53 protein-coding genes and 1 tRNA gene (1 of these 54 cut by a window edge) are annotated in these 57,544 nt (G+C 70.9%); 20 read left to right on the top strand and 34 right to left on the bottom strand.

The window, feature by feature from the left end; genetic code table 11:
• The 4 genes from SRB5_RS22550 to SRB5_RS22535 form a co-directional block, all read left to right on the top strand.
• Positions 1-303: the end of an alpha/beta hydrolase gene (locus SRB5_RS22550; RefSeq protein WP_194293000.1), read on the top strand. Its footprint begins 1,266 nt before the window's first position; 303 of the gene's 1,569 nt are visible here — the last part of the coding sequence; the start codon falls outside the window, past its left edge; its stop codon occupies positions 301-303.
• 70 nt (positions 304-373) lie between these two features.
• Entirely contained in the window at positions 374-1,948 is a 1,575-nt protein-coding gene (locus SRB5_RS22545) for an RCC1 domain-containing protein (RefSeq protein WP_194292999.1), read from the top strand.
• Positions 1,949-2,077: 129 nt separating this feature from the next.
• Positions 2,078-3,652, top strand: a complete 1,575-nt coding sequence (locus SRB5_RS22540; protein ID WP_153454914.1) for an RCC1 domain-containing protein — start codon at positions 2,078-2,080, stop codon at positions 3,650-3,652.
• Between the two features lie 113 nt (positions 3,653-3,765).
• Entirely contained in the window at positions 3,766-4,308 is a 543-nt protein-coding gene (locus SRB5_RS22535) for a Panacea domain-containing protein (RefSeq protein ID WP_153454912.1), read from the top strand.
• A gap of 27 nt (positions 4,309-4,335) precedes the next feature.
• On the opposite strand, the gene SRB5_RS22530 is transcribed toward SRB5_RS22535, so the two are convergent.
• Both SRB5_RS22530 and SRB5_RS22525 read right to left on the bottom strand, forming a co-directional pair.
• Positions 4,336-4,590, bottom strand: a complete 255-nt coding sequence (locus SRB5_RS22530) for a GntR family transcriptional regulator (RefSeq protein ID WP_153454910.1) — start codon at positions 4,588-4,590, stop codon at positions 4,336-4,338.
• A gap of 220 nt (positions 4,591-4,810) precedes the next feature.
• Positions 4,811-5,299, bottom strand: coding sequence for a hypothetical protein (locus tag SRB5_RS22525; RefSeq protein ID WP_153454908.1), 489 nt, complete (start codon positions 5,297-5,299; stop codon positions 4,811-4,813).
• Positions 5,300-5,654: 355 nt separating this feature from the next.
• Between SRB5_RS22525 and SRB5_RS22520 the strand changes: the two genes are divergently transcribed.
• The 3 genes from SRB5_RS22520 to SRB5_RS36640 are packed head-to-tail and all read left to right on the top strand — an operon-like array spanning position 5,655 to position 7,562.
• Entirely contained in the window at positions 5,655-6,992 is a 1,338-nt protein-coding gene (locus SRB5_RS22520) for an AAA family ATPase (RefSeq protein WP_153454906.1), read from the top strand.
• A 43-nt stretch (positions 6,993-7,035) separates the two neighbouring features.
• On the top strand, positions 7,036-7,257 hold the full coding sequence (locus tag SRB5_RS37185) for an RloB family protein (protein ID WP_267132606.1): 222 nt from the start codon (positions 7,036-7,038) through the stop codon (positions 7,255-7,257).
• Positions 7,254-7,562 (top strand): RloB family protein, encoded by a 309-nt coding sequence (locus SRB5_RS36640; protein ID WP_194292998.1) that lies wholly within the window; start codon positions 7,254-7,256, stop codon positions 7,560-7,562. The genes SRB5_RS37185 and SRB5_RS36640 overlap by 4 nt, the downstream gene beginning before the upstream one ends.
• A 1-nt stretch (position 7,563) precedes the next feature.
• Here SRB5_RS36640 and SRB5_RS22505 read toward each other — a convergent pair whose 3' ends face one another.
• Together SRB5_RS22505 and ctaD are read right to left on the bottom strand one after the other, a co-directional pair.
• Positions 7,564-7,905: a hypothetical protein gene (locus tag SRB5_RS22505; protein ID WP_153454900.1), complete on the bottom strand. Its 342-nt coding sequence runs from the start codon at positions 7,903-7,905 to the stop codon at positions 7,564-7,566.
• Entirely contained in the window at positions 7,902-9,629 is a 1,728-nt protein-coding gene (ctaD, locus tag SRB5_RS22500; protein ID WP_323378302.1) for an aa3-type cytochrome oxidase subunit I, read from the bottom strand. Before ctaD ends, SRB5_RS22505 begins: the two co-directional genes overlap by 4 nt.
• A 246-nt stretch (positions 9,630-9,875) precedes the next feature.
• Here ctaD and SRB5_RS22495 point away from each other — a divergent pair, with 246 nt between their 5' ends.
• From SRB5_RS22495 to SRB5_RS22475, 5 genes are all read left to right on the top strand, one after another.
• Positions 9,876-11,483: an RCC1 domain-containing protein gene (locus SRB5_RS22495; RefSeq protein ID WP_194292997.1), complete on the top strand. Its 1,608-nt coding sequence runs from the start codon at positions 9,876-9,878 to the stop codon at positions 11,481-11,483.
• Positions 11,484-11,604: 121 nt separating this feature from the next.
• Positions 11,605-13,197, top strand: coding sequence for an RCC1 domain-containing protein (locus SRB5_RS22490; protein WP_153454896.1), 1,593 nt, complete (start codon positions 11,605-11,607; stop codon positions 13,195-13,197).
• 110 nt (positions 13,198-13,307) lie between these two features.
• Entirely contained in the window at positions 13,308-14,891 is a 1,584-nt protein-coding gene (locus tag SRB5_RS22485) for an RCC1 domain-containing protein (protein ID WP_153454894.1), read from the top strand.
• A gap of 105 nt (positions 14,892-14,996) precedes the next feature.
• The gene (locus SRB5_RS22480; RefSeq protein WP_153454892.1) at positions 14,997-16,184 is read left to right on the top strand and encodes a CaiB/BaiF CoA transferase family protein; all 1,188 of its coding nucleotides are present in this window, start codon (positions 14,997-14,999) and stop codon (positions 16,182-16,184) included.
• Entirely contained in the window at positions 16,181-17,590 is a 1,410-nt protein-coding gene (locus SRB5_RS22475) for a carboxyl transferase domain-containing protein (RefSeq protein WP_153454890.1), read from the top strand. The genes SRB5_RS22480 and SRB5_RS22475 overlap by 4 nt, the downstream gene beginning before the upstream one ends.
• A gap of 116 nt (positions 17,591-17,706) precedes the next feature.
• Here SRB5_RS22475 and SRB5_RS22470 read toward each other — a convergent pair whose 3' ends face one another.
• The 19 genes from SRB5_RS22470 to SRB5_RS22380 form a co-directional block, all read right to left on the bottom strand.
• Positions 17,707-18,693: a PDR/VanB family oxidoreductase gene (locus tag SRB5_RS22470; RefSeq protein ID WP_407703954.1), complete on the bottom strand. Its 987-nt coding sequence runs from the start codon at positions 18,691-18,693 to the stop codon at positions 17,707-17,709.
• A gap of 13 nt (positions 18,694-18,706) precedes the next feature.
• Complete coding sequence (locus SRB5_RS22465) at positions 18,707-19,702, bottom strand: DODA-type extradiol aromatic ring-opening family dioxygenase (RefSeq protein ID WP_153454888.1); 996 nt, start codon at positions 19,700-19,702, stop codon at positions 18,707-18,709.
• Between the two features lie 28 nt (positions 19,703-19,730).
• The gene (locus tag SRB5_RS22460; RefSeq protein WP_323378301.1) at positions 19,731-20,381 is read right to left on the bottom strand and encodes an RraA family protein; all 651 of its coding nucleotides are present in this window, start codon (positions 20,379-20,381) and stop codon (positions 19,731-19,733) included.
• The gene (locus SRB5_RS22455) at positions 20,378-20,773 is read right to left on the bottom strand and encodes a RidA family protein (RefSeq protein ID WP_153454884.1); all 396 of its coding nucleotides are present in this window, start codon (positions 20,771-20,773) and stop codon (positions 20,378-20,380) included. Before SRB5_RS22455 ends, SRB5_RS22460 begins: the two co-directional genes overlap by 4 nt.
• 37 nt (positions 20,774-20,810) lie before the next feature.
• Positions 20,811-21,809, bottom strand: coding sequence for a substrate-binding domain-containing protein (locus tag SRB5_RS22450; RefSeq protein ID WP_153454882.1), 999 nt, complete (start codon positions 21,807-21,809; stop codon positions 20,811-20,813).
• Positions 21,806-22,474 carry an RraA family protein gene (locus SRB5_RS22445; RefSeq protein ID WP_153454880.1) on the bottom strand — a complete coding sequence of 223 codons (669 nt, stop codon included), beginning with the start codon at positions 22,472-22,474 and terminating at the stop codon, positions 21,806-21,808. Before SRB5_RS22445 ends, SRB5_RS22450 begins: the two co-directional genes overlap by 4 nt.
• Entirely contained in the window at positions 22,474-22,677 is a 204-nt protein-coding gene (locus tag SRB5_RS22440; RefSeq protein ID WP_153454878.1) for a hypothetical protein, read from the bottom strand. The genes SRB5_RS22445 and SRB5_RS22440 overlap by 1 nt, the downstream gene beginning before the upstream one ends.
• Positions 22,668-23,945, bottom strand: coding sequence for a Rieske 2Fe-2S domain-containing protein (locus tag SRB5_RS22435; protein ID WP_153454876.1), 1,278 nt, complete (start codon positions 23,943-23,945; stop codon positions 22,668-22,670). The genes SRB5_RS22440 and SRB5_RS22435 overlap by 10 nt, the downstream gene beginning before the upstream one ends.
• Before the next feature lie 113 nt (positions 23,946-24,058).
• Entirely contained in the window at positions 24,059-25,183 is a 1,125-nt protein-coding gene (locus SRB5_RS22430) for an extracellular solute-binding protein (protein WP_153454874.1), read from the bottom strand.
• A 79-nt stretch (positions 25,184-25,262) separates the two neighbouring features.
• The gene (locus SRB5_RS22425) at positions 25,263-26,393 is read right to left on the bottom strand and encodes an extracellular solute-binding protein (RefSeq protein WP_153454872.1); all 1,131 of its coding nucleotides are present in this window, start codon (positions 26,391-26,393) and stop codon (positions 25,263-25,265) included.
• On the bottom strand, positions 26,393-27,520 hold the full coding sequence (locus SRB5_RS22420; protein WP_153454870.1) for an ABC transporter ATP-binding protein: 1,128 nt from the start codon (positions 27,518-27,520) through the stop codon (positions 26,393-26,395). Before SRB5_RS22420 ends, SRB5_RS22425 begins: the two co-directional genes overlap by 1 nt.
• On the bottom strand, positions 27,520-29,292 hold the full coding sequence (locus SRB5_RS22415) for an ABC transporter permease (RefSeq protein ID WP_153454868.1): 1,773 nt from the start codon (positions 29,290-29,292) through the stop codon (positions 27,520-27,522). The genes SRB5_RS22420 and SRB5_RS22415 overlap by 1 nt, the downstream gene beginning before the upstream one ends.
• A 182-nt stretch (positions 29,293-29,474) precedes the next feature.
• Positions 29,475-30,665, bottom strand: coding sequence for a cupin domain-containing protein (locus SRB5_RS22410; protein WP_228390328.1), 1,191 nt, complete (start codon positions 30,663-30,665; stop codon positions 29,475-29,477).
• A 16-nt stretch (positions 30,666-30,681) separates the two neighbouring features.
• Positions 30,682-31,920, bottom strand: coding sequence for a cupin (locus SRB5_RS22405; RefSeq protein WP_153454866.1), 1,239 nt, complete (start codon positions 31,918-31,920; stop codon positions 30,682-30,684).
• Positions 31,921-31,984: 64 nt separating this feature from the next.
• The gene (locus tag SRB5_RS37570; protein WP_153454864.1) at positions 31,985-33,898 is read right to left on the bottom strand and encodes a M1 family aminopeptidase; all 1,914 of its coding nucleotides are present in this window, start codon (positions 33,896-33,898) and stop codon (positions 31,985-31,987) included.
• 7 nt (positions 33,899-33,905) lie between these two features.
• Entirely contained in the window at positions 33,906-35,414 is a 1,509-nt protein-coding gene (locus SRB5_RS22395) for an ethanolamine ammonia-lyase reactivating factor EutA (RefSeq protein WP_323378299.1), read from the bottom strand.
• A 46-nt stretch (positions 35,415-35,460) separates the two neighbouring features.
• A complete protein-coding gene (locus SRB5_RS22390; protein ID WP_153454862.1) occupies positions 35,461-36,174 on the bottom strand; it encodes a 4-carboxy-4-hydroxy-2-oxoadipate aldolase/oxaloacetate decarboxylase in 714 nt (237 codons plus the stop codon).
• A 34-nt stretch (positions 36,175-36,208) separates the two neighbouring features.
• Positions 36,209-37,219: an amidohydrolase family protein gene (locus SRB5_RS22385; protein ID WP_323378298.1), complete on the bottom strand. Its 1,011-nt coding sequence runs from the start codon at positions 37,217-37,219 to the stop codon at positions 36,209-36,211.
• 150 nt (positions 37,220-37,369) lie between these two features.
• Entirely contained in the window at positions 37,370-38,035 is a 666-nt protein-coding gene (locus SRB5_RS22380; protein WP_194292996.1) for a GntR family transcriptional regulator, read from the bottom strand.
• A 178-nt stretch (positions 38,036-38,213) separates the two neighbouring features.
• On the opposite strand from SRB5_RS22380, the gene SRB5_RS22375 reads away from it, so the two are divergent.
• The 3 genes from SRB5_RS22375 (at position 38,214) to SRB5_RS22365 (ending at position 41,228) form a co-directional block, all read left to right on the top strand.
• A complete protein-coding gene (locus SRB5_RS22375) occupies positions 38,214-39,308 on the top strand; it encodes a zinc-dependent alcohol dehydrogenase (RefSeq protein ID WP_153454858.1) in 1,095 nt (364 codons plus the stop codon).
• Positions 39,305-40,546, top strand: a complete 1,242-nt coding sequence (locus tag SRB5_RS22370) for an MFS transporter (RefSeq protein ID WP_323378297.1) — start codon at positions 39,305-39,307, stop codon at positions 40,544-40,546. Before SRB5_RS22375 ends, SRB5_RS22370 begins: the two co-directional genes overlap by 4 nt.
• A 307-nt stretch (positions 40,547-40,853) precedes the next feature.
• On the top strand, positions 40,854-41,228 hold the full coding sequence (locus SRB5_RS22365; protein WP_153454856.1) for a hypothetical protein: 375 nt from the start codon (positions 40,854-40,856) through the stop codon (positions 41,226-41,228).
• A 78-nt stretch (positions 41,229-41,306) separates the two neighbouring features.
• Here the strand turns inward: SRB5_RS22365 and SRB5_RS22360 are convergent, their stop codons facing one another.
• The 3 genes from SRB5_RS22360 to SRB5_RS22350 form a co-directional block, all read right to left on the bottom strand.
• Positions 41,307-41,501 (bottom strand): hypothetical protein, encoded by a 195-nt coding sequence (locus tag SRB5_RS22360; RefSeq protein ID WP_228390327.1) that lies wholly within the window; start codon positions 41,499-41,501, stop codon positions 41,307-41,309.
• Positions 41,502-41,566: 65 nt separating this feature from the next.
• A complete protein-coding gene (locus SRB5_RS22355; RefSeq protein ID WP_153454854.1) occupies positions 41,567-41,920 on the bottom strand; it encodes a DUF6247 family protein in 354 nt (117 codons plus the stop codon).
• 144 nt (positions 41,921-42,064) lie between these two features.
• Positions 42,065-42,310: a GntR family transcriptional regulator gene (locus SRB5_RS22350; RefSeq protein ID WP_153454852.1), complete on the bottom strand. Its 246-nt coding sequence runs from the start codon at positions 42,308-42,310 to the stop codon at positions 42,065-42,067.
• A 147-nt stretch (positions 42,311-42,457) separates the two neighbouring features.
• Here SRB5_RS22350 and SRB5_RS22345 point away from each other — a divergent pair, with 147 nt between their 5' ends.
• On the top strand, positions 42,458-42,853 hold the full coding sequence (locus tag SRB5_RS22345) for a DUF6415 family natural product biosynthesis protein (RefSeq protein WP_153454850.1): 396 nt from the start codon (positions 42,458-42,460) through the stop codon (positions 42,851-42,853).
• A 266-nt stretch (positions 42,854-43,119) separates the two neighbouring features.
• Here SRB5_RS22345 and SRB5_RS22340 read toward each other — a convergent pair whose 3' ends face one another.
• Together SRB5_RS22340 and SRB5_RS22335 are read right to left on the bottom strand one after the other, a co-directional pair.
• Positions 43,120-43,797, bottom strand: a complete 678-nt coding sequence (locus SRB5_RS22340) for a nucleotidyl transferase AbiEii/AbiGii toxin family protein (protein WP_153454848.1) — start codon at positions 43,795-43,797, stop codon at positions 43,120-43,122.
• A 9-nt stretch (positions 43,798-43,806) separates the two neighbouring features.
• Entirely contained in the window at positions 43,807-44,136 is a 330-nt protein-coding gene (locus SRB5_RS22335) for a hypothetical protein (RefSeq protein ID WP_194292995.1), read from the bottom strand.
• 108 nt (positions 44,137-44,244) lie between these two features.
• Between SRB5_RS22335 and SRB5_RS22330 the strand changes: the two genes are divergently transcribed.
• On the top strand, positions 44,245-44,520 hold the full coding sequence (locus tag SRB5_RS22330) for a hypothetical protein (protein WP_153454846.1): 276 nt from the start codon (positions 44,245-44,247) through the stop codon (positions 44,518-44,520).
• Entirely contained in the window at positions 44,517-44,924 is a 408-nt protein-coding gene (locus tag SRB5_RS22325; RefSeq protein WP_153454844.1) for a type II toxin-antitoxin system VapC family toxin, read from the top strand. Before SRB5_RS22330 ends, SRB5_RS22325 begins: the two co-directional genes overlap by 4 nt.
• A gap of 124 nt (positions 44,925-45,048) precedes the next feature.
• On the opposite strand, the gene SRB5_RS22320 is transcribed toward SRB5_RS22325, so the two are convergent.
• A tRNA-Lys gene (locus SRB5_RS22320) sits at positions 45,049-45,121 on the bottom strand.
• Between the two features lie 177 nt (positions 45,122-45,298).
• On the opposite strand from SRB5_RS22320, the gene SRB5_RS22315 reads away from it, so the two are divergent.
• Positions 45,299-47,485 (top strand): ATP-binding protein, encoded by a 2,187-nt coding sequence (locus SRB5_RS22315; RefSeq protein ID WP_323378295.1) that lies wholly within the window; start codon positions 45,299-45,301, stop codon positions 47,483-47,485.
• A gap of 107 nt (positions 47,486-47,592) precedes the next feature.
• On the top strand, positions 47,593-48,009 hold the full coding sequence (locus SRB5_RS22310; RefSeq protein WP_153454842.1) for an SsgA family sporulation/cell division regulator: 417 nt from the start codon (positions 47,593-47,595) through the stop codon (positions 48,007-48,009).
• Between the two features lies 1 nt (position 48,010).
• Here the strand turns inward: SRB5_RS22310 and SRB5_RS22305 are convergent, their stop codons facing one another.
• The 5 genes from SRB5_RS22305 to SRB5_RS22285 all read right to left on the bottom strand — a co-directional run bounded on the left by SRB5_RS22305 (position 48,011) and on the right by SRB5_RS22285 (position 57,051).
• On the bottom strand, positions 48,011-48,985 hold the full coding sequence (locus SRB5_RS22305) for an alpha/beta hydrolase (protein ID WP_323378294.1): 975 nt from the start codon (positions 48,983-48,985) through the stop codon (positions 48,011-48,013).
• Positions 48,982-49,980 carry an AraC-like ligand-binding domain-containing protein gene (locus tag SRB5_RS22300; protein ID WP_153454838.1) on the bottom strand — a complete coding sequence of 333 codons (999 nt, stop codon included), beginning with the start codon at positions 49,978-49,980 and terminating at the stop codon, positions 48,982-48,984. Before SRB5_RS22300 ends, SRB5_RS22305 begins: the two co-directional genes overlap by 4 nt.
• A gap of 187 nt (positions 49,981-50,167) precedes the next feature.
• Positions 50,168-52,297, bottom strand: a complete 2,130-nt coding sequence (locus SRB5_RS22295; protein ID WP_153454836.1) for a LamG-like jellyroll fold domain-containing protein — start codon at positions 52,295-52,297, stop codon at positions 50,168-50,170.
• Between the two features lie 173 nt (positions 52,298-52,470).
• The gene (locus SRB5_RS37565; RefSeq protein ID WP_153454834.1) at positions 52,471-54,660 is read right to left on the bottom strand and encodes an FG-GAP-like repeat-containing protein; all 2,190 of its coding nucleotides are present in this window, start codon (positions 54,658-54,660) and stop codon (positions 52,471-52,473) included.
• Positions 54,661-54,879: 219 nt separating this feature from the next.
• Complete coding sequence (locus SRB5_RS22285; RefSeq protein ID WP_153454832.1) at positions 54,880-57,051, bottom strand: DEAD/DEAH box helicase; 2,172 nt, start codon at positions 57,049-57,051, stop codon at positions 54,880-54,882.
• Positions 57,052-57,544 lie beyond the last annotated feature (493 nt).

Genomic DNA, 57,544 nt, shown 5'->3' with positions numbered 1-57,544 from the left:
GACGACATCATCGTGGCGGGCAGCCCCGGGATGCTGGTGTGGGGCGCCTCCGAGCTGAACGTACCGGCCGGCCACGTCTGGGCGATGGAGGCCGAGAAGGACCCGGTCCCCGACCTCGGCCAGATCTTCCTGTCCCCCTTCGGCCACACCCCGGACGACCGGAACTTCGGCGCGAACATGCTGGTCACGGACACGACCGGGCACAACGACTACTGGAAGCAGGGCACGCACTCGCTCGACAACCAGGCCCGGGTGATCGGCGGCCGGGGGCAGACGGCGGCCACGCAGTGGCGGGCGGGCTGAGGCTGGGCCATTCGGGAGCGGTACGGGGCGCCTCGGCGGGGTCCGGGCATATATGACGTACATACGACTTATGTACGTATTCACCTACATCCGCCTCGCGCGGACACGCAGCAGACGTCCCGCCGCCTTCCTGACCGCCCTGTGCGCCTTACTGCTCGGGCTCGGCCTCGCGACGCCCGCCGGCGCCCAGGAGCCCTCCGACACCGCCCTGTCGTGGGGCATCAACCGCCAGGGGGAGCTGGGCGACGGCAGCACGGACCCCCGCAGCGAGCCGGGCGGCATCCTGCTGCCGGACGGTGTCACCCTCACCGACGTCGAGGCCGGCGCCCGGTTCGGCCTCGGCGTGACGTCCGAGGGCCGGGTGCTGGCCTGGGGTGACAACCGGTCCGGTCAGCTGGGCGACGGGACGACGGACGACCGGCGTGAGCCGGTCGAGGTGCGGCTGCCCGAGGGCGTCAGGATCACCGACGTCTCGGGCGGCGGGTTCCACAGCCTCGCGCTCGCCTCGGACGGGCGGCTGTTCGCCTGGGGGCGGAACGCCGAGGGGCAGCTCGGGGACGGTTCGGACGAGGACCAGCACCTGCCGGTGGAGGTGGACCTCCCGCCCGGCGTGACGGTCACCGCGATCTCCGCCGGCAACGTCCACAGCCTGGCCCTGACGTCCGACGGCCGGGTGCTGGCCTGGGGCGGCAACGGGTTCGGGCAGCTCGGCGACAACAGCACGGACGACCGGGAGGAGCCGGTCGCCGTCCACATCCCGGACGGCACCACGATCACCGCGATCGCGGCCGGGGACCGGCACAGCCTGGCGCTGACGTCCGAGGGCCGGGTGCTGGCGTGGGGCAACAGCGCGTTCGGGCAGCTCGGCAACGGTTCGACGCAGACTCGGCTCGAGCCGGTGGAGGCGCTGATCCCCGCGGGCACCAGGGTCACCGCGATCGCGGCCGGTTTCTACCACAGCCTGGCCGTCACCTCCGAGGGCAATGCGCTGGCGTGGGGCGACAACTTCTACGGCCAGCTGGGCGACGGCACCACGACCGACCGGCACACGCCGGTGGACGTGCTCCTCCCCGACGGCGTCACCGTCCGGGACGTCGAGGCCGGCGGCAGCCACAGCCTGGCCCGTACGTCCGACTTCCGGCTCCTGGCCTGGGGCGAGAACTTCGCCGGCGCGCTCGGTGTCGGCGACACCACCAACCGGCACACACCGGCGTGGGTGCTGATCCCCGCGGGCGAGACGGTCGCCGACTACAGCGCCGGGCTCGGATACAGCCTGGCCCTGGTCGGGCCGCCGGCCGAGGGGACGGTGCGCGTGTACAAGACGGACAAGAAGACCGGCGAACCCCTCGCCGGCGCGGTGTTCCGCCTCTGGCGCGAGACGAACGGCCGCCCCGGCCTGCAGACCCGCGGCGGCTCCCCGGACACGGCGGTCGGCTTCGGCTGCGCGACCGACGCCGACGGCCGGTGCACCTTCGACGACCTGATCTCGGGCACGTACTACGTCCAGGAGACGGACGTCCCGGAGGGCTACAAGCTCCCGAAGCGCCGCGTCGCCGGCCCGTTCGACCTGGACGGTACGGGTGAGACGGTGTCCGTCCGCCTGGTCAACGAGCGGATGCACTGTCCGAAGGGCAAGCCCTGCTGATCCCAGCGGTACGGGACCCCTGCGGGCAACTCCCCGCAGGGGTCCCGTTTGTGCGGGGGGGCTGGTCCATTCGGGATACCTGCGGGGCGTCGCCCCTCGGGGCGTGCGTACGTGACGTACATACGATTTATGCGCGTATTAAACTTCGTCCGCCCCGCGCGGACTCACCACAGACGTCCCGCCGTCCTTCTCGCCCTCCTGTGGGCGCTGGTGGCCGGGCTCGGCCTGACCGCGCCGGCCGCCGCGGCCCAGGAGGCCGAATCCGCCCTGTCCACGGGCTACAACGTGTGGGGCCAGCTCGGCGACGGCACCGTGAACAACCGCAACACGCCGGGCGACATCGTGCTGCCCGACGGGGTACGGCTGACGGCGATCGAGGCCGGCACATACTTCGGACTCGGTCTGACGTCCGAGGGGAAGGTGCTGGCCTGGGGCCAGAACAACGCGGGGCAGCTGGGCGACGGCACCATGACCGACCACCGCACGCCGATGCCGGTGGACCTTCCCGCGGACGCCACGATCGTCGCGATCGCGGCCGGAAGCATGCACGGCCTGGCGCTCGCGTCGGACGGGCGGCTCTTCGCCTGGGGCAACAACGACCGCGGGCAGCTGGGCGACGGCTCCGTGATCAACCGGCTCACGCCGGTGGAGGTGGACCTCCCACCGGGGACCACGGTCACCCAGTTGGCGGCCGGGCTGAGCCACACGCTGGCGCTCACGTCCGTGGGGGAGGTCCTGGCCTGGGGCGGCAACGACCGCGGGCAGCTGGGTGACGGCACTGTGACGGAGCACCACGTACCGACACCCGTCGACCTGGCCTCCGGGATCACCGTCACCGAGATCGCGGCCGGGGACATCCACAGCCTGGCGGTCACGTCCGAGGGCGAGGCGCTGGCGTGGGGCTACAACGCCGGCGGCCAGCTCGGCGACGGCTCCGCGACGGACCGTCGGGTACCGACGCCCGTCCACCTGCCTTCCGGGACCGTGGTCACCGGGATCGCGGGCGGCAGCAGCCACAGCCTGGCGGTCACGTCCACCGGCGACGTCCTGACCTGGGGGTACAACCTCTACGGTCAGCTGGGCGACGACTCCACGGCGAACCAGTTCCTGCCCGTACAGGCCCTTCTCCCGCCCGGCGTGACGGCCACCGCCGTGGGCGCCGGCATGTTCCACAGCCTGGCCCGTACGTCCGACGGCCGGCTCCTGGCCTGGGGCGAGAACTTCTACGGCGGCCTCGGCGACGGCACATACGTCCAGAGCGGTGTGCCGGTGTGGGTCGACCTGCCCGCCGGCCAGTCGGTGATCGACTTCGACGGCGGCCTGAGCTTCAGCCTCATCATCACCGGCCCGCCGGCCGACGGCGAGGTCCTGATCACCAAGACCGACCGGAAGACCGGCGACCCCCTGGCGGGCGCGGTGTTCCGCCTCTGGCGCGAGTCGAACGGCCGCCCGGGCCTGCAGACGCGCGGCGACTCCCCGGACACGGCGGTCGGTGACGGCTGCGCCACGGACGCGGAGGGCCGGTGCTCCTTCGAGAACCTGCCCTCGGGCGACTACTACGTCCAGGAGACGGACGTCCCGGAGGGCTACAAACTCCCGAAGCACCGCGTCACGGGCCCCTTCGAGGTGAACGGCGCGGGCGGAGGAGTGGAACTCCACCTGACGAACGAGCGCGTCCACTGCCCTAAGGGCAAGCCCTGCTGACGTCGGGTCACGAGCGTTCCGGGGCCCTGCAACCAATGGCTTGCAGGGCCCCGGTGTCGTTACAGACCTCGATAGCGGCAAACCGGCTCCGAGCTGTCCTGCACGATTCATGCATGTCCACAGACTTCGACGGCGCGATCGATCGCGGCGAACCCAACCTCCGTCAGGTCAGCGGTATTGCTGAGCCAGGAAGAAGGACTACGGCGACAGTCCATGACGTGGCCGCCTACATCCTTGCCGAACACGGACCCATGTCCGTCTTGAAGCTCCAGAGACTGTGTTACTTCGCCTACGGCTATCACCTCGCGTGGGAGCACCAGCGCTTGTTCGAGGAGCCGTTCGAAGCCTGGGCGAATGGGCCGGTCGTCCGAGAGCTGTACCGGCAGCACCGGGGGCGGTTCCAGCTCAACATCGGTGACATCGAAGGCTCCGTCGCCGCCCTGGACAACGGTGAGCGGGATTCCGTCGACATCGTCCTGGAGACCTTCGCCCCATACCCCACCCACGAACTCTCCGCGATGAGCCATCAGACCACCGGCCCCTGGCAGCACGCCCGCGACCGCGCCGGCGCTGCGGACCTGGAACGCAGCGACGAGGTACTGCTGGACGAGGAGATCGCGCACTACTTCGACGCCCTGTCCGATCGCGCGGGCTGATGACCGGAACGGGCCGATCGCTCGCCTCTACTCGGAGGTTGACTCCGGCTTCACGGGCAGCTCCGTGACGAACGTGCCGATTCCCGGCTGCATCTGCGCCAGGCCCGCCTCACGCAGTTCCGTGAGCACGCGGCGCGCGGTCATCTGCGCGATGCCGAACTCCTCCTGGATGCCCAGGACGCCCGGGAGCTGGGACCCCGGCGGGTAGGTCCCGTCGGCGATCCGGGTCTCCAGGATCGCGTACACCTGCTTCCACCGCGGTACGTCCGGCTGCCATTCCATGGCTCGACGCTAGGCGGGCCGAGCTCGATGGGCGAGACGAGTTCGCCTGTATCGACTATCTAACCTAGCTAGCTATGGCTATCCTCGAAGCCAACAAGGATCCCCGTCCGGGCCACCCGGTACGTACCAGACCCCAACGCGTCGCCCGAGGCGATCCCCGCGTGGCCGCCGTGCCGGTGTCCCCGGTGCGGGGCGGCGGTGCGCTGACCGTGCCCACCGCCTACAGAAGGCACAGGTCGAGCAGCCGCGCCAGCCCCACGCACACCAGCCCGTCGGAGCCCGTGGGCTGAGGGCTCGGCGTCGGCGAGGGTGACGGCCCGGGGTCGCCGGTGGGGGATGCCGTGGGGCTCGGCGAAGCCGACGGCGAGGCGGGGGCGGTCCCGTCGCCGGTGCGGCCGGGACCCGGCGCCGCGCTCTCCTCCTGCGGGGCCACGTCCGTACCGGGCCCGGCGTCACGGCCGTCCGCCGGAGGCTTCCCCTCGGTCCCGGACGGAGACGGCCCGGGCCGGCGCGGATCCTCGCCGGGCCGGGACGGTGCCGCCTGCACCCGCTCGTCCTCCGCGGTGGGGACGGCCTTCGGCGTATCGCCGGGCGGGTTCAGCGCGGGCAGGAGGAGAGCGGCCGCCACAGCCACGGACGCGGCGGCGCTCAGGACGGCGAAGAGCAGGGCGCGGCGCCCGTACAGGAGCCGATACAGGCGGTCTGCCACGGATACCCCCAAGGCATATGCGGTGACCTACCGTGCATGATTCGACTCCCTGAGCAACTTTGTTTCAGGTTGAACGTATTCGTGACCCGAATGTGACCACCACCGACCGGAACGAAACCCTCCGGCGTCGGAGCCGAAACAGCGCTCCACCGCCGGACAGATCACCGGCGCGCCCGGCGGCTCCCCTGACACCTTCCGCCTCACCGACGTGCGAAATCTTCAGCTCTGCGGTTTTCCCACACGAATCCGGATCTCATTCGCTGATTCACGTTGCCAGAGGCAGATCCGTACGGTTCACTGGCAAGGAGTGGGATCGACGGCCCCGGTCACTTCACCCGCGAGGAGGCCCGCGAGCATGCTGCTGAGTTTCCGTGTGGCGAACCACCGCTCCATCCGGCATGAGCAGCAACTCAACCTGCATCCCGTGTACGACGACGACCGTCCCGAGGACACGGCGTGGAGCGCCGTTCCGGTCGCGGGGGTCTTCGGAGCCAACGCCTCGGGCAAGTCGAACCTTGTGGACGCCCTGCAGTACATGGCCCGCATGGTGGTCTCCTCCCACCGGGACGCCGAGCCGGACGGCGGCATCGACCGCTACCCGTTCCTTCTGGACGACCAGGCCAAGAGCGAGCCCTCGTGGTTCATCGTGGACCTGCTGCTCGACGGAGTCCGTTATACGTACGGGTTCGGCGTGGACGACGACCGTGTCATCGAGGAGTGGCTCGCCAGCTACCCCAAGGGCAAGAAGCGTCAATTGTTTTCGCGTGAGGGCGACGAAGTCGAACCCGGCGCGTCACAGTCCTCGGGACAACTGGCTCTCGTCGAGAGCATCACCGAATCGAACGTCCTCTTTATGTCCTTGGCCGCCCGTTCGAAACAACAGGATTTCCGGCCGGTGTACGACTGGTTCGCCAGGCAACTGCAGTTCCGTGGCACGAACGACCGGCGTACGCCCGGACTGTCCGCGATGAGGGCCCTGGAGGACGCCGACCGTTATCCGGAGATCATGGATCTTCTCCGTGCGGCGGACCTCGGCATCGAGGGCTGCGGGATGGAACGGGTCCTGATGGACGAGGAAGCCCTGCGGCAGCGTTTCGGATCGCGGATACCGGCACGTCTGCTGCGTGAGCTGGAGGACGAGGGCCCTCGCGAGGCACTGCGTCCCTGGGTGGGCCATCGCGGGCGCAGCGGCATGGTGCAGATGGATCTGCACGACGAGTCCGCGGGAACCCGGACCCTGCTGGAGCAGGCCCCCCGTTTTCTGGGAGTCCTGCGCCGAGGCGGGACCTACGTGGTCGACGAGATCGACGGAAGCCTTCACTCGCTCCTCACGGCACGGCTCATCAGTCTCTTCCAGAACCCGGGGACGAATCCGCGGGGCGCCCAGTTGATCTTCACCACTCACGATCCGAGCCTCCTCGGACGGCGGGACGGGGAGGACATTCTCAAGCGCGACCAAGTCTGGTTCGTGGAGAAGAACGAGTTCGGCGAGAGCTCTCTCTACTCGCTGGCGGAATTCAAACCGAGGAAGGAGGAGAACCGGGAGCGGAGATACCTGGGAGGGAGCTACGGTGGTGTTCCGTTCATCGACGAGAGCTTTACCCAGGCCGTGTTGCGGAGGGGTGGGGGGACTGGCCAGGACACCCAAGCCGAGCGGCAGGCCGAAGGCACACAGGCCAAGTCGCGAAACTGACCTCACTCGCTCCTCGGGCACCAGGAACAGCGTCGACCAGTTGATGGTCGTATGCGGCGCCGAGACCACAGAGTACGATTATCTCAGCGGATTCAAGGCGAAGTTCAAGCGCCCTAACCTCGCTCTGCGAGTGACGAAGAAACCCGGGTCACCCCTTCAGGTCGTCGAGTACGCGGTCAGCCGCTGGGGCCGCCCCGGCGGGGAGTTCGACCAGGTCTGGTGCGTGGTCGACGTGGACGAGTTCCAGGATCTCGACCGGCGGTGAGCCACGCCTCGGCGAACGACATCGAACTGGTCGTGTCGAACCCCTGTTTCGAGATCTGGCTTCTGCTGCACCACACGGACCACCGGAGCTGGACTCCCGACTACCGTGCCGTCAAGCAGAAGCTGCAGCAGTTCGTCGACGTTCCGTCCGACAAGGGTGTTGCATTCGATCGGGACTACGGAGAACGCTGGGGCGAGGCCGTCGAGCGTGCCCGCGCCCTCGCCCCGGAGGGACACGAACACAAGACGAACCCCTCGACCAGAATGTGGCGTCTGGTCGTCACCATCGCCGGCGACGACCAATAGGTCACAGCCGCAGCAGCTCCACCGCCAGACAGATCGCCGGTACCGCCCCCGCCGCGCCCGCCACCGTGCGGACGCGGAGTTGGTGGTAGCGGGTCTCGTACTCCGAGCGGATCTGCGGGATCCGGCACGCGATGTGCTGCCGCATGGTCTCCGTCAGGTCGCGGCGCGCGGTCAGGTAGTGCCGCGCCACCTCGTCCCGTTCGTCCGGGCCCAGCCAGGGGAGTGCGGCGCACAGGGCCTCGGTCTCGGCGCGGGTGCGCTCCTCCTGGTGCTGCCAGTAGAGATACGTCTCCAGCTGGTTGATCCCGTCCCGCACCGAGGGGTCCGCGCCCGCCTCGCTCACCGGTCGTACCCTTCGCGGACGGGCTCCGTCAGCGGGTACTCCTCCAGTTGCTCACGGGAGAGCTGCGGGTGGTGGAGGTCGAACGCCGGGGACTCGGAGCGGATCCGGGGCAGGGTGTGGAAGTTGTGCCGGGGCGGCGGGCAGGACGTCGCCCACTCCAGCGAACGGCCGTAACCCCAGGGGTCGTCGACCTCGATCTTCTTGCCGTACTTCGCCGTCTTCCAGACGTTGTAGAGGAACGGCAGCATCGACATCCCGAGCAGGAACGCGCTGATCGTCGAGACCATGTTGAGCGCCGTGAAGCCGTCCACCGCCAGATAGTCCGCGTACCGGCGGGGCATGCCCTCCACGCCGAGCCAGTGCTGGACGAGGAACGTGCCGTGGAAGCCGACGAACAGCGTCCAGAAGGTGATCTTCCCGAGCCGTTCGTCGAGCATCTTGCCGGTCATCTTCGGCCACCAGAAGTGGAATCCGGCGAACATCGCGAAGACGACCGTCCCGAAGACCACGTAATGGAAGTGGGCGACGACGAAGTAGGTGTCCGAGACATGGAAGTCCAGCGGTGGTGAGGCCAGGATGACGCCGGTCAGCCCGCCGAAGAGGAAGGTGACCAGAAAGCCGACCGTCCACAGCATCGGGGTCTCGAACGACAGCGACCCCTTCCACATGGTGCCGATCCAGTTGAAGAACTTCACGCCCGTGGGTACCGCGATCAGCATCGTCATGAAGGAGAAGAAGGGCAGCAGCACCCCGCCCGTCACATACATGTGGTGCGCCCACACCGTGACCGACAGACCGGCGATCGAGATCGTCGCGCCGACCAGACCGATGTAGCCGAACATCGGCTTGCGGGCGAACACCGGGATGATCTCCGAGATGATGCCGAAGAACGGCAGCGCGATGATGTACACCTCGGGATGCCCGAAGAACCAGAACAGATGCTGCCAGAGCAGCGCCCCGCCGTTGGCCGGGTCGAAGATGTGCGCGCCGAACTTCCGGTCCGCCTCCAGCGCGAGCAGACACGCGGCGAGCACCGGGAAGACCATCAGCACCAGCACCGACGTGAGCAGCACGTTCCAGGTGAAGATCGGCATCCGGAACATCGTCATGCCGGGCCCGCGCATACAGACGATCGTCGTGATGAAGTTGACCGAGCCGAGGATCGTGCCGAAGCCCGACAGCGTCAGCCCCATGATGCCCATGTCGGCGCCCATGGCCGGCGTGTGCACCTCGTCGGACAGCGGTACGTACATGAACCAGCCGAAGTCCGGCCCGCCCTGCGGCGTGACCAGCGACAGCGCCGCGATGACCGAGCCGAAGAGATAGAGCCAGTACGCGAACATGTTCAGCCGGGGGAACGCCACATCCGGCGCCCCGATCTGCAGCGGCATGATCCAGTTGGCGAAGCCGGCGAACAGCGGCGTCGCGAACATCAGCAGCATGATCAGGCCGTGCACGGTGAAGAACTGGTTGAACTGCTCGTTCGACAGCAGCTGCAGACCGGGCCGGGCGAGCTCCGCGCGCATGAGCAGGGCCAGGATGCCGCCCACGACGAAGAAGATGAACGAGGTCGAGAGATAGAGCGTGCCGATCGTCTTGTGGTCGGTGGTCGTCAGCCACTTGACCACGATGCTGCCGGGGCGCCTGACGCGGACCGGCAGCTCGTCCTCGTACGGGTCCTCGACCGCCACCGTCGTACCGTCTCCGGGGGACGCAGTGCCCACTGCAGCTCCTGCTTGCTCGTTCTCGGTCAGGACAGCCGCGCGACGCCGCCGGCACGGGACGCGTCGGCCGGCGTCCAGCGCGTACCTCCCGAATATCCCGTGCCGGGCCCCGGCGCGCCCGGCGGGAGCCACCAGCGGGCTACAGCTCCACCCGAACGGCGGCATCCGTACGATCGCTGCTCCATGTCAGGGACAGCGCGGGGCGGGCTCCCCGGAGGTGGTCGATATGTGAAGTACATACGAATCATGCGCGTAGTGAACCTGGTCCGCCGCGGGCGGACGACCAAGCAGAGGCGTAGGTCCCCCCTTCTCGCCGCCACCGTGTGCGGACTGGTGGCCGGGCTCGGGCTGTCGGCGCTCACCGCCGTACCCGCCGCCGCCCAGAGCACCGACAGCACCCTGGCCTTCGGGTACGACAACCACGGCCAGCTCGGCGACGGCGGTACGACCGACCAGACCACTCCGGTGGAGGTGGATCTCCCGGCCGGTGTGGTGCTCGTCGACGTCGACGCCGGCGGCCACCACTCCCTCGGAGTCAGCAACGACGGCCGGGTGTTCGCCTGGGGCGCCAACAGCGACGGCCAGCTCGGCGACGGCACCACCACCGACCGCCACACCCCGGTCGAGGTGGACTTCCCCGCCGGGGTCGAGATCACCCAGGTCGAGGGCGGCCGTGCCTTCAGCCTCGCGCTCGCCTCGGACGGCCGGGTGTTCGCCTGGGGCGACAACTTCTACGGCCAGCTCGGCGACGGCACCACGACCGACCGCCACACCCCGGTCGCGGTACATCTGCCCGCGGGCGTCACGGCCACCGACCTCGGGGCCGGCCGCACCCACAGCCTGGCCGTCACGACGGGCGGCGGGGTGCTGGCCTGGGGCCGGAACAACAACGGCCAGCTCGGCGACGGCACCCTGACCAGCCGTACGACGCCGGTGACCACACACATCCCGCCGGGCGCCGACGTCATGCACGTCGACGCCGGGGAGTTCTTCAGCCTCGCCCACACCGCCGCCGGCGGGCTGCTGGCCTGGGGCGACAACCCCTTCGGCCAGCTCGGCGACGGCACCACGACCGACCGTACGACGCCCGTGGGGGTGCAGCTGCCCGCCGGGGTGACCGTGACCGACTTCGCGGCCGGCGGCTATCACGCGCTGGCCGTCACCGACGACGGCACGGTGCTGGCCTGGGGCCACAACTCGTTCGGCCAGCTCGGCGACGGGACCCTGACGGAGCGGCACCTGCCGGTCCTGGCGCAGCTGCCCGCCGGGGTGACCGTCGACGCCGTCCGGGCCGGTGACTACCACAGCCTGGCGCGGACGACCGACGGCCGGCTGCTCGCCTGGGGAGACGGCGTGCACGGCGGCATCGACGGCGGCGCCGCCGTCACCCGGCGCCTGCCGGACTACGTCGACCTGCCCGCCGGGCGGAAGGTCGCCGACTTCTCCGGCGGCATCAGCTTCAGCCTCGCCGTACTCGCGCAGCCGCCGGCCCCGTCGGACGACCAGGGCCAGGTCATCCTCCACAAGACCGACGCCGCCTCCGGCGATCCCCTCGCGGGCGCGGTGTTCCGGCTCTGGCGGGAGACGAACGAGCAGGACGGTCTGCAGACCGGCGGCGAGACCCCGGACACCGCGATCGGCGAGGGCTGCGCCACCGGCCCCGAGGGACGGTGCCTCTTCTCCGGCCTGGTGACGGGCGACTACTACCTCGAGGAGACCGACGTCCCCGAGGGCTACGCACTGCCGTCCGACCCGGTCACCGGCCCGATCGCCGTGGACGGGGCCGGCGAGGCGGTCACCGTAAGCCTCGGCAACGACCTCGCCCCGTGCGAGAAGGGCGACAAGGCCTGCTGACCCGGCAGACCAGGACCCCCGCGGGCAGCCGCCCGCGGGGGTCCTTCGCGTGCTGCTCCATGTCAGGGACAGCGCGGGGCGCCGAGGGGGCGGCCGTTGGCATATGACGTAGACACGGACCATGAGTGCACTCAATCTGATCCGCTCCGCGCGGACCCACAGTGATGCGAGGAGGCGGACCGCGGTCGCGGCCACCGTCTTATGGGGGCTGCTGGCCGGGCTCGGTCTGACCGCCCAGCCGGCCGCCGCACAGGAGAACCCGCCGGAGGGCGACGCCGCCCTGTCCTGGGGCTACAACCGCTTCGGCCAGCTCGGCGACGGCAGTACGGAGGACCGGCCGCTGCCCGGTGACGTGATGCTGCCGGACGACGTTCACCTCGTCGACATCGAGGCCGGCCGCTACCACGCCCTCGGCATCACCTCCACCGGCCGGGTCCTGGCCTGGGGGGACAACAGCCGCGGCCAGCTCGGCGACGGCACCGAGGAGGTGCGGCTGACGCCGGTCGAGGTGGAGCTCCCGGCGGACGCCCGGATCGTCCGCGCCGCCGGCGGCGCCCACTTCAGCCTGGCGCTCGCCGAGGACGGCCGCCTCTTCGGCTGGGGCGACAACTCGTACGGCCAGCTCGGCGACGACACCACGACCGAACACCACACGCCCGTCGAGGTCCACCTCCCGGACGGCGTCCAGGTGACCCAGGTCGCGGCCGGCGGCGGGCACAGTCTGGCCCTCACCTCCGCCGGGGACGTCCTGGCCTGGGGCCACAACTTCTACGGGGAGCTGGGCGACGGCGGCAACACCGACCGGCACGAGCCGGTGGAGACGCTGCTGCCCGCCGGGGCCGACGTGTCCGAGGTCGCCGTCGGCTGGCGGCACAGCCTGGCCCTGACGACCGACGGCGACGTGCTGGCCTGGGGCAACAACACCTTCGGGCAGCTGGGCGACAACACCGCCGAGGGCCGGAACGAGCCGGTGGCGGTGCACCTTCCCGCGGGTGTCTCCGTCGTCGACATCGGCTCCGGCTCGTACCACAGCCTGGCCGCCACCTCCGACGGCGACGTGCTGGCCTGGGGCGACAACTTCTGGGGTCAGCTGGGCGACGGTACGCGGGAGGAGCGGCGCACCCCGGTGACGGCGCGGCTGCCGGAGGAGGCCCATGTCGCCGACGTCGTCGGCGGTTACTACCACAGCCTGGCCCGGACGGACGACGGCCGGCTGCTGGCCTGGGGCGAGGACGTGACGGAGGAGGTCCCCTCCCGGCTGAACCCGCTGTGGGTCGACATCCCCGACGGGGAGACGGTCGTCGAGTACAGCGGCGGCCGGATCTTCAGCCTGGCCGTGACGCGGCGCGCTGTCCTCCCGCGGACCGGAGTCATCGTCGCCACCAAGGTCGCCGCCGACACCAGCGATCCGCTGCCCGGCGCGGTGCTGCGGCTGTGGCGCGAGACGAACGGGCAGGCCGGTCTGCAGACCGAGGGCGAGAACCCGGACACCGCGATCGGCGAGGGCTGCGCCACCGACGGCGACGGGGTGTGCGAGTTCGGGGAACTCCCCACGGGCAGCTATTACATCGAGGAGACGGACGTCCCCGACGGCTTTGTCCTGCCCGAGGACCCGGTCTCCGGCCCGTACGAGATCGACGGGAACGGCGGACAGGCCGCCGCGCTCCTCAGCAACGAGCGCGCCGAGTGCGCCAAGGGCGACAAGACCTGCTGAACGGCTCGCGGCCGGACCCCCCTGCGGTACGGGGGGTCCGGCTGCTCCATGTCAGGGACCTCGTGGCGCGTGACCCGGGAGCGCATCGGCATATGACGTAGACACGGGACATGCGTTTACTGAATCCGGTCCGCGCGAGGCGGGCCCACGGTCGTACGAGGGGGCGGGCCACCGCTCTCGCCACCGCATTGTCGGCGCTGGTCGCCGGGCTCGGGCTCCTCGCCCCGCCGGCCGCCGCCCAGGGGCCGTCGGAGCCCACCGACGTCGCGATGTCCTGGGGATACAACGCCTACGGCCAGCTCGGCGACGGCACCACCGACAACCGGAGCCTGCCGGGGGACGTGACCCTGCCGGACGGCGTGCGGCTCACCGACGTCGAGGCCGGCGCCTTCCACAACCTCGCCGTCACCTCCGAGGGGCGGGTCCTGGCCTGGGGCCACAACTCGCAGGGGCAGCTCGGTGACGGCAGCACCCAGGACCGCTCCACGCCGGCCGAGGCGGCGCTCCCCGACGACGTGACAGTCACCCAGGTCGCCGGCGGCGGGGAGTTCACCCTCGCGCTGGCCTCGGACGGCCGGCTCTTCGCGTGGGGCGACAACGCGTACGGGCAGCTGGGCACCGGCGACCTCATGGACCACCCGACGCCGGTCGAGGTGACCCTGCCCGACGACGTCACGCTCACCCAGATCGCCTGCGGCCGGGAGCACGCGCTGGCGCTCACCGCCACGGGTGACGTCCTGGCCTGGGGCCGCAACGGCAACGGCCAGCTGGGCGACAACACCACGACCAACCGGATGGTGCCGACGTGGGTCGGCATCCCCGGCCCCGTCCGGGTGCTGCAGGTCTCGGGCGGCTGGGCCCACAGCATGGCCCGTACGACCACCGGGGTGCTGGCCTGGGGCGCCAATGCCGAGGGCCAGCTGGGCATCGGCCCACTGGGGCAGCAGAACCTGCCGGTCGCCGTGCAGCTGCCGGCCGGCATCACGGTCACCGACATCGGGGCCGGGGCGTACAGCGGCGTGGCCCTGACGTCGGAGGGCGACGCGTACTCCTGGGGCCACAACGGCTGGGGGCAGCTGGGCAACGGAACCACCGACTGGCGGAACACGCCCGGGCCGGTGCTGCTGCCGGAGGACGCCGACGTCACCGACATCGTGGTCGGTTACTACCACGTCATGGCCGGCACCGCCGACGGCGGACTCCTCGAGTGGGGCGAGGGCCTGCACGGCGAGGTCGGCACCGGTGACTTCGTGGTCTATCCGCTGCCGGTCCGCCCCCAGCTGCCGGAAGGGCTGACGGTCACCGACTACACCGGCGGCTGGGCCAGCACGGTGGCGCTGTTCGTGCCGCGGGCCCAGGGCGCGATCACGGTCCGCAAGACGGACGCGGTCTCCGGCGACCCGCTCGCCGGGGCGGTGTTCCGGCTCTGGCGGGAGACGAACGACGAGCCCGGACTGCAGCCGGACGACACCCCGGTGGGCGAGGGCTGCGCCACGGACGACGAAGGCCTGTGCACGTTCGAGGGCCTCGAGTCGGGCAGTTACTACGTCGAGGAGACGGACGTCCCGGAGGGCTACAAGCTCCCGAAGGACCCGGTCACGGGCCCGATCGAGGTGGACGGCGCGGGCGGGCACGTCAACGTGCCGCTGGACAACAGGCGCCACGAGTGCCCGAAGGGCGACAAGCACTGCTGACGCGATCCGACGGGACCCCCGCAGGCGTACGGCCGGTGGGGGTCCCGTCGTTCGTACGCCCCCAGCCTCTGGTCATTGCATTCTATATTCCATAGGCTGCATCATATGATCGATTCAACAGGCCCCCTCGCCGGGCTGCTCGTCGTCGACCTCTCGCGCGCCCTCGCCGGCCCGCACGCCTCGATGATGCTGGGCGACCTCGGCGCTCGCGTGATCAAAGTCGAGAACCCCGGCATCGGGGACGACACCCGCGGCTGGGGGCCGCCGTTCGTCCAGCCGGAGGGCAAAAACCGCGAGTCGACGTACTTCCTGTCCGCCAACCGCAACAAGGAGTCCGTCGAGCTCGACCTGAAGGCCCCCGACGACCTCGCCACCCTGCTCCGGCTCGTCGAGCGGGCCGACGTGCTGATCGAGAACTTCCGCACCGGCGTCCTCGACCGCCTCGGCCTCGGCAACGACGTCCTGCACGGCCTCAACCCGCGCCTCGTCGTCCTCTCCCTGACCGGCTTCGGCCACGACGGCCCCGAGGGCGGCCGCTCCGGCTACGACCAGATCGCGCAGGGCGAGGCGGGTCTGATGAGCATCACCGGCTCCGCCCCCGACGACCCGCAGAAGGTCGGCACCCCGATCTCCGACATCCTCGCCGGGATGTACGGCGCCTACGGCGTGCTCGCCGCGCTGCACGAGCGCGCGCAGACGGGGAAGGGGGGCGTCGTACGGTCCTCGCTCCTCGCCGCGACCGTCGGCATCCACGGCTTCCAGGGCACCCGGTGGACCATCGCCGGCGAGGCGGGGCAGGCGCAGGGCAACCACCATGTGGCGATCTCCCCGTACGGCCTGTTCCCCTGCGCCGACGGCGCGGTGCAGATCGCGGTGGGCAGCGAGCGGCTGTGGCACGCGTTCTGCGCGGCGTTCGGCATCGACCCCGACACCCCCGGCATGGCCACCAACCCCGAGCGGGCGGGCAACCGGGAAGAGGTGATCGCGCTGGTCGAGAAGGTGTTCGCGCCGTGGCGGCGGGACGAGCTGCTGGCCAGGCTCGACGAGGCCGGGATACCCGCCGGGAAGGTCCGCTCGATCGACGAGGTGTACGCCTGGGACCAGGTGCGCAGCCAGGGCCTGCTCATCGAGGTCGACCACGAGACGCTGGGCCCGCTCACCCTCCCCGGTCCGCCGCTGCGGTTCTTCGACACCGAGGGCGCGGAAGTGACCCGTACGGGACACGCCGCCCCGCCGGTGCTCGGGTCGGACACCGAGCGGGTGCGGGCGTGGGCGAACGGCGGTGTGCGGTGAGCTCGTCGAGCGAGGCGTATCTCGGCGCGCTTCTCGATCCCGGGTCGTTCGTCTCGTGGGACTCCCCCGTCGAGATCACCTCCGACGACCCCGCCTACCGCGCGGAGCTGGTGCGGGCGGCGAAGGCGTCCGGGCACGACGAGTCGGTCGTCACCGGGACCGGGCGGATCGAGGGGCGGCAGGTCGCCGTCGTCGTCGGGGCGTTCGAGTTCCTGGCCGGGTCGATAGGCACCGCGGCGGCCCGGCGGATCATCGCGGCGTTCGAGCGGGCGACGGCGGCGCGGCTGCCGCTGCTGGCCGCGCCGGCGTCGGGCGGGACGCGGATGCAGGAGGGGACACGGGCGTTCGTCCTGATGGCGGACATCGCCCGGGCCGTCGGCGAACACCGGCGGCACGGGCTGCTGTACGTCGCCCATCTGCGGCATCCGACGACGGGCGGGGCGTTCGCGTCGTGGGGCTCCCTCGCGCACTTCACGGCCGCCGAGCCGGGGGCGCTGCTCGCCTTCTCCGGGCCGCGGGTGTACGCGACGCTCATGGGCACCCGGTTCCCCGAGGGGGTGCAGACCGCCGAGAATCTGGCGGCGCGGGGAGTCATCGACGCGGTGCTGACGGCCGGGGAGATGGGGGCGACGATGGCGCGGATCATGCGGGTGACGGAGGCGCGCTCCCTACGCCCGGCCGCGGCGGGAGCGCTGGGAAGGCCCCCGGACGGCGGCTCGACCTGGGACTCCGTGCTGCTCAGCCGGGACACCGGGCGGCCGGGGCTGCGGGAGCTGCTGGCCCGGGCGGCCGACGTGGTGGAGTTCCACGGGACCAACGAGGGTGAGCGCGACGACGCGGTCGTCGTGGCGACGGCGAGCCTCGGCGGCGTGTCGTGGGTGGTCGCCGGGCACGACCGGGCGGCGCCGGCGCCGATGGGGCCGGCGGGACTGCGGCAGGCGCAGCGCGCGATGGACCTGGCCGAGCAGCTGGGCCTGCCCCTGCTGACGGTCGTCGACACGGCGGGCGCCGATCTGTCGCCGGCGGCGGAGGAGGGGGCCCTGGCCGGGGAGATCGCGCGGTGCCTGGCGCGGATGACGGCGCTGACGGTGCCGAGCGTGTCCGTGATCCTCGGGCAGGGCACGGGCGGTGGCGCCCTCGCCCTGGTGCCGGCGCGGCGGGTGGTGGCGGCGCAGCACGCGTGGCTGTCGCCGCTGCTGCCGGAGGGGGCGAGCGCGATCGTCCACCGGGACACGGCGCACGCGGCGGAGATGGTGGAGCGCCAGGGCGTGGGCTCGGGGACCCTGTTCGCCAACGGCGTCGTACACGAGGTCGTACCGGAGCCGTACCCGGCGCACGTCGACCCCGAGCCGTTCCTGGCCGGGGTGGTCGCGGCGTGCGTGCGGCAGCTGCGCGTACAGAACTGAGAGGCCGGCCGCCGAACCCCCCTTGTCCGTGCGGTGGACAGGGGGTCCGGCGACCGGCCTCCTCTGCTGCCGGCGCCAGAAGGGGTCGGCGGCGCCGGCAGGTTCAGGGGTGCCCGTCAGATGTCGAGCACCAGGGACTCCGAGCGGGCCCGTGAGCAGCAGATCATCATCACGTCACCGCTCTCCCGGTCCCGCTCGGTCAGCACCGAGTCGCGGTGGTCGGGCGTACCGGCGATGACGCGGGTCTCGCAGGTCCCGCAGATCCCCTCCTCGCAGGAGGAGAAGACCATCACCCCGGCCTCGTCCAGCGCGTGCAGGATCGACTGCCCCGGCTCCACGGTGATCGTGACCCCCGACTGCTCGGCGGTCACCTCGAACGGCTGGTCGTCCTCGGAGAACAGCTCCCCCTTCGGCGCGAACCGCTCGGTGCGCAGGGTCCCCGCCGGATGCCCCGTACACGCCGTCTCCAGCGCCGCGAGCAGCCCCTCGGGCCCGCACGCGTACACCAGGGTGCCCGCCGCCGGCGCCGGGAGCAGCCCCGCCAGGTCGAGGCGCCCGGAGACGTCCTCGGGCACGAGCGTGACCTTGCCCTCGTACTCCGCGGCGAGTTCCCCCGCGAAGGCCATCGTGCCCCGCGAGCGTCCGCCGTAGTAGAGGTGCCAGTCGGCGCCCGCCGCCTCGGCCTCGCGCACCATCGCGGCGATCGGCGTGATGCCGATACCGCCGGCGACGAAGACGTACGACGGGGCCGCGTCCAGCAGGAAGTGGTTGCGCGGCCCCCGCACCTCGACCGTCGCACCCGCCCGCAGCGTGTCGTGGACCCGGACCGAGCCGCCCCGGCCGGCCTCCTCGCGCAGCACGGCGATCCGCCAGACCTTGCGGTCCGTGGGGTCGCCGCACAGCGAGTACTGGCGTACGACGTCGCCGATCACGACGTCGATGTGCGCCCCCGGCGTCCACCGGGGCAGGTCGCCGCCCCCGGGGTCCGCGAGCACGAAGCTCGCGATCCCCTCGGCCGGCTCCGTGCGTTCGGCGACGACCATGTGGGCCACGCGGTCGGTGTACGTCGTGGCGAGGACTCTGGGATGGATCGTGAGGGTCATGCGCTCTCTCCGCTCACTGCCACACGGCGAAGGCCGTGCCGATGCCGGTGCCCGCCTCGGACCGGTAGGCGGGGATGTAGTCCACCTCGGTCATCTCGAGATGCTCCAGAGCCCCGCCCGCGGCGATCCACAGCAGGCTCTCCGACGTGCCCGAACGCATGTGCTTGCGCGGGATGGTCGACAGCGACTCGACGTCGCGGTTCTTCAGCCCGTCGAGGATCCGGCGGTCGAGCTCCTCGTCGACGACGAAGTGGCTCAGCCCGCCCGACGCCACGACCGCCACCCGCAGATCCTCCGGGTACGACTCGATCGCCCGCCGGATCGCCCGGCCGAACTGGTAGCAGCGCCGCGCCGACGGCACGTTCGGCGGGATGTACGAATTCACGGCGATGGGCAGCAGCGGGATCATCTCCTCGCCCATCAGCCGCCTCCGTACAAAGGTGAACGCGTGCCCGATGCTGCGTTCCTGCGGCTGGCGGGCGAAGGCGACGACGTCGAACTCGTCCTCGACGACGGACAGCACGAGGTGCCGGCCCAGGTCGCCCGGCGTCACGTACTTGTCCGGGGCCTCCGCGTGCCGCGCCCACATGGCGGCCTTGATGCCGTCGGCGGTCGCGTCGAGTTTGGCCTGCTCGGGGGGCATGTCGTAGATCGAGTCGCCGTGGAAGACGGCGAACGTCGGCAGGCCGTCGTCGTGGAACATCTCGTCCTGGTCGTCGCCGATCACGACGACGACGTCGGGCGCGACCTCGGCGAGCTTGTCCTTCAGGGTCTGTACGCCGGCCTGCCCGCGCTCGTGCAGCGACTGCCACACCTCGGGCGTGAGCCGCTCGGCGGGCACCGCCCACTCGGGTACGGCGGCGAGCGAGGCGTAGTCGTGGACCTCGCCGTCCCTGCCGATCAGGAAGGTGTTGCGGCGGTCACGGTTGGCGTGGTCCTCCCACCAGGAGGTCTCGGTGCTCAGCTGGGGGGTGTGCGACGTAGCCAGCCCCAGGACTATCTCGGCCACAGCGGGCTCTCCTTTCTCTCTGCCGCGCTCAGCGCTTGGTCTGCAGCTGGTGGTAGCCGAGCTGTTTCCGCGCCTCGACCAGCGCGACACCCGCCTGCACCTGCTCGCGGATCCGCTCCTCGGTGCCCTCGATCTCGTTGACGAGGTCGAGCACCTCCTGGGCCCGCTCCTGCGGTACGACGACGATCCCGTCGCCGTCGCCGATGAGGATGTCGCCGGGGTGCACGCGGATCTCGCCGAGGGTGACGGGGACCTGGATGCCGGTCATCTGGACGCGGTCCTTGCCGGTGCGCATGTAGCGGCCGCGGGAGAAGACGGGGTAGTTGAGCTCGCGGGCGCGCTTGCTGTCGCGGCAGACGCCGTCGATGACGGTGCCGGCGATGCCCTTGTTGGCGGCGACCATGGTGAGGATGTCGCCCCAGACGGTGGCGTCGGTGCGGCCCCGGTTGTCGAGGACGACGACGGCGCCCTCGGGGACGTCGTCGATGTAGTCGCCGACGGTGCCGCCGTTGACGTCGACCGGCTGGTAGAGGCCGGTGAACGCCCGGCCGGCGAGGGCGAAGTCGGGGTCGAGCGGCTGGATGCCGTGCACCTGGCCGGCGATGCCCAGCCGGTCCAGGGCGTCCGAGATGCCGGAGGTCGCCGCCCGGGCCAGTCCCTTGACGATGTCGTCGGTCACTTGGTGCTCTCCGTCCATGCCTCGATGCGCAGCTGCATCTTCAGGTGGCCCGGCAGCTCGCGGACCGTCGTGTGCCGCGCGGGGCGGTCTTGGGCGTCGGGGTACCAGTCGAGCCAGTGCCGGTTGATGTCGTCGCGCAGGGAGTTGTCCTCCAGCACGACCTCGAGGAACACGACCTCGTCGAGTCCGACACCGGCGACGTCGAGCAGGGTGCGGGCGTTGGCGAACGCGAAGTCCACCTGGGCCACGCCGTCCTCGGGGAGCTCGTTGTTCTCCGGGTTGCGGCCCGAGATCCCGCTGGACTGGAACAGGTTCCCGACGCGGGCGGCCATGGGGATCGGCGCGGCCCCGTGGTTCACCCCGGGGATCTCGTAGATACGACGTCGGCTCACGACGTGGTCTTCCTTTCGGTTCTTGCGAAGTGCTTGTTCACAGCGCGTGGGTGCTGGGGGCGAAGAGCGACAGCGGCTCGACCCGCTCGGCGACCAGGCCCTGTTCGACGAGGGCCTGCGACAGCCGCTCCAGGACGTGCTTGTTCGCCGCGATGCCGTACGGCACGGGGTCGGTGTCGCGCAGGGTGTGTACGACGGAGGCGTCGACGTCGCCCGTACGGGCCCAGCCGGCGATCAGGTCCGGAAGCGGCTCGTACACCAGCTCCTTCGCCTCGGCGAAGGCCGCGTACAGGTTGAGCGCGAGCCACGGGTGCTCCTCGAACAGGGACCGGCGGATCACCACGACGTGGTTGATCGGCAGGATCCCCGTCGCCCGGAGGTAGCGCACGCCCTCGGCGACCTTGTCCGCGAAGAGCGGGCGCAGATGCGGGATGCTCGCCGCGCTGCGTCCGCTGCGGTCGACGAGGTTCGTCGTCCCGAGGTAGCGGACCGCGGCATCCAGCTCGCCGCTGGCGAGGAGCTGGCCCATGGTGCGGTCCGGCGGGATGTACGTGAGGTCGACGCCGGGCGGCGGCGCGAACGAGGTCGCGCCGCCGTGGCTCTTCTCCGGGGGCCGTTCCATGAACCACTTGAGGTCACTGGCCCGTACGCCGAACTCGTCCGCCAGCGCGACGCGCGCCCACACGGCCGCGGTCTGCTGGTACTCGGGCACGCCGACGCGCTTGCCCACCAGGTCGGCGGGCGTCTCGATGCCGGCGTCGTCGCGGGCGAGCATGTCGGTGTGGAAGAAGCGGCGGGTGGTGAAGACGGGTACGGCGACCCAGTCCCGCAGCCCCTGCGACCTGCCGATGCTCAGCGACGACAGCGACATCTCGGAGATGTCGAACTCGCCGAACTTGAGCTGGCGCCAGAAGAGCTCCGACGGATGCAGCCCGGTCGCCGCGAGCTCGACCCCCTGCACCCTCACCCGCCCGTCGAGGAGCGGGCGGGTCATCGGGTTCTCGGTGAGCGCCATGCTCAGGCGCAGTGCGGTCACTGCTGTGCCCGCTTCAGCGCGTTCTGGTACTCGGGGCCCATCACCTCGGACGGCTTCAGGCCCTTGCGCAGGCCCTCGACCATGCCGGCCTCGCGGCGGGCGAGCCCCTCGGCGATCCCGACGACCTCGGCCAGCCGCTCGGCCGGGACGACGACGACGCCGCTGCCGTCGGCGACGACGATGTCCCCGGACCGTACGGTGATCCCGTCGATCTCGACCGGCTCACCCTGGCTGACCTCGGTCGCCCGCGCCCTGGCGGTACGGGTGATCGGGGCGCGCGCGAAGACCGGGAAGCCCAGCACCCGCGCCTCGTCGACGTCCCGCAGCGCGCCGTCGGACACGACGCCGGCGACACCGGCCTCGATCGCGGCGGTGGACAGCAGCCCGCCCCACGACCCCATGCCGACCCGGCCGCCGTTGTCGATGACGATCACGTCACCCGGCCCGCTCGCCTCGATCGCCGCCGCACCCAGGTGCACCGGCTTCTCGGCCTCGCCCTCACCGAAGGGGGCGAGCTTCATGGTGACCGCGCGGCCGACGACCGCGGCGCCCTCCCACATCGGGCGGATGCCCAGCGGGGTGCCGAGGATCCCGAGGGAGTCCAGGGCGTCGGAGACCGTGCAGGCGTCGAGCTGCCGCAGGCGGCCGATCGCTTCGGTATCCATCAGACCTCCCGCTCGAAGAAGAGGAGCAGATAGCCCGTGGTGGACGAGTTGTAGATGATCGGCTGGATCTCGCGGAGCGACCAGCCGGCCGCGGTGCGTTCCTTCAGCAGGACGTTCAGGTCCTCGGTGACGGCCTCGGGGGTGCGGCCGGTGGCGCGCACCTCCTGGACCTCGTACTCGGTGGTCGTCTCGTTCACTGCCACTGGGACCGGGTGCCTTCCTTGGACGCGTCACGCCATTCGGTGCCGCGGACGACGAGCAGGTCGTAGCCGCGGGTGTCGCGGTGGTCCTCCGGCGCCGAGCCGCGCGGCATGCCGCCGGCCTCGACGTCGTCGGCCGCCTGGAGGAGGAGCCGGCGGGCGGCGTTGATCGCGCGGTCCGTGGAGCCCAGGGCCTCCAGGCTGCGGTCGACGATGGGGCCCATGCCGACCTGGAGGGCGAAGTCCTGCGTGTTCACGCCCTTGATGCCGGTGTACGTCTTGGTGCGCTGGAGCTCGCGGTCGATCCCGTAGTCGTTCTGGGGGCCTAGCTTGAGCCAGTACGTACCCTCGACGAAGTCGTCCTTGCCGCGGCCGAACCTGCTCTCGTGGGACTCCCAGTACTCGTCGGAGATCGGGAAGCGGTCGTCCGTGGAGTACATGAAGTTGTAGACGAAGGTGTTCTCGTCGTCGATCGGCACCCACAGATGCCCGTGCACGGACGGCAGCCCCTGCGGGTTGCCCTCCCAGTCGATGAAGCGCCCGCGGGACTGCTGGAACGGCATCAGGAACTGGTAGATCCGCAGATACGTCTGCTCGTCGCTGACGTTGCGGATGCTCGCGTAGGTGAAGCCGTGCGCGGCGATGTCCACCTCGAGCTTGGGGTGGGTGTCGCGGGAGCGCAGCAGGTTGCGGTTGCTGATGTCCTCGTTGTGGGCGAAGGACGAGTGGACGGTGTCGATGCCGCCCTCGATCGCCTGGAGGTAGTTGCACTGCTCGCCGGTCTTTGAGACCCGCCGGTGCGTCTCGGGGGCGCGCAGCCACTCGTAGTCGGGGACGTCGGGGGTGGTCTCGCGCGGGCCCATGTACGTCCACACCAGGCCGCCGGCCTCGTACGTCGGGTAGGCCTTGATGGAGACGCGGGTCTTGAACTTGCTGGTCGGCGGCTCGGACGGCATGTCGACGCAGGCGCCGGTGGCGTCGAACTTCCAGCCGTGGAAGACGCAGCGGATCCCGCACTCCTCGTTGCGGCCGTAGAACAGCGGGGCGCGGCGGTGGGCGCAGTACGCGTCGACGAGGCCGACGTCGCCGTTGCTGTCGCGGAACGCGATCAGGTCCTCGCCCAGCAGCCGGACGCGGATCGGCGGGGCGTCGGGCGCGGGGAGCTCCTCGCTCAGGCAGGCGGGTATCCAGTACCGGCGGAACACGTCGCCCATCGGGGTGCCGGGACCGACGCGGGTGAGACGTTCGTTGAGTTCCTTGGTGATGCGCATCCTCTTGCTCCTTGCTTCATCGGTGCTCTGCCCCGCGTCCCCTGGGGCGTCGCCCGCCCCGGTGCCCCTCCTGTGTCAGCTGGATGGAGGGGCGCCGGGGCAGGGTGGTGCGGTCAGTCCTCGATCGGCTTGCCGCCGGCCTTGGCCAGCACGTCCTCGTAGATCCCGGACCACTTCTTGAGGTTTTCCTCGTCGCTGTTCAGCGCGTACGGGATGTTCTTGTGCTCGTCGAGCTTGAAAGCGCCCTGGTAGTCGATGTTCGCCGGGTTGCGGTTCTGGTCGACGAACATCTGCTGGCCGTCGGTCAGCAGGAAGTCCAGGAACAGCAGGGCGGTGGCCGGGTGCTTCACGGTGACCGGGATACCGGCGGAGATGAAGGTGTACGGCACGGGCTCCACGATCGGCATGGCGTCGACCGGCGCGCCCTCGGCCTTGCTCGAGGAGATCGCGTGGTAGTAGCAGCCGAGGCAGACCTCCGCCTGGCCCGAGGTGAGCAGCGTGGTCTCGAGGGTGTGGCCCTTGACGACGAACGCGCCGCGGACCGAGTCCTCCCAGTACTTGATCGCCTCGTCCTCGGACATCCCCTTCTCCTTGACGAAGTACTCCTTGACGAGTGCCTCGAACCAGGGGGCGTCCTCCTGCTCGATCATGAACTTGCCGCGGAAGCGCTTGAGGGCGTCCTCGATGCTCGTCGGCGGCTTCTTGACCAGCTCGGTGTTCCAGGAGATCACCGGGGCGATGACGTACAGGGCGGCCGTGTAGTCGGTGGCCGAGCCGGGGATCAGCCGCTTCGTGAGCGGTGCCTTCAGCGGCGCGAGGGCCTTGAGGCCCGCGAGGACCGAGCCCTGGGAGGCGTCGGCGACGTACAGGTCGGCGCCGTCGTGCTTGGCCTGCACCTCCTGCAGCACCTTCTGCGCGATGACCTCGCCGCCGGCGCGGTAGTTCGAGACCTTGATGCCGTACTTCTTCTCGAACCCGGCGATGAGCGGGTCGGTGTCCTCGGGCTTGGTGCCGGCGTAGAAGCTGATCTTCCCGCCCTCGTCCTTGGCCAGCTCGACGAGCTTCTCGGTGCGCTTCTCCTGCGACAGCCCCTCGATCTGCTCGTAGACCGCGTCGAGGGCGGAGGTGTCGGCCTCGACGGTCGCCTTGTTGGGGGATCCGCAGGCGGACATCAGCACCGCGGTGGCCGCGGTCGCGGCCATGACGGAAGCCAGCCGTCTCGATCGCTTCGTGAACATCGTTGCTCCGTTTCGGTTCGGGAGATGCGGGGGCCGGCTGTCGGCCGGGGAGTGCCGGGCGGCTCGAGGTCGGGCCGGGTCACTCCTTGTCGATGACGCTGCCGCCGGCCTTGGCCAGCACGTCCTCGTAGATGCCCTGCCACTTCGCGAGGTCTTCCTCGCTGTCGTTCACCGAGTACGGGAAGGAGTCGTACTCCTCGACCTTGAACTTCCCCTGGTAGTCCCGGTTGGACGGGTTCCGGTTCTGCCCGGCGATCAGCTGCTGGCCGTCGGTCAGCAGGAAGTCGAGCAGCAGCAGGGCCGATGCCGGGCGCGTCGTGGTCACCGGAAGGCCCGCCGAGGTGAACATGTAGGGCACGGGATCGGCGATCGGCATCGCCTCGACCGGCGCCCCGTCCTCCTTGGCGGAGGTGATCGAGTGGTAGTAGCAGGCGAGGCAGACCTCGGCCTGGCCCGACGAGAGCAGGGTCGTCTCGAGGGTGTGGCCCTTGACGACGAAGGCACCCGGGAGGGCGTCCTCGACGTAGGCGACCGCCTCCTCCTCCGTCATCTTCTTCTGCTTGACGAAGTAGTCCTGGACCAGGCCCTTGAACCAGGCGCTGTCCTCCTGCTCGATCATGAACTTGCCCTTGAACCGGGTCAGCGCGTCCTCGAGGTCCTTCGGCGGATCCTTGACGAGGTCGGTGTTCCACGAGATCACCGGCGCGAGCAGGTAGATCGCCGCGTTGTACTCGTTGAACGAGCCCGGGATGAGGCGCTCGGTCAGCGGGGTCTTCAGCGGCGCCAGGGCCTTCTTCGCGGCCAGCACGGTCCCCTGCGCCGCGTCGGCCATGTACAGGTCGGCGCCCTCGTGATTGGCCGACACCTCCTGCAGCACCTTCTGCGCCACCATCTCGCCGGCGGCCCGGTAGTAGGTGACCTTTATGCCGTACTTGGCCTCGAAGGCGTCGGTCAGCGGGTCGGAGTCCTTGGCCTCGGCGGTGGTGTACAGCATCACCTCCCCGCCCTCCTCCTCGGCGAGCTCGGCCAGCTTGGCGTCACGCTCCTCGAGCGAGAGGCCCTCGATCTGCTCGTAGACCTTCTCCAGCGCGGAGGTGTCGGCCTTGACGGTCGTCTGGTTGGGCGATCCGCAGGCGGACATCAGCACGGCGGTGGCCGCGGTCGCGGCCGCCAGGGAAACCAGCCGCCTCGATGGCTTCGTGAACGTCATCAGCTCGCCGCCGCCATCGGTACGGCCGCGCAGCCGTGCTTGGCGAAGGACAGGCGGATGGGGGTGCCGTCGGCGAGGGGGGACTCGCTGGAGCCGCTCACGTTCCACTCGGTGTCGCCGACCTTGACGCGGTACTCCATCGTCATGCCGAGGTAGGCGCTGCCGTCGACGACGCCCTCCCACTCCCCGCGCTCGCCGCCGGCCGGCGTGAGGGTGACGGACTCCGGCCGTACGGAGACGAACACGTCCGCGCCCACGGCGAGGTCCGTCGTGGTGGAGGCGGTGATCAGCCCGTCGGGCGTCTTAACCGTGACCCCGTCGCCGGAGGCCGAGGTGACGGTGCCGGAGACGAGGTTCGCGCTGCCGACGAAGCGGGCGACGAACTCGGCGGCCGGCGAGCCGTACACCTCACGCGGGGAGCCGACCTGCTCGACCTTGCCGTTCGACATCACGGCGATGTTGGTCGACATGGCCAGCGCCTCGGACTGGTCGTGGGTGACGTAGACCGTGGTCACGCCGATCTCGTGCTGGAGCCGCTTGAGCTCGAAGCGCATGTCGGTACGGAGCTTCGCGTCCAGGTTCGACAGCGGCTCGTCCAGCAGGAGCAGCGGCGGCTCCATCACCAGCGCGCGGGCCAGGGCGAGCCGCTGCTGCTGACCGCCGGACAGGGCGGTGGCCGATCGGCCGGCGAAGTCGCTGAGCTGCACGACCTCCAGCGCGCGCTCGACCCGCTCGCGGATCTGCTTGGCCGGCGGGCGGTTCTTCTTCTCGCCGACCTGGAGCGGGAAGGCGGCGTTCTTGTAGACGTCCATGTGCGGCCAGATGCCGTACGACTGGAACACCATGCCGAGGCCGCGCTGGTTGGCCCGGACGGAGATGCCGTTGTCCGAGCTGAACAGCACCCGGTCGGCGACGGTGATGGTGCCGAGGTCCGGCGACTCGAGGCCGGCTATACAGCGCAGCGTCGTGCTCTTGCCGCAGCCGGACGGGCCGAGCAGCGTCAGGAAGTCGCCGGAGGCCGCGGACAGGTTGATGTCGGCGACGGCGTAGTTGCGCTCGCGGCCCTTCTGGTGGCCGCCGTAGCTCTTGTACAGACCCTCGACCTTGAGGAGCTTGTTGCTGTCCATCAGTGCTTGACCTCGCTGAATCCGTCTTCTTTGACACCGAACCTGGAACCGACGAACCGGCTGACCCCGACGAAGAAGCACAGGACGAGGATCATGATGATGCCGAGCGTCGAGAGGAGAGTGAGCTGGCCGTTCTCCCACTGCTGCCAGATGACGACGGAGAGAACCTCGTTGCCCGGCGTGTAGAGGAGCAGGGAGCTGGCGACCTCGCGGAACGACACGACGAGGACGTAGATCCAGCCGCTGAGGAGGCCGGGGAGAATGGTGGGGATGAGCACCCGCCGGAAGGTCTGCAGCCAGGTCGCGCCGCTGGTCTGGGCGCTCTCCTCCAGCTCCCCCGACACCTGGATCATGGCCGAGCTCGCGTAACGCATGCCGTACGGCATGTACTTCGTGAAGTACGAGACGATCAGGATCAGCAGCGTGCCGTAGATCGGGATCGGCACCCGCAGGTACACGAAGAGCAGGGACACGCCGAGGACCAGGCTGGGCACGCCGATCGGCAGGAACGTCAGGCTCTCCAGGATCCCCGAGCCCTTCGGCCGGGCCCGCACGGTGATCCAGGAGACGACCGCCATCACGAGCATCACGAGGGTGGCGGTGGTCAGGCCGACCACGACCGAGTTGCGCAGCGCCTGCATGATGTCGCCGTCGCTCAGGATCTCGCCGTAGTTGCTCAGCGTCAGATGCGACAGGCTGTCCAGCGACGGGCCCTTGTAGATCTTCTGCGTGGAGACGTAGAGGAGCATCAGGACCGGGAAGACCACCGCGACCAGGAAGAACAGGAACATCAGCGGGGCCAGGGCGTACTTCACGCCGCCCAGCGGCAGCGGACGCGGGCGGAAGCCCTTGCCGGTGACGGTCTGGAAGTTCTTGGCCTTCTTGTTGAGGCGGCTCTGGAAGTACATCGCGATGGCGGCGATCGCAAGGACCGGCATGGCCAGCGCGCCGGCGGCGGCGTAGTCCGGCGGGAACAGGTGCAGCGAGTTGTAGATCCCGGACGTGAAGACGCGGATGCCGCCCGGCGTGCCGAGGATCGCGGGGACCTCGAAGGCCTCGATCGCCCGGACGAAGGTGAGGGCGATGACACCGATCAGGGCCGGCTTCACCAGCGGCAGCGTGATCCGGGTGATGACGGTCGGCAGCTTCGAGCCGGCCATCAGCGCCGACTCCTCGAACGACGGGTCCATGTTGCGGAACGCCGCGTACATCAGGAGGAAGACGAGCGGCGTCTGGTGGAGGCCGTCGACGAAGATCATGCCGCCCATCGAGAAGATGTTGAACGGCTCGATCCCGAAGAGGCTCTCGGACCAGCTGTTCAGCAGGCCGTTGCGGGGGCTGCCGAGGAACGTCCAGGAAATCGTGTGCAGCACGCCGGGGATGATCAGCGGCACGGTGGCCGCGACGAAGATCAGGCCGCGGCCGGGGATGTCGGTCCGCACGACGGCGTAGGCGAGGCCGGTGCCGCAGACGACGGCAAAGACCGTCGCGCCGCCGGCGAAGACCAGGGTGTTTTGGATCAGCTCCCACAGGCGTCCGTCGGAGTACGCGCGGGTGAAGCCGTCGAGGGAGAACGCGCCGTTGTCGTCGGTGATCGTGCCGATCACGAGGTACACCAGCGGAACGACGGCGAGGTAGATCACCAGCGCGGCGGCGACCAGCATGATCACGAGTTCGCCGACCGAGCGTCCGCGGAAGACCTTCGTCAGCCGTGGAGCGGAGGGGGGCGGCGCAAGCCGCGGCGCGGGAGGGGACGGGGCGAGTTGCGTCATCGGGCGTCCCTACGGTGCGACATTGCACTCTTGCTGTTTCGCATGGGCTGCAAGTTATAGGCTGCAGACTCCGGAGTCCAGACTCTGCGGTGGACTCGTTTTGATCACGTTTTCACTGAGATGTAACAATGGGGTGGGGCAATTCGCCCCACCCCATTGCCTGTTGAAGCCCGTGGAAGCCGTCAGACGGCCGGACCCGCCGACTGCGGCGTCCTGATGACACCCGTCAGTTCGTCGGGGCCCAGCGCGAGGATCGCGGGCTCGTCGAAGACGTCGCCCATCTGCGAGTCCACGCCGTTCTTCGCCAGCGCCTCCAGGAACTTGCGGTGGATCCGCGGGTCCTGCTCGTCGTACTCGACCTGCCGGCCGCCCTTGGACACCGAGACGTGCCCCTGTCCCTCCGCGCTCTTGCGGCGCAGCGCGATGAACGGGTAGCGCCGGCTGCCCAGGCTGCAGGCCAGATAACGGGCCGGGTCCGGGGCGGTGTTGAAGTGCTGGTGGTACATCCAGAACGGCGGGGTGTACATGTACCCGTGCCGCCAGGGGATCTCGACGAACTCCTGGTCGCCCTCGTACCAGAGCAGCGTGTAGCCCTCGCCGTCGACGGCGTGCACATGGGTGCCCGCCGCGTGCCGGTGGCCCTTCTTGTAGCTCCCCGAGGGGATCTGCGAGATATGGGCGTGCATCGTGCCCTCGGCCAGGACCAGGGCCACGTTGCGCGAGCCCTTGCCGCGGGACTCCAGGTCGTACAGCGTGAAGCTGGTGAGGTCGTGGATGAAGTTGGTCTCCCAGACGTTCATCTTCTTGACCGAGTCACGGTTGTAGACGAAGTGCTCGCCGCCGCCGCTGAAGTAGTCCTCCTGGCCGATCCGGTCCGGGAAGTCCGCGTCGCAGTCGAAGACGAAGTTCGCGTCGTGGAACAGGTTGATCAGCAGCGGGGCGTCGTTCGTGACCGAGAACCTGGCCCGTTTGCTGCTGGATCCGTTCGAGATCCGGTACTTGGCGTTCAGTGGGATCGCGAACAGGGCGCGCGGGCCCCACTCGAACACCTGCCTGTTGCCGTCGGGGAGCCAGATCGTCGTGGTGCCGTAGCCGTCGAGGACGTAGAAGAAGGCCTCGTACAGATGCCGGACCACGTTCGTCGACTTCGTCGGCTCGACCTCGAGCACGTAGTTCGCCATGAAGTCGCCCATCCCGCGGGTGTGGGCGAAGCAGCCGCGGGCGCCGTAGCGGTCCCACGGGGCGGTCTCCAGGGTGAGCAGGTCGTGCCCGAAGTCCAGGTGGACGGGGATGCCCTCGGCCTTGGACCAGTTCGCGTAGGGGTCGACGAGGTACTTGTCGTCGCCCTTCGGTACGTCGTCGGGCGCGGTCACCGGGTTCTCCTCGCTCTCATCGGCCCTCCGGCCGTACGTACAGCTCCGGCGGCATCCGGGTGGTGATGCCGTTCTTCGCCAGCTGGGCCTCGAACTCGGCGCGGATGTGCGGGTCCTCGTCCCAGAACTCGATGCTCTTGCCGCCCTCGCTGCGGCCCAGGTTGGAACTCTTCAGCGTGGCTCCGGGCGGGGCGAGGAGTCCGGCGATACGGGCGCTCGGCGGGCCGTTCATGGCCAGCACGCGCAGCGGCTCGGCGCTGGTCGCGAAGTGCTGGTGCACCCAGTCGCCGCCGCCGGGCGCGGCGGCGACCATGCCGCCGGGGCGGTAGTCGACCCGCTTGACCATGTCGCCGTTGCCGGCCTCCCACGGCTTCAGGCTCGCCTCCAGCGGCCAGGTGTAGGTGAAGCCGCCGCCCTTGATACAGATGAGGATCGCGCTGGGCGGGTGGTGGTGGGCGGGGGCGTAGCGGCCGACCTGGAACTCCAGGACCTTCATGTAGAAGCGGGCGTTCGCCATCCACGGCTGGATGCGCTTGGTGCCGGGGCCGCGCTGGTTGTCGAGCGGCATGTCGAGGTTCGGCAGGTCCGGGATCAGGTTCGTGACCTGCATCGCCCGGCCGCGGACCGGGTCGGCCACCAGCTCGTCGCGGTAGTCGAAGAAGTCGCTCTTGCCGTCGTAGCGCTCGGCGAAGGGGTACGGGTTCGCGAAGATGAACTCGCGGTTGTCGTACATGTTGAGCACGGCCGGCGCGGTGGTCCCCGCGATGAGGAGGGCCCGCTTGCCGCTGCCGTTCACCAGCCGGTGGGGGGCGTTGAGCGGGATGCCGAAGAGGGAGCCCTGGCCCCATTCGAACGTCTGGGGGGCCGTGTCCGTCATGCCGTTGCGCCAGACCTCCGTGGTGCCGGCGCCCTCGACGACGTACATGATCTTCTCGTAGATGTGCTGGTCGATCTCCAGCGCGCCGCCCGGGGGCACCTCAATGAGGTGCATGCCCCACAGCTCCTCGGTGCCGAGCAGCTGGATGTACGCGCCACGGCCGCCGGTCCGCGCCCAGTCGCCGAGTTCGAGGTCGCGTACGTCCTCGAAGCCGATCTCGCGGTAGACCGGGACGCCCTCGGCGTCCATGAAGTGGTCGTAGGGCTGTTTCGGGCTCTTGAACTCCTTCTTGCCGCCGAAGTCGTCGCCGGTCGGGGCGACGAACTTCGGGGTTTTGGCGGCCCCATAGTTGGTGGTCGCCTCCTCGTACTCAGCCATGCGGGAACTCAACTCTCTCGTCGTCCACCCGTTGCGGCGGCGGCTCTCGGGGTGATTCTGCAACCTATAGGGTGTAGGAGTAAAGATCTGGCGGGGATCGGAAGCGGATCGCCCAGGCGAGGTCGGCGGTGCAGTCGGCGAGGGTGGCTTGGAGGGCGGGGCGCAGACGGTCCGCTTCCAGGAGCTCGTTCGCCCTGGTCAGGGCGTCGGGGGTGAGGACCGAGCGGGGGAAGGCGTAGCGGGCGAGGACGGCCGCGCGCTGTTCGGGGTACGCGGCGGTGCGGGCCGCGAACTCGTGCCGGAAACGGATCGCCGGGCCGGTGGCGTACGCGGCGTGGTCGGCGTGCCAGAGGCCGGCGGCCGTCGCGGCGAGGGTCGCGGGGTCGTGGGGGGCCTCGAACAGGCGGTCCCAGGCGCGGTCCTTCTCCGTCGCGTCGGGGAGGTGGGCCAGGCAGACGGCCGCCTCGGGTCCGGTTCCGGCGGCCAGGACGGCGCGGCGGCCCAGTTCACCGAGGGCGGCGAGGCGGTTGCGGGCGGCCCAGGCGAGGGTGGCGGTCGGGGGAACCGCCGCGAGCAGGACCCGCACCGGGGGCGCGGGGGCGGTGGCGAGCCAGGCGTGGGTGGCCTTCGCCGCGAGCCGCGAGCCGTGGGGGGCGCCGGCGATGACCTGGCGGAGGGCGTCGGCGAGCCGCCGGTCGGCCTCGCGTCCGCCGGCCTGGCGGGGCCAGCCGACGCGGCGGAGGATCTCGGTGTACCAGGTCGCCATCGCGGCGAGCCGGTCGGCGTCGGGCTCGCGGCGGAGCAGGGTGAGCAGCGCGTCGAGGGCGGCGGGTCCGTCGGCCTCACGGGCGGCGACGGCGCGCTGGAGCTCGTCCCACGGGTCGGCGGCGGCCGGTTCCTCCGCCGGCGCGAGCAGGGTGGCGTCGAGCAGCGGGCCCGCGGCGACGGCCCGTCGGAGCCGCGTCCACCACTCCCGCTCCCCGTGCGCCCGGATCCAGCCGTGGACCCTGCGTACGCCGGCCGCGTAGTGCGCGCTCGTGGCGGCGGCGAGCGCGGGTGGGGCGGGCGGGTGGTGGCCGGCGAGCACCGGCGGGCTGGGGACGCGCGCGGCGCCGGTCCCGGTGTGGGGCCGCCCCGCGGGGATCGCCCGCAGGGCGGCTTCGCCCACGACGTCGGCCAGGGCCTCCTGCAGCCAGAGGTCGTCCCACCGGCCGACGGTGACGAGGTTCCCGAACCACAGGTGCGCGATCTCGTGGGCGAGCACGGACACCAGCCGGGCGAACCCGGCCGTACCGGGCGCGGTCAGCAGCGAGTCCCGGACCAGCAGGCATCCCGCCGTCTCCAGCGCCGGCCAGGCGAGCCCCGGCACGAACGCCACCCGGAGCCTGCCCGGCCCCGGCTGCCCGAGCCTGCGCCCGATCTCGGCGACGACCCCGGCGGCCACCTGGGCGAGCTCACCGGCCGCACCCCTCAGTACGGAGGCGCGCGACCGTACCGCGTACAGCTCGACCCCCCGCACGCTCTCGACCGCGAAGGGACCCGCGACAAACCCCGTCGCGTACGTCGGCACCGCTCCGTCACAGGCACCGGTCCCCGCGACAACCCACCCCGGCGGCGTCTGCACCCGAACGCTCGTCGCCGCCTTCAGATCAGGCTGGTCGAAGCACGTGAACCACCGCCGCGCCCCCGCCGGACCGGACGCGGCGTACACGTACACCCGCCCGTCGGCCTCGTCGACGACCCGGCACAGCCCGCTGCCCGCGGAGCCGTACGCCAACGCGCGCACGTACTCCCGGACCTGCGTCCCCACAGCCACGTCGACGGGAACCCGCGCATCCCCGGCGTCGAGAAACGACACCCCTTCCCGCCGGCCGTCGAACACGACCCGCGTGGTCGACGACGGCGCGCCGGGATCGCGGAGGTCCACCCTCACGTCGTACCGCTGTACGGAGAGCAGCCCTCCGCGCTCGGTCGGCATCCGGCCGTCAGGCGAACAGCAGCGACTTGATCACGACCGGCACAACTCCCGGCGGATCGATGAACGCCCCCACGTCGACGAAGTCCAGCTCGCTGAGCTCGATCCCGTCGACCGCCACCAACGGCCGCCGCACCCCCGCGTCCTCCCGGAGCACCCGCCCCAGCAGCGACGCGATATCGGCGTCGACGACCACGACAAGCAGCCCGTCGTCGTCCGAGGCCGGCTCCGCCACGGCGGCGATGCACCGCGCCAGCGCCGCCAGCCGCGCATGGGTCGCGCTCCCGGTCCACCGCACGGCGATACACACCGCCTGCGCCGGATCGGCGTCCCGCTGCTCGGCGCTCGCCCGCAGCGCCTTGACCACGGCGTCCTCGTCGATGACGTCACCGAGCAGCCCGTTGAACTGCACGACCGGCAGATTCTGCGCGGGCAGCCCGCTCTCCCCCGACAGATGCAGCGTCTTGCCGCTGACCTGCACGGTGAACTGCGAGGCCCCGATCACGGTGGCACGAATGCCCTGCCCCGGATCGACCGACGGAACGGACAGCCGCCGGGACAGCTCCCCGATCACCGCCTCGGCCAGCTCGGGCGCGATGTCCCCGAACCGCTCGCTGGTGTGCCCGAAGATGTATTCGGAAACCCCACCCGAGAAGGTGACGTACTCGGGCTCCTTCGGCCGCCGCAGATGCTCGGTGAGCTCCAGGGCACGGCCCAGCTCATCGAGCTCGTCCCCGGTGATCTCGTCCACGACGATCCGCGCCAGCCGCCCGGCGATCGCCGCCCGATGCCCGGGATCCGCCAGCGACTCGGCATCCACGGGAATCCCGAGCTCCTCGGCGACCATCCGGGCCGAGTCGTCGACCCGCGTCCACGCCCCGTCGGCGTCCTGCGCGACGAGCCGCCCGCCGACCGCGAAGGCGGCCACATCGACGATCTCCCCGTCGACGACCAGCGCCAGCTTCGTCGTACCGCCACCGATGTCGACATGCAGCCCGGTCTGCCCCCGCAGCTTCGACAGCCGCGCCGCCCCCGAGCCGTGAGCGGCGAGAATGCTCTCCAGCTTGTGCCCGGCGGTGGCGCACACGAACTTCCCGGACTCCGTCGCGAACATCTCGTCGATGGCCCGCGCGTTCGTCCGCTTGATCGCCTCGCCGGTGAGGATCACCGCCCCGCTGTCGACGTCCTGCGCGGTGAAACCGGCGTCCCGATAGCTGTCCTGTACGAAGTGCGACAGCGCGTGGGCGTCGATCGTCCCGTCCGCCAGGAACGGCGTGAGCAGGATCGGGGACCGCCAGACGACCTCCCGCTCGATCACCACGAAGCGGTCGGCCGACTTGTGCCCCTCGCGCTGGAAGTGCACCCGCGCGAACAGCAGATGGGAGGTCGAGCTCCCGATGTCGATGCCGACGGTCAGCAGCTCGAGGGTCTCCTGATCGAGGATCGCCTTCGAGATCGCCGCCCGGACCTCCTCGTCCAGCACGTCGTCATGGGTATGGAAAAAGTCCTCGTCATGCACGGACCGGTGCTCCTCACAGCTACTTGCTTGTGCCGCCGCCGCCCGCTCAGCGGGGCGAGGCGTCCGGCAGGACCTGGCCCTGCTCGTCGACGTACCGCACACCCAGCGAGGTGAGCGTGGTGCGCAGGTTCATCACGTCGAGGCTGAGCTCGCCGTTCTGGAACCGGTCGCGCTTCTCCGCCTCGCTCTCGGTGCGCTGCGGCGCGAGCACCGCGGTCTCCTTCGCCAGCTCCAGCGGTACGACGACCACCCCGTCGTCGTCGGCGACGATCACGTCACCGGGCCGTACGTAGGCGCCGGCGACGACGACCGGCACGTTCACCGAGCCCGCCGTGGCCTTCACCGTGCCCATCGCGGACACGGCCCGCGACCACACCGGGAACCCCATCTCCTGCAGGTCCGAGACGTCCCGGCACCCGGCGTCGATGACCAGACCGACCACCCCGCGGGCCTTGAGCGCGGTCCCGAGCAGATCGCCGAACATGCCGTCGGTCGAGGGCGACATCGTCGCCACGACCATCACGTCACCCGGCCGGCACTGCTCGATGGCCGCGTGGATCATCAGGTTGTCGCCGGCCTGGCTGAGTACGGTCACGGCCCGGCCCGCGATCCGCGCGCCCCGGTAGATGGGACGGATACAGGGGTCGAGCAGCCCCGTACGCCCCATCGCCTCCGTCACCGTCGCCACTCCGCTCTCGCCGAGTACGGAGACGATCTCCTCGTCCGGACCCTGGTCGTTGACGACCACCACGTGCGCCATTGCTGACTCCTCTAGCTGCTTTTACCGGCCGACGTCACGCGGGGATACGCGCGTGGAGCCGGGGGAACAGGGCACGTGCGTTGTCCTCGTAGACCGCGCTGCGGTCGGCGTCGGTGAGGAAGCCGATCCCGTCGATCGTGGTCTTGAAGTCGTCGAAGACCCGGCCGGTCTTGGGGTCGGTGCCCGATCCGCTGCCCGGCTTCTCGGTGCCGAAGACGACGCGGTCGGTGCCGACCGTCTTGAACAGCAGCTCCAGCGACAGCGGGTTGTGCAGCACGGTGTCGAACCAGAAGCGGCGCAGCCCCTCCTCGAACGGCTCGGCGTCCGGCGACCCGCCGAACTTTGGCATCAGCCGCTCGGCCTGCCAGCGTCCGATCTGGTACGGGACGGACCCGCCGCCGTGCGAGATGATCAGCTTCAGGGTGGGGAACCGCTCGAACACGTCGGAGTTGAGCAGGCTGAGGATCGCGATGGACTCCTCGGTCACGAAGTGCTCGCTGTAGGTCTCGCGCCCGCTGTTGCAGCCGGCCGAGTGCACCAGCGCCGGCACGTCGTAGTGCACGAGGCGCTCGAAGAGCGGGTACCAGTACTCCTCGCTCAGCCGCGGCGACGGCCCGGTGCCCTCGTACGGGTCGGGGTTCAGCAGCACGCCGACGAAGCCGAGCTCCTCGATACAGCGGTCGAGCTCCGGGAGCGCCGCCTCGATCGGGGCACCGGCGCAGGTCGGCAGGCCCGCGACACCGGCGAAGCGGTCGGGGTGCAGGGCGACGGTCTGCGCGATGAGGTTGTTGTTGGCCTCGATCCACCAGTGCACGACCTGGTCGGGCTTGGTGGAGTGCATCTGGTGGAACGGACGCGGCGAGATCAGCTGCATGTCCGTGCCGACGCCGTCCATGATCGCGATATTGCCCGCGGCGGCCTCGGCCACGGCGGCGTCACTGACGCCGAGCGCGGGGCGGTAGCGGCCGCCCGCGGCGAGCAGGTTCGCGCGGTAGGCGTAGAAGACAGGGGGTGCGACCACATGGGCGTGGCTGTCGATGATCACGAGTACTCCTCGATAGAGGTCCCGACCTCAGGTTTCGTGCAGGCTATAGGCTATGAGGTGACAGAGGCAACCGTTCGCCGGGGTTCCGGAAATGACTGAGGGGCGGACACCATGTGTCCGCCCCTCAGTGCCGCCGTACCGGCGAAAGCCCTACCCGTCCGCGTCGATCGCCGAGTGGTCGATGCGCTCGAAGGACGCCGAGACATGCTCCAGCATCAGCCGGGCGGCCTCCTCCGACTCGCCCGCGACGAACGCGTCCACGATCAGCCGGTGTTCGTCGATGGCGACCTTCACCTGCTCCTCGTCCCGCAGCGTCGCCACGCGGTACCGGTCGCAGCGGTCCCAGAGGTTGTCGAGGATCTGCACCAGCACGGCGTTGCCGCAGGAGCTGTACATCGCGCGATGCATCGCGCGGTTGGAGTGCAGGCCCTCGACGGGGGTCTGGTCCATCTCCGCCAGCACCAGCAGCTTCTTGATCTCCTTGCGCTGCTCCGGCGTCGCCACCCGGGCGCCGAGCGCGACGGCCTTCGGGTCGAGCTCCATCCGGACGTTGTACGTGTCCTTGAGCTGCTCGAGGTCGAGCGGCGCCACCACCGTGTTACGGTGCCGCCGGCTGATGACGAGGTCCTCGGACTCCAGCAGCCGCAGCGCCTCGCGGACCGGGGTCGTCGACAGCCCGAGCCGGACGGCGAGGGCCTCCTGGTCGATGATCATCCCCGGCCGGAGCACGCCCTCGACGATGTCCTTGCGGATGATCTTGTAGGCGATCTCGGTCTTCGTGAGCGCGACGTACGGCATAGCGACAGCGTCACTCATGGTCACCATCCCGGGGACTCGACCGGACCGGCCCTCAACTCTCGGCAGGTCATAGGCCATAGATTTTCGTGGGTCAACATTACAGCACGGGGGGTGTCCACCTGACCCAGCCTTGCCACCGGAAATTCTACAGGCTATACAATCTGCGGACCCAGACGGGGCGATCAAGGAGACGCAGATGAGGTTCGCCAGGGCGAGCGTGATGACCGGTCCCCGGACCATGGAGATCCGTGAGTTCCCGCTCCCGGCACTCGAGCCGGACGACGGTCTGCTGAAGGTGGAGGCCGCCGGCGTCTGCGGCTCGGACGTCAAGTCCTTCTTCGGCGACCTGTCGCCGCGGATCCTCGGCCACGAGAACGTCGGCACCGTCTCGGCCATCGGCCGCAGCGCGGCGCAGCGCTGGGGGCTGGCGGAGGGCGACCGCGTCGTACTGGAGGAGTACCTCCCGTGCGGGCACTGCGACTTCTGCCGCTCCTCGGAGTTCCGCCTGTGCCTCGACTCCGACCCCTCGACGAACCCCTCGGCGCTGCGCTTCGGCCGTACGCCGCTGACGGTGGCGCCGTCGCTGTGGGGCGGCTTCAGCGACTACCTCTACCTCCACCCCCGTACGGTCGCGCACCGCCTCCCCACCCATGTCCCCGCCGTCGAGGCCTCCCTCGCGCTGCCGATCTCCAACGGCTACGAGTGGGTGTACCGCGAGGGCCGCGTCCGCCCCGGCGACGTCGTCGTCATCCTCGGCCCCGGCCAGCAGGGCCTCGGCGCGACGATCGCGGCCAAGGCGGCCGGCGCCGGGCTCGTGATCGTCACCGGGCTCGCCCGGGACAAGGAACGCCTCGAGGTGGCACGGGCCTTCGGCGCGGACCACACGCTGTACGCGGACGACACGGACGTCCTCGAGCGGATCCGGGAGCTGACGAACGGTTCGTACGCCGACGTCGTGGTCGATACGGCCGCCGGGAACGAGTCGACGCTCTCCCTGGCGCTGGACGCGGTACGTAAACGGGGCAAGGTGATCGTCGCGGCGGCGGCGATGAGACCGCTGGACGGACTCGACTTCTTCAAGATCAACCGCAAGTACCTGACGGTGCAGGGTGTGCGCGGACACAGCTACCAGGCCGTCGAGTGGGCCATCGACCTGATCGCGGGCGGGCGTTACCCCCTGCATCTGATGTGCTCGCTCGAAGTCGGCATCGACCACGCCGACCAGGCCATCCTCGCCACGGCGGGCGAGGGCCCGACGCCGGCCATCCACGCCTCCGTCGTACCGGCGTGAGCACCTCCGGCTCCACCTCCGTCCTCTGGAAGATAGCCCCGTCGGCGCTGCTGCCCGCCCTCGTCTACGAGATAGGCAACGGCGCCGTCGCCCCGATCATCCCCCTCGCGGCCCTGGCCTCCGGCGCCTCGACGACGACGGCCGCCCTGATGGCGGCGATGACGGGCATCGGCCGCATCCTCGGCGACGTACCGGCGGCGAAGCTGGCCGACCGGGTCGGGGACCGCCGGGCGATGTCGATCGCGGCGGCGGTCACGGCGCTGTGCTGGCTGGCGTGCCTGGTGACGACGTCGCTGGTCGCGCTGGGCATCGCGCTGCTCGTGGTCGGCGCCTGCAACTCGACCTTCTACCTGGCCCGGCAGAACTACGTCGCCGAGGTCGTGGCGATCACGATGCGCGCCCGCGCCCTGTCCACCCTGGCGGGCGCGCATCGGATCGGCCTGTTCGCGGGCCCGTTCCTGGGCGCGGGGGCGATCACGCTCGGCGGCCTGCGGGCGGCGTTCGCGATCGGCGTGCTCGCGACGCTGGCGACGGGCCTGTGCCTCCTGTTCATCCGCGACCTCGACCTCTCCGGCGACCGCCCCCACCACGTCCGCGGCGCCCGGGGCGCCCGCGCGATATTCCGCGACCACCGCTCGCTCTTCCTCTCCCTGGGCCTGATGGTCGCCACGGTCGGCGCGGTCCGGGCGACGCGGCAGATCGTCCTCCCCCTCTGGGCGGACGAGATCGGCCTCAGCGCGACGGTCACGAGCCTCGTCTTCGGCATCGCGAACATGGTCGACATGTCCCTTTTCTACCCGGCCGGCCACGTCATGGACCGCTGGGGCCGCCTGGCGGTCGCGGTCCCGGCGATGTCGTTGCTGGGCCTGGGCCTGATAGCGCTCCCCTTCACCCAGGAGGTCATCGGCTTCACGCTGGTGGCGGCGGCGATGAGCTTCGGCAACGGAATCGGCTCGGGAATCATGATGACGCTGGGCGCGGACGCGGCCCCCCACGACAACCGCACGACGTTCCTCTCGGTCTGGCGCCTGCTGAGCGACACGGGCCAGGCGCTGGGCCCGGTAATCCCCGCGGCGTGCGCGGCGGCGGCCACGCTGTCGGTGGGGATCGGCCTGGTGGGCTCACTGGGGATCGTGGCGGCGGTGGGCCTGGCACGGTGGGTGCCGCGGTACTCGACGTACGCGACGCCGTCGGCGGCCCGGCGGCAGAGGGAGGCGGCGGGGCGGGGGGAGGGTTGACGTCAGAAGAACCAGACGACGAGCCGCACGTTCTCCGCACCGTGGAGCTCCCCGAGGGTCCGCATGATGCTCCGGACGGGCGCCCAGTGGGTCTCATCCCCGGCGACCGACTCCCGGCTCCTCGTACCCGAACCGTCGCTCTCACTCCAGTCGGCGGCGACGAGCTCGTCCCAGCCGATCCAGGTGGTGCCGAACCCGTCCGACTCAGGCGCCGTCGCCTGAGTTCTCCCGCCCGCACGGGAACTCCGTCGCGACGCCGACCCCGCCCCAGTAACCTGGGCCTCTCGCAGAGCAGGGGGTCGAAACCGTGCGGCGAAAGACACCGCAGGAGAAGAAGCGGCTCAGCTACGTCAAGGACCGCCGCAACAACTACGGCGAGAACGACAAGAGCTCACGCAAGAACATCCGCCGCAACAAGCACATCCCCAACAGCGCCAACCGCCGCCGCGCCCAGACCTCCCTGGCCGCTCTCCTGGGCTCCCCCGACGACGTACGCGCCGAGTCCGTCGAGGACCGCATGAACAGCCGCCGCCCACGGTCGTGGAAGAAGTGGCCCGACGCCCCACTGGGCGTCATGCTCGTGGGCAGGCTGCAGCGACGCACCCGCAAGGGCATGACGGACGGCGAGGTCATGGCTGATCGCGTAAACAGGGTGCGCGGGCGATCGGGGGTGCGGGCCTGACTCCGCACGGGGACCGTCGGAGCGAATGGGTTCGGCTTCGCGCAGACCCCGACACCAGCGTTGCCCATCCCAGAGGATTTACCCGAGCCAGACGACGCGCACGATCGAGATCACCAGGGCACGCTCAGGCTCCAGGTACATGAAGAAGCCTCGGCCGCCGAAAATGTTCGGCGTACGCAGACCGCCACCGTGCACAGGACCGCGGCCCGCCGCCGCGGCGGCATAACCGAGTACTGCCGACTGCTCGGCAAGTCGCTCGACCTCGGCGACCACCTATCGGGGAAGTCCGGCAATGACGTGGCCGGCATCAGGGTTGCGATGCCAGGTCCAGACGTCACTCACCCGGCGATCTCCCGCTGCGCCTCCGCCAGGATCTGCTGAATCTCCGTCCCCAGGAGGGCCAGCTCGTCCGTCGCGGTCGCCTCGTCTGCCGCCGCCTCCAGCCGGCGAAGCCGAGCCGCACGATCGGGACGGCGCTGTATCGCCACAAACTCGCCCCAGTACTGGAGAAAGGCATGCAGCGGGGTGATCGTGCTCTGCGCGGCAGCCTGCTCGACCGCCCGGTCCAAATGCTCGGCGAAGGCTGACAGCTGAGCGGGAGCAAGGTGCGCGACGGCCGATCGCAGCGCCGCCGGCGTGAGCGCGGGGATGGCGATCAGCGGGGCCGACGAGGTAACGGGCTGACCGGTCATTGCTTGCTCTCCTGACGGCGGACGAACAGCCTGCATACTGGTCGCCCCTGCCTCCGAGGGACAGCACCCATCGTATTCACCCCACACCGCCGACGGGTCGCGCCCGGGAGAGGTGACCACGCACGGAACTAGTCCCACCGGGTGTCAGTCCGTCTCGGGGGGCAGCTCCCGGACCACGAACGTACCCATCCCCGGCGGGGAGACCACAAGCCCGTCCTCACGCAGCTTGACCAGGACTTTCCTCGCGGTGACGTTGGCGATCCCGAACTCGGCCTGAATATCCAGCAGGGAGGGGATCCGCTGTCCGGGCGGGTACGTCCCGGCGCGGATCCTCGCCGTGATGACCTCGTGCACCTGCTCCCAGCGGGAGCGCAGGGGATCCCATTCCATAGCCGCACGGTAGGTGGGTACAGCCTCCGAGGCGACCGATAGCCTGGCGCGGCAGCTATAGCCGGGTATAGCCTACCTAGGGAAACAAGGAGCCCCGGTGCCGCTGCCACGACCCGGGGCGCAGCCGACAGCAAAGGGGCTGACGACATGACAGAGCCTACGGCGTCCCGGGACGAGGGAACGAGTCATCCGACGCCGCACCGGCTCGCGGACCGGCCACCGGTCGACGTAGCCACGATCCGCACCACTATCCGCCAGGCCACCGACCACCCCACCGTGCCGACACCGGAACGCCTCGATGACCTGACTGGGCGTCTACGCAGGCACATCGGACGCCTTCTCGGCGAATTGGACGAGCGTTCCGACTGCGAGCACGACCAGCGCGTCATCGTCCGCGAGGCCGCATGCCTGGTGCGGATGGAACCGCCCCGCGGGCAGAACCGCAGGGAACGCTGGTCGCACATCGGCATTCTCGCGGCGTCGTGCAAGGGAGTTCTGCGCTGCTGGGAGGCCCAGCAGTCCCGGGGCGGGGACGTCCGGTGACCAGCTCGCCGAAGTCGCCCCGGCCTCGATGCACATACTGCTGGACGCCCGATCCGCCGTTGAAGGTGCTGGGGTCGACCGTCGTCGAGCAGTCATCCGGCCCAGGCGCCGCGGCGCCGTACTACGGATGCGGACCCTGCGTGGAGAACCGCCGGCGCATGGCCGTCCCAGGGTCTACGTAAGGATCCCCGTTCACCGGTCGGAAGCATGGGGCGGGAGTCGCTGCTGGGCTCCCGCCCCGAGCGACTGTTTCGGTACTGCCGCGCTCACGTCCTTCGAAAGCCTCGATCACGTTGGCGAGGATCGGAACCATTGATCTCGTCCGCCCACACTTGAAGAGTGGCTCTCATGACGGCGATCTCCTCGGCGTCGAGACCGTAGGGACTGAACTGCGCGTCGTCGAAGCGGTCCACGGCCAGGAGCGCCTGGGCGAACATGGTTCGCTCGAATCCGCGGTCCCGTTCCTCGGCCAGGGTCAGCAGTTCGTGCCCCGCGTATCGGCCGGAGGCCAGCGCGGCGGTCACGTCGATGTAGTCGCGTGGAGCCGCCCTGGTGAAGACGGTGACGACCTTGCCGGCCACGGCATCATCGGGGTGCAGGACCGGTCCGAGGTCCAGGACCACGGGAGGCCGGGCACGCCAGTCGTAGCCCATCTCCACTTTGGCGGCACGCCCGTATTCGTCGGTGACATGAAGCCGGGCGAACATCTCGGCCATCCGCTCCGCCCGCACCTCCAGCCCGTCCTCCTGGTACGCCTGCTCAACAGCGGTGACCGCTACGGCGAAGCCGTGCGGATCCGCCTGGTCCGTAAACAGGTCGACGTCGTCGGAGATCCTGCGGAGAAACCCGTTCGCCTCGACGGCATATCCACCGGCGAGCACGAATCCGCGGTCACGGGAGGCGCCGAGCCCGAGCTGGGTGAGACGAACCTGCAGCGCATCCACGCGGGAATGCTAGGCGGCCGGGCCGAGCACCGGACCCAACTCGGGGAAACGCGCCAGCCAGAGCCGCTTGACCTGCGGCGGAAGCCACAACCGCGGCCACAACCGCACCAGCAGCCCGGCGTTGAGGTACTCCGCCAACTGCTCGGCACGCGCCGCCTCCCGGATGACGGTCTCATACAGCACACGCCGATCGGAATCGGAGTCCAGGCGGTAGGCCCGCTTCGGTCCCCAGTCCAGGGCGGTGGGCAGCTCGACGACACCCGTCACCGGCCCGACAAGCGCTCCCAGCGTCCCGGGGACCATGTAGGGACGGATGTCCGCATAGCCACGGTGGCCCATGCCCCGAGTATGGCTCCTCCCCTGCGCGATATCGCTCACCGGGCGCCCGTCTGCCGACGGGTAACCGAACCCGACAGGTAGTAATAGTTGCTGTACTACACTGACCTCATGAAGTCACCCCGCCCCGGCAGCACGGAGAACATCTCCATCTCGATGCCCTCGGACCTCGTCGGCGCCTTGCGCACGCGCACCGGCAAGAGGGGTGTGTCCGCCTATGTGACCGCCGCGGTCCGGCATCAGCTGGCGATGGACGGCCTCGCCGAGATCGTGGCCGCCTACGAGGCCGAGCACGAGCCGCTGAGCGAAGCCGAGATCCAGGCGGCGCAGCGCGATCTGTTCGGTGACGTCCAGCAGCCGTACGCCTCCGACGACAGCGCCGCATGAAGGTGCCCGTAGCCAGGTCCCTCGTCCTGGATTCACAGGCGCTGTCGCTCCTCCTCCGCAACGACCGCCAGATGATCACCCGGATCGAGGCCTCGCGCCGCGCAGGCGTGCCCGTGCTCCTGTCCGCCCTCACGATCGTGGAAGCCGTCCACGGAAAAACGGACACCGCACGCCTGCACTGGCTGCTCTCCCGCCTCCAGGTCCTGGACGTCACCCAGGCGGACAGCCTCACCGCCGTGCGGTTGCTGCTCGACGCGGGCGGCCTGCACGGCCACAAGTACGCCATCGACGCCCTCGTCGCCGCGATGGCACTCCGCGCCCCGGCCCCCGCGCTGGTACTGACCTCGGACCGGGACGACTGGCTCAAGCTCTGTGGCGACCGCGTACAGATCAAAGACGTCTGACCCGACCTCTCGGGCGAACCACGGGGCGAAAAAGGGCCCCGGAGACGTCCCCCGAGCCCTCGACCGCCGAAAGCAAAAGGCCTCCGCCGCAGGTCACTTGAGGTGCTGCGGCGAAGGCCGACGGTAGGCCGTGTGGGACTCGAACCCACAACCAATGGATTAAAAGTCCACTGCTCTGCCAATTGAGCTAACGGCCCGCGCCCGGCAAGCATAGCCCGAGGGGTACCCCCGTCCGCGAACCAGTTTGGGGTTCGGTGGGGACGGTGCTCAGGGGTGGGGTGGCTGGGTGGCGGAGGGTGGGCGTGGGATGGCGGGTCGGTGGTGGGGCTTGCCCTCGTATCCTGCACAGCGGTGCCGCGGGACGAGGAGGGGCCGTGGAGGGTGTGGAGCCGTTCGGGGTGGTTTTGCGGGGGTTGCGGCAGCGGGCCTGGATGACCATGGAGGAGCTCGCCGGGCGTTCCGGGGTCAGTGTGCGGGCCATCGGGGACATGGAGCGCGGGCGCAGTCGCGTGCCGCAGCGGCGGACCGTCGTGGCGCTGGCCGAGGGGCTGGGGCTCGGGGAGGCGGAGCGGGACGGGCTGGTCGGTGCGGCGCGGGCCGCGCGGCCCGTGCGGGAGGCCGGCGCGGGCGGGGGGATGGCGCTTCCCCGGACCGTGGGGGACTTCACCGGGCGGGAGCGGGAGTTGGCGCGTCTGCGGGCGCACGCCGCGGCCGGCGCGCCCGTCGTGGTCGTCTCCGGTCCCCCGGGGTGCGGGAAGACCACCCTGGCGCTCCACGCCGCCGCCGAGCTCGCGGACGGTGACCCCTGCCTCGTCGCCGACCTGCACGGCGTCGACGGCGCCGTCGCCACGGACGAGGTGCTCCTCAGGCTGCTGAAGGCCCTCGGGGTGCCCGACCACCGGCTCCCGGCCGAGGAGGCGGAGCGCGCCGGGCTGCTGCGCGAGCTGCTGGCCGAGCGCCGGTGCCTGGTCGTACTGGACAACGCCCGGGACGAGGCCCAGGTCCGCGCCCTGCTGCCCGCGGCGGGGCCGAGTCTGGTGCTGGTCACCAGCCGGCGTCCCCTGACCGGGCTGGCGGACGTGGCGCGGCTGCCCCTGGCGGTCATGACGCGGGACGAGGCCGGCCTGCTGCTGCGCCGCATCCTGGGCGAGGCCCGCGCCGGCGCGGAGCCGGAGAACGTGGCGCGGCTGGTGGAGCTCTGCGGGCGGCTGCCCCTGGCGCTGCGGGTGGCCGCGAACTGGCTGACCGTACGGTCGGGGTGGCGCGTGGAGCAGCTCGTGCGCCGGCTGGCGGACGAGGAGCGCCGGCTGGGGGCGCTGAGCGCCGGTGACGTACGGGTGGAGGCCGCGTTCGAGCTCTCGTACCGGCAGCTCACCGGGCAGGCGGCGCGCATGCTGCGGCTGCTGGGCCTGGTCCCGGTGCCGGATCCGAGCGCCGACTACGCCGCCGCACTCACCGCGACCGAGGTGTCCGAGGCCGAGGACGTACTGGAGGAGCTGGTCGAGGCGGGACTGCTGCAGGCCACGTACACCGGGCGCTACCAGCTGCACGACCTGCTGCGGCTGTTCGGCCGCTCCCGGCCGGCGCCGGAGGGCGAGCGGGAGGCCGCCGAGGAGCGGCTGCGGACATGGCTGCTGGACACGGCCACAGCGGCCGGCCGCCGCTTCAAGCCGGGATACGACACAGGACCCACCGACCACGCCCGCGCCTGGCTCCAGCAGGAGGCCCCCGCCTGGCTCGCCGCCCTGCGCGACGCGGCGGCCCGCGGGGAGTACGCGCGGGTGGTGGAGACCGCGGACGCCATGGAGTGGTTCTGCGGCATGTGGGTCTTCTGGGGCCACTGGCCGGAGGTGTTCCGGCTGTCGAGCGAGGCGGCGGGAAGACTGGGGGACCCGAAACTGCGGGCCGTCCACATCAACTGCCACTGCTGGTCCCTCCTCGCCTGCGAGTCCCGCTACCGCGAGGCCGTCGGCCGGGCCGGCGAGGCGCTGGAGTGCGCCCGCCGCGCGGGGGATCTCGCCCAGCAGGCGTCGGCGCTGGCGCACGCGGCCTGGGGGCACGAGATGCTGGGCGAGTACGAGCGGGCCGCGGACACCTCGCGGGCCTCCCTCGAGCTGTACGAGAAGGCCGACGACCGCGCCGGCTGGGTCCAGGCCCTGATCACGTACGGGTCCACGCTGCGGCTGCTCGGCCGGCCGGAGGAGGCGCTGGCCGAGCACGGCCGGGTGATCGCCTTCCTCGACGCGCCGGACTGCCCGGTGGGCGAGCACGTCGCGGACCTCACCCGGACGCACGCGAGCCTGGCCCTGGGGCTGGATCACGGCGCCCTGCGCCGGTGGGAGGAGGCGGCCGGGAGCTTCCGCGACGCGGTGGCGCGGTCCCGGCGGACGGGGCTCGCGCACGCGAAGGGGCAGTCGCTGGTGCGGCTCGGGGAGGCGCTCGCCGAGCTGGGGGAGGTCACACAGGCGCGGGAGTGTCTGCGGGAGGCGCTGGCGCTGGGGGACGAGACCGACACGGTGTACCGGGAGCTGGCGCGGGAGCTGCTCGAATCGCTGGGCTGAGCGGGTGCGTTGGCGGGCAATACCCCGGTCTTCGTACGGCAAACCCCCGCGCGCCCCCCGTACTACCGTCGAGCCGACAGACCACCGATCCGCGAGGCGGGTACGCCATGACTCACCCCAAGACCTCGGTCACCCACGAGGTCACCGCCCACCTCGCCGTCGCGGCCGAACCGCCCGTACCCATGCCCGCGGAGCTGCACTTCGACCGCCGGGACCCGTACGCCGTGCGCCTGTCCGTCGGATCGACGTCCCTCGGCACCGTCGACTGGGTGTTCGCCCGCGACCTCCTCGCGCAGGGGCTGCACTGGGAGGCCGGCACGGGGGACGTCGTGGTGGCCCCCCGGTTCGACGGCCGGGTGCGGATCGTCGTACGGACCCGGGCGGGGGCGGCCGCGCTGGACATCGACGTACCGGCGGTGGAGCGGTTCCTGGAGCGGACCTGGCGGGTCGTGCCGCTGGGCGCGGAGGGGCGGCACCTCGAGCTCGACCGGGTGGTGACCGAGCTGCTGTCGGGCAGCCGGTAGCTCAGCCGCCGTGCTGGTGCAGCGCCACATGCACGGTGTCGAGCGCCTGTACGAGCGCGGCGCGGGCGGCGGCCGTGTCGCGCAGCGGATCCAGGACCATGAACCCGTGGATCGTCCCGTGATACCGCATGGACACCACCGCCACCCCCGCCGCGCGCAGCTTCGCCGCGTACGCCTCGCCCTCGTCCCGTACGACGTCCGCCTCCCCCGTCAGCACCAGCGCCGGGGGCAGCCCCGCGAGCTGCTCGACGGACGCCCGCAGCGGGGACGCGGTGATCTCCCGGCGGCGCTCGGTGTCGGGCAGGTACTGGTCCCAGAACCAGCGCATGGCGTCCCGCCCCAGGAAGTAGCCCTCCGCGAACCGCCGGTACGAGGGCGTGTCGAAGTCGGCGTCGGTGACCGGGCAGAGCAGCACCTGCTGCACCAGCCGTACGGTCCCCCGCTCCTTGGCCAGCAGCGTCAGCGCGGCGACCAGATTGGCCCCGGCGGAGTCCCCGACGGCGGCCATCCGGCCGCCGTCCAGCCCGATCGCCGCCCCGTGGCCGCCGATCCACTCGGCGACGGCGTAGCACTGCTCGAGGGCGACGGGGTAGCGGGCCTCGGGGGCGCGCTCGTAGTCGACGAAAACCACGGCGGCGTCCGCCCCGAGGGCGAACGCGTCCACGAGCCGGGCGTGGGTCCGGACATCGCCCAGCACCCAGCCCAGCCCGTGCAGAAACAGCACGACGGGCAGCGGCCCGTCGGTGTCCGCGGGCCGGACCACCTGCACGCGGACATGCCCGGTGGGCCCACCGGGCAGCGAGTACCACTCGACGGAGAGCGCCCCCGGGTCGACGGGGTCGTCGTGGCTCTGCAGCAGGTCCAGCGCCCGGCGCGCGCGCTCCGGGTCACGGAGCGGCGGGCAGGGGTGCTTGTCCAGGAACGCGCTGGTCCGGGGGTCCAGAACCAGGTCGTGCGGTGGTGCGGCGTCGGTCACACGGCCTCCTGAAGGGCCGCGTGCGCGGCACGGGGCTCCTCGGTACGCAGGCTGCGCCATTCCCTCGGGGACACCCCGTACGCGGCGCGGAAGACCCGGCTGAAGTGCGCGGGGTTGACGAAGCCCCAGCGCTGCGCGACGGCCGAGACGGTGGGGGTCGTACGGCCGCGGCGGGCCAGCTCCCGGCCGCACTCCTCCAGCCGCCGCTGCTGGATGAGCCGGGCGACAGTGGTGCCCTCGCCCTGGAACAGCCGGTGCAGATAGCGCACGGAGATCCGGTGGGCGCGGGCGATGCTCTCCGGGGAGAGGTCGGGGTCGCCGAGGTTGCGGTTGATGTGCTCGCGGACGCGGACCAGCAGATGGCTGCGGGCGGTGTCCGTACCGCCGTCGCCGGGGTGGGCGCGTTCGGCGATGAGGGTGGCGAAGAGGTCGACGACGTTGCCGGCCAGCCGGTCCGCGACGTCCGGCTGGTAGTCGCCGCCGGAGGACGCCAGCGCGTCCAGGAACGGCAGCAGCATCGCCCCGATGCCGCCGTCGGTGCCGATGGCGCTGCCGGTGACCTGGCGCAGGTTGCTCTCGGCGACGCCGAGGACCTGACGGGGGAGCTGGAAGACGTGGGTGGTGAAGCGGTGGGGGTAGTCGAAGGTGTACGGGCGGGTCGTGTCGTACACCACGAGGTCCCCCTCGCCGACCTCCGCCCGCCGCCCGTCCTGGACGACGGTGGCGGTGCCGGAGACCTGGACGCCGACGGCGAAGAGGTCCTGCCGGCTCCGGGACCCGGCGATGAGGGCGGGGGTGCGGGCGACGCGCTCGGCGTCGGCCTGCAGCGTGGAGACCTGGAGGTAGCCGAGGCGGCGGCTGGCGATCCGGCCGTCGAAGGGACCGGCGTCGCGCGGGGCGACGGTCATCGGTACGAGTGTCCGGCTCACCGCGTTGTTCCAGTACGCGACCTTGTCCCCGTCCGGCACGGAGTCCGTCGTCAACACCAGGCTCAACTTGCTGCTCCCCTCTCGAAACGGTGACCGCGGGCCGAGGGCTCCCGCCCTTATGCCTCAGCCAACCAGGGGAGGGGTCGGGGCTCCAGGCAGAACCGGAGGCAGAAACTGCCGCCGCTTTTGCGGAGGGGGCACGTGTGGTGTGCCTCGCGGCCGCTCCCGGAGAGGGGAGCGGCCGCGGGAGGGGTCAGACGTCCGGGGTTTCCATGGGGTTGCTCATCGCCGCCATCTGCGTGTCCGTCACCGCCCCCTCGAACGCCCGGACCTCGTCGACGCTTCCGGTGAGCCAGTCGCCCCAGATGCCGGCGGTCGAGGTACGGCCCACCTGCAGGCCGCCCGTGGCGCGCCAGGCGTCGGTGCCGGCCAGGGGGACCGTGCTCCGGAGTTCGCCGTTGACGTACAGCCGGAGTTCGTCGGCGGAGGCGTCGTAGACGGCGCCCACGTGGCTCGGCTGGTGGTCCCACAGGCCCGCGGCGAACAGGGTCGTCGTCTCGGCCTCCGCGCTGTCCTCGTGGGCCACCGTCAGCCGTACGCGGTGTTCCGCGCCGTCCCAGCGCAGGTCGACGGCGTTGGTGTGCTCGCCCGGCAGGGACAGCAGCGCCATATCGCGGTCCGGGGTCTCGGGGACCACGAACAGCATGCTCAGCGACCAGCTCCGGGACGTGTCGATCACCGGGGCGTCGGTCGCCGCGTAGTCACCGTCGCCGTGGAGCACGAGGTGACCGGAGCCGGCGATGACCCAGTCCGGCGACGGGCACAGCGGGTCGTACGGGTCCACGCACGCCGCCGAGTCGCCGGTGTAGACGGAGGCGCCGCCGCCCAGACGCAGCGGCTGACCGCCGTCGTACTCCGGGACCACGCCACCGGGAGCGGCGTTGAGCTGCCAGTACCCGCGCCGCACGGCGACGCGCTCGGCGAGCACGGGCACCTCCGGCGCGACGACCATCCGGTCCCACACCCGCACGTCGGCCAGCGCCCCCGCCCAGTGGTGACCGTAGGCCCCGGCGTCCAGCGCCCGGCCCAGCTGCAGGTCACCGGGGGACTTCGTGGCCCGTACGGTCACGGGATCCCCGGCCACGCTCCCGTTCACGTACAGCGTCGCGGTGTCCTTCTCGGCGTCGTACACCCCCGTGAGGTGAGTCCACTCACCGGCGGACGCGGCGCCGCCCTCGGCTCGTACGACGTCCCCCGACCGGGAGTCGGGCAGCCCGAACGACCACCGCGCGACACCGTCGGCACCGGTGTGCGTCCCCAGGGCGAAGGCGGCCCCGCCGTCCCCGTCCCGGCTCACGGCGGCCGCGTCGCCGGTGGACGAGGGGGACACCCAGGCGCTCACCGAGAAGTCGTCGCCGGTGTCCACGGCCTGGACGCCCGGGGCGAGGTACGCCCCGGCGGAGCCGTCGAGTTCGGCGGCCACGGTGTACGGGGTGCCGGAGGGGCCGGCCGCCCCGAAGGTCACGCCGTCACCGGCGACCGCGGGGTGCTCTCCGGCGTCGGGGGCGGCCTGGGTGGAGCCGGCGGGGTCGGCGAGCCGCCAGGCGGCCACGGGGGCGCGGGCGGAGCCGACGCGGAAGAGGTACGTGGCGGGGGCTGACGCGGTGCCCGCCCGGTCCACCGCCTGGGCGTAGAGGACGGCCGTGCCCGCCCGCTGCGGAACCCAGTCGACGGTGACGGGGTCCCCGGGCCCGGCTGTCTCGACGACGTGATCGGCGTCGCCTGCCACGTAGTACACGTAGGCGACCACGTCGTCCGAGGGGGAGTCGAGGGTGAAGTGCCCGCGCTCACCCACGCCACCGGACCAGGTGTCGCCCCCCTCCGGGTACTCAGCCGATGTCACTACGGGGGACGCCGGGCCGGCCGGATCGTAGACGAACTCGCAGCGCCCCAGGTCATCGGCGTCGCTCCACGGCCCCCAGACCTCGCCGTCGAAAGCACGGACACGCCAGTCGATCACTGTGTCGCCCGGGATCTCGTCGGAGAGCGGCATGCTGAATTCGCTGCCGCTCCTCATCTCCGTGGTGTCGTACGTACGGACCTGACGTGTCCTCTGCTCGTCGCGCCAGGAGATCTCGAACTGGGCGGAGACCCGCGCGGAGTAATCCTGATCGCGGAGCACGGCCCGCAGCGTGGGCCTGGAGTTGACGTAGGGGCGTTTCGCCCCCGACGCACAGGACCTGAAGCCCGTCGTCAGCTCGGCGGCGACCGGCTGATCCGGCGGCCGGTTCTCCGCCGCCGACGCCTGCGCGGGCGCCAGGGCGACGGTCAGTGCGGCGAGCGTCGTGACGACGAGCGCGCGGGTGCGGCCTGACGAGGCCAAGGGTCATCCCCTCCTGGGACTGGGTGTGGGTGTGCGGAAGTCCGGGCCGGAGGGTGTGGGCCCCGCCCTGCGCGAGCGTCGGGAGCGTATCAACGAGGTCTGACATGTCCCCACCGAAATAATGACGGATGCCCCGGTGGGGACCACCGGGGCATCCGAAGGTGAGCAGCGGGTCAGAAGACCCCGAGATACGTCCAGCCAGTGGCGATCTTCGTCTTGGACGAGAACCCGCCCTTGCCGTTCCCGTTGTTGCGGTACAGCACCCCGCTCTTGTCCCGTACGACGAGATCCGCCTTCCCGTCCCCGGTGATGTCGCCCGCACCGATCAGCGAGACGTACGACCCGCCCCACCCGGAGAAGATCTTCACCCGCTCCTTGAACTGCCCGGTGCCGAGCCCCGCGTACCAGTACAGCGTCCCGTCCTTGTGCCGCGTCAGCAGATCCCCGTGCCCGTCACCGTTCAGGTCACCCGCCCCCGCGATCAGGTTGTACGCCGCCCACCCCGTCCGGATCCGCACGCCGGCCTTGAGCTTGCCGGCGCCGTTGTCGGCAAAGAGGTAGAGGTCGCCGGTCGAGGACTTGCGGGCCAGCAGGTCGGCGCGGCCGTCGCCCGTCAGGTCGCCGGGGGTGGTGAGGACGTTGTAGGCGTTCCAGCCGGTGCCCAGGGTGGCGTGGGTGCTTCCCGGGGAGTAGATGCCGTTGCACTTGCCGTCGTAGCGGCGCAGTTCGCCGCCGGGCATCCGGACCAGCAGTTCGGCGCAGCGGTCGCCGTTCATGTCCCCGAACGGGACGGCGACGGTCCCGGCGGACCAGCCGGTGCCGGTCTCCTTGGTCGGGAACGTCCCGTTGCCCCCGCCCTCGTGGGTCGTGAGGCCGCCCTTGGAGTTGAGGGTCACGATGTCACCGTAGTAGGCGCCCCTCTGGTCGTGATGCCCCTGACGCCCGTGCCCGAGGGTGAAGGTGCCGGAGACGGCGGCCGTACCGGCGCCATCGACGGGGGTCGCGGTCACGGTCCAGGTGTACGGGCCGGAGAGGACGTACTGACCGTCGTCCCCCTTGCCGTCCCAGACGACATCGACCTCGGCGCCGGGACCACCGCGGACGGTGCGCACCGTCCGGCCGGCGCGGTCCTTGAGCGTGAGGGCCCAGTTCGCGGGTCGGCTCAGCTGCCAGGTGCTCGCCCAGACCCGAGGGTCCTCGAAGGCCCAGGGATACGGGTAGTCCACCTCGGACTCGATCTTCGTCAGGGGCTCGGCCGGCACCCCGCTGGGCACGACGTGGATCGCCTGGTCCGGCCCCAGATACGCGATGTCCCCGCCGAACTTGTCGACCGCCCACGTCTGCCGCCGCTGGTCCGCCGTCCGCCCCGCCGGCAGATCGGCCACCTCACGGGTGACGCCGGAACGGAACTCGGTGAGCATCAGCTTCCCGGCGGTCCGGTCGTGCCGGACCAGATAACCGTCGCTCACCAGGGCCGGCCCCGACGGCACGGAGATCTTCCGGCCCGCCGTCCGGTCGTACACCCCGGCCGGGCCATCGGCCCCGCAGCTCCAGTAGAGCCAGCGGCCCACGACCTGGAGCTCCTTGATGACGCAGGGGGCGCCGGTCGCGACGGTCCCGGTGACCTTCTGCTGCTCGAGGTCGGTCACGGTGACCACGCCGGCGGTCGTGCTCGCGTTCCACAGGCCCGCGCCCCACAGCGAACCGGCGCCGGTCTTGCGGGTCAGCGAGTTCGCGTCGGTGGGGTGGTAGCGGGCGTAGTCGTCGGCGTACTGCTTCGCGGTGGACGCGACGTCGTAGACGTAGTACCGCCCGGTGACGTCCGTGATCCGCATGCCGGAGCCGGATTCGGCGCCGGGCGACAACGAGTTCTTGCTGATCAGGAGATGGAACCGATCGGTCCCGTCGGGCTGAACGGCGACGACCCCGGTGTCCCCGTTCCCGTTCCCCCGCAGCATCACGCACGCGCCCGCCTCGCAGGGCTCCGTCTTCATCCCGATGGCGAAGGTCTCGTACACGGGGGCGGCCACCGACGTCGCGTCGGGGGACACCAGCCGGGTCACGACGGCCTGGTCACCGCTGGGCGCCGTCTCCACGCTGTGCAGCACGCCACCGGCGAAGTCGAGCCCCCACACCCCGCCGGTCGGAATCACGACCCCCGGCTCCTCGGCCCGCGCGGACGCGGGCAGCCCGAGCCCCGCGACGGCGACGAGCCCGGCGGTGGCCGCGGCGGCGCGGCGCAGCAGATGTCGCATCAGAAGACCCCCCAGGTAGATCCAGCCGGTGGCGAGCCGGGTCTTGGACGAGAAGCCGCCCCTGCCGTTGCCGCCGTCGCGGTACAGCACGCCGTCCACGTCTCCCACGCCAACGGCGGAGGAGTACGAGCGGACGAATATTAAGCCAGGATTCAACTTCCGGAAGGTCATTTCCGGTTACTCGTTCGAACCGACCGCCAGCACTTCATGTCCGCGACATTCTGAACATGTTCAGTTATAGTACGGCTCTCGGGGAGGGGAGAACGGGGGACGCCGAAGGGCCCGGCACATGCCGGGCCCTTCGGGGATATATCTCGGTGCTACGCGTCAGCCGTTGCGCTTCCAGCGCGGCTTGTCCTCGCGGCGGTTGCCGCCGCCGAACGAGCCCGAGCGGTGGTCGTCGCGGCGGCCGTACGGGCGGTCGCCGCCGGTGCGGTGGCTGCCGCCCTGCGCCGGGCGGCCGTCGCGGCGGTCGCGGTTGTACGGACGGTCGCCGCCCGTGCGGCGGTCGTTGTCGCGGTGGAAGCCGCCCCGGTCGTCGCGGCGGTCGAAGCCACGGTCCCGGTTGAACGGACGGTCGCCGTCACGGCGGTCGTTGTCCCGGCGAAAGCCCGGACGGTCGTTGTCCCGACGGAAGCCACCCCGGTCGTCACGGCGGTCGAAACCGCGGTCACGGTTGAACGGACGGTCGCCGTCACGGCGGTCGTTGTCCCGGCGAAAGCCCGGACGGTCGTTGTCCCGACGGAACCCGCCCCGGTCGTCACGGCGGTCGTCGCGGCGGTCGAAGCCGCGGTCCCGGTTGTACGGACGCTCGTTGTCGCGACGGAAGCCGTCACGGCGGTCGTCACGACGGTCGTCACGGCGGTCGAAGCCACGGTCCCGGTTGTACGGACGCTCGTTGTCGCGACGGAAGCCGTCCCGGCGGTCGTCCCGACGCTCGAAACCACGGTCCCGCCGCTCGAAGTTGCCCCGCTCGTCGCGGCGCTCCTCCGCCGGCCGGCTCGCGGGCCGGGTCTCCTCGACCTCGGCCACAGGCTCGGACACCACGGCGGCCTCGGCGGCGACAACCGCCTCGTCCTCCCGCAGCGTCACGACCGGCGCCGGCTCCTCGCCGCGCTCACGCGCCGCGCGCCCGGCCAGCGAGTCGGCCTCCTGGCGCAGTTCGGTCGCCCGGCGGGTGGCCCGCTCCAGCTCCTTGGACAGCGACGCCACCTCGCGCTCCGCCTGCTTGGCGGCGTTGGCGACGGACTCCGCCTGCACCTCGGTCATCGACCGGGCGCCCGTGATCTCCGCGACCTCCGGGTCGAACTCGCGGCCGGACACGATGTGCCGGCTGGCGTCGACGCCCGCGTCCTCCATCAGCCGGAAGATGCCCTTGCGCTGGTGCGGCAGCGCCAGCGAGACGACCGCGCCGGACTGGCCGGCCCGGGCCGTACGGCCGGAGCGGTGCAGGTAGTCCTTGTGGTCCCCGGCGGGGTCCACGTTCAGCACCAGGTCGATGCCGTCGACGTGGATACCGCGGGCGGCGACGTCGGTGGCCACCAGGCAGTTGACGTAACCGTCCTTGAAGTCCGCCAGGGTCCGCGTCCGCGCGCCCTGCGTCATGCCGCCGTGCAGCGCGTCGGCGCGCACCCCGGCCTCGCGCAGCTGCTCGGCGACCCGGTCGGCGCCCAGCTGGGTGCGGACGAAGATGATGGTGCGGCCCTTGCGGGACGCGATGGCCGCCGTCACCGGGGCCTTGTCCTTCGGCTTCACGACGAAGACGTGGTGGGTCATCGTGGTGACCGCGCCGGCCGACGGGTCGACCTCGTGGCTGACCGGGTCGACGAGGTAGCGCTTGACCAGGGTGTCGATCTCCTTCTCCAGCGTCGCGGAGAAGAGCATCCGCTGACCGCCGGCCGGGATCTGGTCGAGCAGCTCGGTGACCTCGGGCAGGAAGCCCAGGTCGGCCATCTGGTCGGCCTCGTCGAGGATCGCGACCTGGGTCTGGTCGAGGGAGCAGGCGCCGCGGTCGATGACGTCACGCAGCCGGCCCGGGGTGGCGACGAGGATGTCGACGCCGCGCTCGAGGGCGTAGATCTGGTTGCCCATCGACGTACCGCCGCAGACGACCTTCATCTTCAGGCCGAGGACGTCGCCGTACGGCTGCAGCGCGTCGGCGACCTGCATGGCGAGCTCACGCGTCGGGGTGAGGATCAGGCCGCGGGGGCGCTTCTTCTCGGTGTGGCCGCCGGCCAGCGTGGTCAGCAGCGGCAGGCCGAAGGACAGCGTCTTGCCGGAGCCGGTGCGGCCACGGCCCAGGATGTCCTTGCCGGCCATGGCGTCCGGGATGGTCGCGGCCTGGATGGGGAACGGGGTGGTGACACCGTTCTGGGCGAGCTTGCGGACGATCTGCTCGGGCAGGCCGAGGTCGGCGAACGTCAGCTCGGGGGCGCTCTCGGAGATCTCTACGACCTCGTCCTGGGCAGGAGCGAGCGCATCGGTACTGGAAAAGGACATGCGAAACGAAACCTCTCGGAGTCATCGGCACGCGCCCACGACTCCGCGGCAAAAGTCACGCACGACCGCCTCTATGCGGTCAGCCACGGCTAGGCAAAGGAACGCGCCACACGGCGCGCTTCGGGTTCACGGCGCCGGGCAAATGGGATCAAACGATCTACCACGATACGCACAGGATGGCACCGAGTGCAAATCGGCCCGGTTGACCTGCGCGGATGTCAAGGCCAACGGTCGGCTTCCCGGCCCAAAACCCGGTTGCTCACTGTAGCCCACGTCCACCCGCAGCAGGGTAAGAGCTAACCGCTGTCCCCATACCACCCCAGGCGGCTCCCCTGACTCACGCCGTCCCGCCGCCCGCGTCCCCCACCGGCGGCTCCGTCGGCTCCGGGGGTGCCGCCGTCGTCGGGTCCGGCTCCGGTGTGGGGAGGTCCGTCGGGGTCGCCTCCGCCAACCACTCCACGGCCGCCGGGGCGATCGGGGCGGCGCTGCACAG

It is taken from the genome of Streptomyces smaragdinus, assembly GCF_009604385.1.
GTDB classification, from domain to species: Bacteria; Actinomycetota; Actinomycetes; order Streptomycetales; family Streptomycetaceae; genus Streptomyces; species Streptomyces smaragdinus.
This window is presented reverse-complemented; position numbering and strand designations above follow the sequence as displayed.

Excerpts from the sequence above, each read along its gene's own strand:
- SRB5_RS22545 (WP_194292999.1), top strand. The coding sequence starts at position 374 with ATGTACGTATTCACCTACATCCGCCTCGCGCGGACACGCAGCAGACGT.
- SRB5_RS22540 (WP_153454914.1), top strand. The coding sequence starts at position 2,078 with ATGCGCGTATTAAACTTCGTCCGCCCCGCGCGGACTCACCACAGACGT.
- SRB5_RS22535 (WP_153454912.1), top strand. The coding sequence starts at position 3,766 with ATGTCCACAGACTTCGACGGCGCGATCGATCGCGGCGAACCCAACCTC.
- SRB5_RS22530 (WP_153454910.1), bottom strand. The coding sequence starts at position 4,590 with ATGGAATGGCAGCCGGACGTACCGCGGTGGAAGCAGGTGTACGCGATC.
- SRB5_RS22520 (WP_153454906.1), top strand. The coding sequence starts at position 5,655 with ATGCTGCTGAGTTTCCGTGTGGCGAACCACCGCTCCATCCGGCATGAG.
- SRB5_RS37185 (WP_267132606.1), top strand. The coding sequence starts at position 7,036 with ATGGTCGTATGCGGCGCCGAGACCACAGAGTACGATTATCTCAGCGGA.
- SRB5_RS22495 (WP_194292997.1), top strand. The coding sequence starts at position 9,876 with ATGCGCGTAGTGAACCTGGTCCGCCGCGGGCGGACGACCAAGCAGAGG.
- SRB5_RS22490 (WP_153454896.1), top strand. The coding sequence starts at position 11,605 with ATGAGTGCACTCAATCTGATCCGCTCCGCGCGGACCCACAGTGATGCG.
- SRB5_RS22485 (WP_153454894.1), top strand. The coding sequence starts at position 13,308 with ATGCGTTTACTGAATCCGGTCCGCGCGAGGCGGGCCCACGGTCGTACG.
- SRB5_RS22480 (WP_153454892.1), top strand. The coding sequence starts at position 14,997 with ATGATCGATTCAACAGGCCCCCTCGCCGGGCTGCTCGTCGTCGACCTC.
- SRB5_RS22470 (WP_407703954.1), bottom strand. The coding sequence starts at position 18,693 with ATGACCCTCACGATCCATCCCAGAGTCCTCGCCACGACGTACACCGAC.
- SRB5_RS22445 (WP_153454880.1), bottom strand. The coding sequence starts at position 22,474 with ATGGATACCGAAGCGATCGGCCGCCTGCGGCAGCTCGACGCCTGCACG.
- SRB5_RS22435 (WP_153454876.1), bottom strand. The coding sequence starts at position 23,945 with ATGCGCATCACCAAGGAACTCAACGAACGTCTCACCCGCGTCGGTCCC.
- SRB5_RS22430 (WP_153454874.1), bottom strand. The coding sequence starts at position 25,183 with ATGTTCACGAAGCGATCGAGACGGCTGGCTTCCGTCATGGCCGCGACC.
- SRB5_RS22425 (WP_153454872.1), bottom strand. The coding sequence starts at position 26,393 with ATGACGTTCACGAAGCCATCGAGGCGGCTGGTTTCCCTGGCGGCCGCG.
- SRB5_RS22420 (WP_153454870.1), bottom strand. The coding sequence starts at position 27,520 with ATGGACAGCAACAAGCTCCTCAAGGTCGAGGGTCTGTACAAGAGCTAC.
- SRB5_RS22415 (WP_153454868.1), bottom strand. The coding sequence starts at position 29,292 with ATGACGCAACTCGCCCCGTCCCCTCCCGCGCCGCGGCTTGCGCCGCCC.
- SRB5_RS22405 (WP_153454866.1), bottom strand. The coding sequence starts at position 31,920 with ATGGCTGAGTACGAGGAGGCGACCACCAACTATGGGGCCGCCAAAACC.
- SRB5_RS37570 (WP_153454864.1), bottom strand. The coding sequence starts at position 33,898 with ATGCCGACCGAGCGCGGAGGGCTGCTCTCCGTACAGCGGTACGACGTG.
- SRB5_RS22390 (WP_153454862.1), bottom strand. The coding sequence starts at position 36,174 with ATGGCGCACGTGGTGGTCGTCAACGACCAGGGTCCGGACGAGGAGATC.
- SRB5_RS22380 (WP_194292996.1), bottom strand. The coding sequence starts at position 38,035 with ATGAGTGACGCTGTCGCTATGCCGTACGTCGCGCTCACGAAGACCGAG.
- SRB5_RS22375 (WP_153454858.1), top strand. The coding sequence starts at position 38,214 with ATGAGGTTCGCCAGGGCGAGCGTGATGACCGGTCCCCGGACCATGGAG.
- SRB5_RS22355 (WP_153454854.1), bottom strand. The coding sequence starts at position 41,920 with ATGACCGGTCAGCCCGTTACCTCGTCGGCCCCGCTGATCGCCATCCCC.
- SRB5_RS22350 (WP_153454852.1), bottom strand. The coding sequence starts at position 42,310 with ATGGAATGGGATCCCCTGCGCTCCCGCTGGGAGCAGGTGCACGAGGTC.
- SRB5_RS22345 (WP_153454850.1), top strand. The coding sequence starts at position 42,458 with ATGACAGAGCCTACGGCGTCCCGGGACGAGGGAACGAGTCATCCGACG.
- SRB5_RS22335 (WP_194292995.1), bottom strand. The coding sequence starts at position 44,136 with ATGGGCCACCGTGGCTATGCGGACATCCGTCCCTACATGGTCCCCGGG.
- SRB5_RS22330 (WP_153454846.1), top strand. The coding sequence starts at position 44,245 with ATGAAGTCACCCCGCCCCGGCAGCACGGAGAACATCTCCATCTCGATG.
- SRB5_RS22325 (WP_153454844.1), top strand. The coding sequence starts at position 44,517 with ATGAAGGTGCCCGTAGCCAGGTCCCTCGTCCTGGATTCACAGGCGCTG.
- SRB5_RS22310 (WP_153454842.1), top strand. The coding sequence starts at position 47,593 with ATGACTCACCCCAAGACCTCGGTCACCCACGAGGTCACCGCCCACCTC.
- SRB5_RS22285 (WP_153454832.1), bottom strand. The coding sequence starts at position 57,051 with ATGTCCTTTTCCAGTACCGATGCGCTCGCTCCTGCCCAGGACGAGGTC.